The sequence below is a fragment of the Stenotrophomonas panacihumi genome, from assembly GCF_001431645.1.
GTDB classification, from domain to species: Bacteria; Pseudomonadota; Gammaproteobacteria; order Xanthomonadales; family Xanthomonadaceae; genus Stenotrophomonas_A; species Stenotrophomonas_A panacihumi.
In genome coordinates this window covers 1-47,777 of the sequence record NZ_LLXU01000002.1, presented here as the reverse complement: position 1 = coordinate 47,777, position 47,777 = coordinate 1, and the positions used below count along the sequence as shown (strand labels likewise).

The following is a 47,777-nucleotide window of genomic DNA, read 5'->3' as shown; positions in this document are numbered from 1 at the left end:
AAGGAACGAGTGTTAAGGGGGGCGCGGCGAAGCTGCGGGGGATAGGCAAGGCAGAAGCTGGGGCCCGAAGTTTGCGCAGCAAACTTTGGGGGCTAAGCCCGCATAGCGGGATTAGCCGCGAGAGTCGAACAGGATGTTCGCCCGAGCCGTGACGACCATACCCGCCCGGTCGGTGCCCGCACCGTAAGTCGGCACCAACCACCGCCCCAACGAAAAACCCCTTACTTCTCGCCCTTCGCCACCAACGTAGTCAGCGCCAAATCCCCCGTCACATTGAGCGCCGTCCGGCACATGTCCAGGAAGTGGTTCACACCCAGGATCAACCCGATCCCCACCGGATTCACCCCCACCATCGCGCAGATCAGCGCCACCACCGGCAACGAACCCGACGGCACGCCCGCCGTGCCAATGCCGCCCAGGATGCACACCAGCATCACCATGAACTGCTGGCCGATGCTCAGGTCCACGCCGAAGAACTGCGCCAGGAAAATCACCGTCACGCCTTCGAACAAGGCCGTGCCGTTCTGGTTCGCCGTGGCGCCCACCGTCAGCACGAAGCGCGACACGCGCTGCGGCAGGCCCATGCTGTCGGCCACGCGCAGCGCCGTGGGCAACGTGGCGTTGCTCGACGCGGTGGAAAAAGCCATCAGCGTGGCCGGCTGCGTCTCGCGGAAAAACTGCAGCGGCGAGCGGCCGGCAAAACGCACCGCCAGGCCATACGTCACCACCATGTGCAGGCCCAGCGCCAGCACCACCACGCCCACGTATGCGCCGAGCTTCACCAGCAGGTCCAGGCCGAACAACGCGGCCAGGTTGAACATGAAGCAGGCCACCGCGTACGGCGCCAGGCGGATCACCAGGCCGATCAGCGTCATGGAGATCTCGAAGATGCCCTCGATCGCCTTGCGCAACGTCGAAACCTTCTCTTCATCGCTCAACACCATGCCCACGCCGAACATCACCGCGAAGAACATCAGCGACAGAATTGCGCCATTGCTCGACGCCGCCGCGATGACATTGCTCGGCACGATGGACATCAGCATGTCCATGCCCTGCGGCTGGCCCGCGGCGCCCTCGACGATTTCCTTGCTGCGCTCGGCATTGGCCTGCAGCAGCTGCGCGGCCAGTTGCGGGTCCACGCCCGCGCCGGGCTTGAGCAGGTTGACCAGCACCAGGCCCAGCAGCACCGCGATGCCCGACAGGATCACCGTGTAGGCCAGCGTGCGCCAGCCGATGCGGCCCAGCGCGCGGATGTCGCCCATGTCCGCCACGCCCATCACCAGCGCCGAGAACAGCAGCGGGACGATCAGCATGAAGATCAGGTTGAGGAACAACTGCGAGAACGGCGTGGTGACGTAGCGGGTGAAACCCGCCACCCAGGCCGCGTCGCCCCCGACGGCGAAGTGGATCGCCAGCCCGGCCAGCAGGCCCACGGCGAAGCCGATGCCCATCTTCCAGTGCAGCGGCATCGCGGGGCGGGTGGGTTCGGACCGGTTCGGGGTCGTCGTCATCGGCGGCTCCTGTCTGTTGCGCAACGAAAACGCGACTTTAACAGGCGACCTCCCCGCGGCGTCCGCCCCGCGGGTGCATCGATGCGGCGTCGGCGCGATTCAGCGCGGGCGCGGGCCGGCGTCCGGATACAACGGCGGCAGTTCCGATGGACGCGCGGCGGCGGCGTCGCGCCATTGCGGCCCCTGCCGGAACGCCTCGCGCAGGCGTTGGCGCGCCTGCACCACGTCGCCCTCGCCCGCCCAGCGGGCGCGCTGCAAGGCGGCGATCGCGTCGCGCTGCGCGGCGGACGCCAGCTTCGCCTGGACCTCGTCCAGTTCGCTCACGCCCGCCATCGCGCACAGGCACTGCGCGACTTCGTCCAGCCCGCCCTGGTCGAGCACGCGGCGCAGTTCGACCAGCGTCGGGCGCCTGGCGGCAGGGGCCGCCTCGCCGCCCGGGAATCCGGAAGCCGGCGGCGGCGGCAACGAACGCCCGCCACGACGCCACAGCCAGGCGGTCACGCCCATCGTCCCCAGCCACAGCACGGCGAGCACGACGACGGCGATCTTCCATGGCCACGGCGCGCGCACGACCATCGGCGCATCGGCCGCCGGCGTGGCCACGGCCGGGTTCGGCGCGGCAACCGGCGGCGCCTGCCGCGCGAACGCGCCGCTGCCGGGGGCCACCTCGAGCGTGAGGTCCGGCAAGGTGGCACTGCGTGCCGCACCGGCGCGCACGTCCCACCAATCCACGCGCGGGCCGGCGACCTGCAGCGTGCCGGCCTGGTTGGGCACGAGGGAGAAGCGCCGCGTCATCTTCAGCTGCGGCGAGCCGCCGACGAAACGCTCGTCGTATTGCGCCGGCTCCGGGAACACCTGCGCGCCGCTCACCGGCGGCAGCACCAGGTCAGGGAACTGCGCGCGCGTGGCGCCGGCGGCGGTCGCTTCGACCACTACCTGCACGGCCTCGCCGGCCACCGCGCGTTGCGGCGTGGCGACATACCGCAGCTGCAGGTCGCGCAGCGGCAGCCAGGGTTGCGGGGCCTGGTCGGGCTGCGGGCGCACCTGCAGCGTGGTCGCGGTGCTGCGGGCGCTGAGCTCGCCATTGCCGCGCCCGAAATAGTCATCGAAGAAGCCGCCGACCACGCGGCCGCTGAAGCGCGCGCCCGGCAGCACCAGCGCGCCGCTGCGCTCGGGCACGAGCAAGTAGCGCCGCTCGGCGACGTTGTACGGGCGGCCGTTGATCGTCTGCACGGAATTGCCGTCGTCGCCGATCTGCTGCAGCGAGGCCCCCGAAGGCGCATCCAGTTCCAGCGAGCCGGCCGCCAGCTGCGTGGCGTAGTACAGCCGCACCACCACGCCCACGCTCTGCTGTACGTAGGGCTGGGTGTCGTCCACGCGGGTTTCGACGAATACCGGCTCGTCCCCGCGCGCGGGTGTCGCGGCGGCGGCATCGGCGCTGCCGGTGGCCGTGGCGCCATCGGCGACGGTCAGCCGGATCGGCGCGGTGTTCTCCCCGCCCACGCGCAGCGCCGGCACGACCAGCGCGCCGCTGCGCCGCGGCGTCAGCACGACGGCGAAGCGCGTACTGGCGGTCATCGTGCCGTTGATGCTCTGCAGCTGCCGGCTGCTGCGCTGCGCGCCAACGCCGAAGTCGGCGCGCAGCGGCGCGTAGTCCGGCCCGGCGGTGAGCTGGTCGGTTTCGATGTTGAGCGTGACCGGCATGCCGCCCGTGACCTGGTCGCGGTCGAGCCAGGCGCGCGTGGCGGCCTGCAACGGCGCGGCAAACGTGGCCAGCAACAGGACCACGACCAGCGCGGCGGTGGAGATCGGACGTACGCTCATGGTTGCTCTCTTTGCCGGCGTTCCTGCTCCAGCCGGAACTTGGTGCGCAGCAGGCTGCCCGGATCGTCGGGGACGCGGCGCATCCAGGCTTCCAGCGCCTGCCGCTCCTCGCGCTGCTGCGGGGTTTCATCGCCGCGCACCTGCTGCGCCTGTTGCGGGTCCTGGCCTTGCTGCTGCGCCATGGCCTGGCGCATGCGCTCGCGCTGCGCGGCGTCGGCCTGCTGCTGGCCCTGGCGGTCGGCCGGCTGCGGCGCGTCCTGCTTGCCGTCCTGCTGGCCGGGCGAAGGCGAAGGCTTGTCCTGCTGCTGCGCCTGCGCCGGGTCCTTGCCCGCGTTGTTGCCTTGCGAGCCCTGCGAGGAGGGCGAGGATTGCCCCGGCTGCTGCTGTCCTGGCTTCGGCTGGCCGGCGTTGTTCTGGTTGGACGAACCCTGCTGGCCCTGTCCCTTGCCGCCGTCGTCGTCGTGGCCGCCGTTGTTGCGCTTGCGCGCGGCATCGACGGCGGCGCGGTTGGCCACCGCGTCTTCCATCCGCGGATGCTTCGCCAATGCCTTGTCGTAGGCGGCGATGGCGTCGTCGTAACGGCCTTGGCGCGCGAGCGCGTTGCCGAGGTTGTACCAGCCCTGGTCGCTGTCGATGCCTTCGAACTGCTTCTGCGCGGCGGCGAAATCGCCCCGGCGATACGCATCGACACCGGTCTTCAGCTGCTGCTGTTCGACCTGGTCGGCGCGCCGCCACGGCGTACCCTCGGCCGCGCGTGCCACCGGCACCAGGACCGGCGTGATGCACAAGGCGAGCACCAGCAACGCGCCACGGCGCCGGAACGCGGGCAACAGCAACAGCATCACCAGCGGCAACAACCAATAGCCTTCATCGCGCCACTGCAGGCCGCCCGTCTCCTCGCCGCCGGCCTTGTCGGTGCGGTTCGGGTCGAGCACGCCCAACGCGCGCAGGTCGTCGTCGCCCTGCCGCAGGCGTGCGTAGCTGCCGCCACCGCTGCGCGCGAGGCCTTCCAGGCTGCCTTCTTCCAGGCGTGCCTGGGCGATGTTGCCGTTGTCCTCGCGATAGGCCGCGCCCTGCGGCGTGCCTAGCCCCAGCACGGACACGCGATAGCCGGCCGCCCTCGCCTGCGCGGCCTGGGTACGCGCGGCCGCGTCGGCGCGGTCGGTGAGCAGCAGGATGTCGCCATGCGCGAACTCGGCCTGCTGCAGCAGCTTCACCGCCGCGGCGATGGCGCGATCGCCGCGCTGGCCGCCCACCGGCATCACCGAGGGATCGAGCGCATCAAGGAACAGCGCGACGTTGCCGGCGTCGTCGGTGAGCGGAGCGACGGTGAAGCTGTCGCCGGCATAGGCGAGCAGCGCCACTTCGCCGGCGCGACGTTCGCGCAGCAGGTCGGCCAGCTTGGCGCGCGCCTGCAGCAGGCGCGACGGCGGCAGGTCCGCGGCCAGGATGCGCGAGGACAGGTCCAGCGCGATCACCAGCGGCGCGTGCGTGCGGAACATCGGCTGTTCGTCCTGGCGCCAGCTCGGCCCGGCCAACGCGATCACGCCGAGCACGCAGGCGAGCAGGCCGGCAGCAAACGACAGCCAGGACGCGCGCCCGCCTGCCACCAGCAGCGCGGGCAGCAGGTGCGCATCCACGTTCGCGCGCCACGCATCGGCGCGGCGCAGGCGCAAGCGCCACAGCACCGCGAGCACCGGCACCGCCAGCAACGCCCACAGCACGTGCGGGCGCAGGAAATGGAAGGCCTGCCACAGGGCGCCGTAGTCGTTCATCGCGCCCTCCACGGCCAGGCGAAGTGCAGCAGCACCAGCAGCAGCGCGAGCAGCAGCGGGCCGGGATAGCGCTCGATGCGCGGGCGCACCGCCACACCGGCCGCGGCCACCGGTTCGAGGCGGTCGAGCTCGGCATAGATGCCGGCCAGTTCGTCGGCGTCGCGCGCGCGGAAGAAGCGACCACCGGTCTTGCTGGCGATCTGCCGCAGCGCGGTTTCGTCGATCTCGTCGCCACCGCCCGGCAGCGGGATGCCGAACAGCGAATAGCCGCCCGCGCCCCCGAAGGCGATGGTGTGCACGCGCACGCCGGTGGCGGCGGCGAGGTCGGCCGCCTTCTCCGGGGTGATGCTGCCGGCGTTGCTTTCGCCGTCGGTGAGCAGGATGACCACGCGCTGGCCCAGCGGCTGTTCGCGCAGGCGCTTGACCGACAGCGCCAGCGCATCGCCGATGGCGGTCTGCCGGCCGGCCAGGCCGACCACGGCGTCGCGCAGCTGGTCGCGCACGGTGGCGAGGTCGGCGGTGAGCGGCGTCAGCGCATAGGCCCGCTCGGCGAACACCAGCAGGCCGACGCGATCCCCTTGGCGGCGGTCGAGGAAGTCGGCGAGCACGGCCTTGGCGGCGGTGAGGCGATCGACCACCTGCCCGCCGATCTGCATGTCAGGCTCGGTCATGCTGGCCGAGAGGTCGACCGCGAGCATCATCTGCCGCGCCTGGTGTGGCGGCGTGACCGGCTGGCCGAGTTCCTGCGGGCGCGTGAGCGCGGCGCACAGGCAGATCCACGCGCCCCACAGCAGCCACGGCGTGCGCCGCCACACGGGGCGATGCGCGCTGTCGCTGGCGATGCCGCGCAGCGCATCGCCGTACGGCACGCGCAAGGCGGCCGCGCGGCTGGCCAGCGCCGGCAGCAGCGCGATGAGCAGCGGCAACGGCAGCAGCCACCACGCCCACGGCCACGCGGATTCGGAGAACGCCTGCAGCCAGGCGGCGGTATCGAGGCCGGTCATCGGCGGCCCGCCATCAGCTGGAGGAAACGCCGGCGGGCGAGCGGCGCGAGGGCGGCGAGCTCGGCGTCTTCGATGCGCGGGCGGAAACCGCCGTCGAGCAGCAGGCGACCGGCGCCCTGCGAGAATTCCGTGCCCTTGCGGCCATCGAGCCAATGCAGCCATGCATCGCCCTGCAGCGTGTCGGCGGCCGGATCGAGGCGACGCGCCGCGCGCCGCAGCAGCACGGACATCGCGGCGATGCGTGCGGCGTTGTCGTCGGCCGCGCTGTCGGTATCGAACAGGCGCTCCCAACGACGCAGGCGCGCGCGACGACGTCGCACGAAGAAGAACACGGCCAGCACCAGCAGGAGCAGCGCGCCCGCCACCCACCACCAGCCTGGCGCCGGCGGCCACCAGCCCGGCGGCGGCGGCAGGTGGACGTCACGCAACGGCAGTTCGGCCGGCGACATCAGCGCGCTCCCATGCCGGCGCCGAGCCAGGCGTCGCTGCTCTCGTCGGTACGCAGCACGCGTACCGCGACGCGACGCGCCGGCAGTTCGTCCTGCAGGCGCTGCAGCGGCGCCAGGAACTCGGCTTCCCAACCTTCGCGGGCGCTGCGACCGGCCAGGTCGAGTTCGATGCGCCGCTCGCCACTGAGGAAAGGCAACTGCGCGGCGGGAGGCGAAAGTTCGAGCGGATCGACCAGCAGCACCAGCACGACCTCGTGATGCAACGCGAGCGCGGACCAGCGGGTCAGCGGAATGGCGGCGGCGCTGTGCGGATCGGCGAACACGCTCAGGCGCGCGCCCGGGCGCAACAGGCGCGCGGCGTGATCCAGCGCCAAGGGCAAGCCGGCATCATCGGCCGGCGGCTGCGCGTACCAGCGCGTGAGCGCATCGAGCACGCGCAGCACGCCGCGCGCACCGCCGGCAGGCGCCACCGGCGCTTCGCGCAAGCTGCCACGCAGCGCGGCGACGCGATCGCCCTGCCGCTGCGCCTGCCATGCCGCGACCGCGGCGGCGCGCGCGGCCTGCACGGACTTGAAGCGTACGCGGGTGCCGAAATACAGCGTGGGCGCGGTATCGGCGACGATCAGGCTGAGGCGTTCGCGCTCCGCCTGGAACAGCTTGGTATGCGCCCGCCCGCTGCGTGCGGTGAGCCGCCAGTCGATATGCCGGGCGTCGTCGCCAACCACGTACTCACGCGATTCGGCGTACTCCATGCCGCGCCCGCGCAAGGCCGAAGGGGCGGGCCCGGTGATGCCCAGGCGGCCACGCGAGGGCGCAGCGCGATGGCGGCTGGTGCCACGCAGCGCAATCAGCTCGGCCAGCGTGGGCCGCAGGCCGTCGCCCTGGGTGGCCGGCGCGGGAACGGAAGTGACGGACAAGCGCGACCCTCAGCGGCGCGGGGCCGGCATCATGGCGCGCGGCAGGCGCGGGCTCATGGCAGCGGCACCTTGTCCAGCAGCGCGTGCACCAGGCGCTCGCCATCCCAGCCTTCGGCGGTGGCCTCGTAGCTGGGCAGGATACGGTGGCGCAGGACGTCCGGGGCGACGGCGCGAACGTCGTCGGGCGTGACGTAATCGCGGCCCGCCAGCCAGGCGCGCGCGCGTGCGCAGCGTTCCAGCGCGATGGAGCCGCGCGGGCTCGCGCCCCAGGCGATGCGCTGCGCGAGCGCGGCGTCGTAGCGGCGGGCGTCGCGCGAGGCGAGCACCAGTTCGATGAGGTAGCGCTCCAGCGTCGGCGCCAGGTGCAGGTCGAGCACGGCGCGACGCGCGGCCATCACGGTCTCCACCGACAGCCGCTCGGGCACGGCATCGGGCGTGGCCAGCGCATCGCGCGCGGATTCGCGGGCCAGGCGCAGGATCTCCGCTTCGGCATCGGCCTGCGGGTAGCCGATGCGCACGTGCATCAGGAAGCGGTCGAGCTGGGCTTCGGGCAGCGGGAAGGTGCCTTCCTGCTCGATCGGGTTCTGCGTGGCCATCACCAGGAACAGCGACGGCAGCGCGTAGGTGTGGCGGCCCACCGTCACCTGGCGCTCGCCCATCGCTTCCAGCAGCGCGGACTGCACCTTGGCCGGTGCGCGGTTGATCTCGTCGGCGAGCAGGATCGGGTGGAAGATCGGGCCGGGCACGAATTCGAAGCGGCCTTCCTGCGGGCGCCAGATCTCGGTGCCGGTGAGGTCGGCGGGCAGCAGGTCGGGGGTGAACTGGACGCGGGCGAAGTCCGTCTCCAGCCGGGCGGCCAGGGCGCGGATCGCGGTGGTCTTGGCCAGGCCGGGCGCGCCTTCCACCAGCAGGTGGCCGTCGGCGAGCAGGGCGATCAGCAGGCGCTCGACCAGGTGCGACTGGCCGACGATGCGCGCGGACAGCGCGTCGCGCAGGCCGATGAAGGCGGCATGCAGGGCGGAAGTGTCGGCGGTCTCGCCGGGGGTCTCGTGCGGCAGGGGCGGTGCGTTCATAGGCCGAGTTTGACCTATCGGGCGTCGATTGGTTCACCGCGGCGCGGCCTGGTTCGCCGGTGATGACGGAGCGGTCATCCCGCGGCAAGGCTTCATGCCGCTTTCACGCGCAAAAGAGAGGCCGCCCTGAGGCGGCCTCTTACTCTTATATATCAGCGGGGCGCGGGGACTCAGGCGCCCTTGGCCACGCGCAGCACCTTCGGGGTGACGAAGATCAGCAGCTCGGCCTTGTCCTTGCTGCGACCACGCTTCTTGAACAGGTTGCCCAGGAAGGGGATGTCGCCCAGGAACGGGACCTTGCTGACGCTGGAGCGGTCGGTGAACTCGTACACGCCACCGATCACCACGGTCTGGCCATCTTCCACCAGCACCGCGGTATTGATTTCGCGGCGGTTGATGGTCGGGACGGTGCCGTAGCCTTCCAGCTCGATGTACTCGTCCACCTCGTCCTTCTTCACGTTCATGTTGAGGAAGACGCGGTTGTCGTTGGTGATGGTCGGGGTGACCTTCAGCTCGAGCAGCACTTCCTTGAACTGGACGTTCGGGGTGGCGGCGGTACCGGAGGTGCCACCGGTGATGGTGACGTAGCCGATTTCCTTACCCTGCTTGATCACGCCCTCGCGCTGGTTGGCGGTGACGATGCGCGGGTTGGAGATGACTTCGCCGCGGCCTTCTTCCTGCAGGGCCGACAGCTCCAGGTCCAGGTTGAAGTTCGCGCCCAGCAGGGTGTACGCCAGGCTCGGCGCACCGGCCGCACCCGGGTTGGTGAACGAGCCGGCCGGCAGGTTCACGTTGAGGCCGCGGGTCGCGTTGTTCAGGCCACCGGTGGTGCCGCTGCCGATGGTGGCGACGTTGTCACCGTAGGTGCGCGTGCCGCCGATGCCGAACTTCGCACCCAGGTCGCGGGCGAAGGTGTCGGTGGCGATGACGATGCGGCCTTCGATCAGCACCTGGTCGACCGGGCGGTCGATGTGGTCGATCAGCTCGCGCATCTGCGACACCTTCTTCGGGATGTCGCTGATCATCAGGGTGTTGGTGCGCTCGTCGGCGACGACGCGGCCGCGCGGCGACAGGAACCCGTTCTCCTGGTTCTGGCCGCCACCACCGCCACCGCCGTTGCCGCCGATGCCCTTGGCCTCGGTCAGCGCCTTGAAGATCGCGGTCGCGGAGTGGTAGTTGATCTGGATGTAGTCCGTGATCAGGTCTTCGCGGTTCTCGATGGCGATGCGCGCGTCTTCCTTGTCCTGCTCGAACTTGGCCAGCTCGGCCTGCGGGGCCACCCAGATCACGCCGCCGTCGCGACGCTTGTCCAGGCCCTTGGCGCGCAGGACGATGTCCAGCGCCTGGTCCCACGGCACGTTGACCAGGCGCAGGGTGACGTTGCCCTGCACGGTGTCGGAGGCGACCACGTTGAGGTTGGATTCCTCGGCGATCAGCTGCAGCACCGTGCGCACCGGCACGTCCTGGAAGTTGAAGGTGACCGGGCGGCCGCTGTAGCCGCGCTTGGCGACCACGGCCGCGGCCTGGGTCACGCTGGCGGCGGTCGGGGCGCCCATGGCGGCGGTGCCCTTGCGCGGGCTGATCTCCACCACGTACTCGTTGCCGGTCTGGTAGGCCAGCGACTCGAACGCACCGGTGGTGCTCAGCACCAGCTGGGCACCGGCACCGGACGGCTTGGCGTCGATGCGCTGCACCGGCGTGGCGAAGTCGGTGACGTTGAGCGGACGCTGCAACTCGGCCGGCAGGCTCGCGTTGCCGACATCCACCAGCACGGTGTTGCCCTGGGTCCGCAGGTCGGGGCTGGCGCCCTGGCCGTTGAACTGCAGGATCAGGCGGCCTGCGCCGTCTTCGCCGCGCTTGAAGTCGATCTTCGAGACCGCCACGGTGGCCGGTACGGTCTTGGCCGGGTCGTGGGCGTTCAGGTCCGCGGCGCCCAGCGGGGCCGCGAAGGAAGAGCCGCTAGCCAGTGCGAGCGCGAACCCCATCGCGCACGCCCGGATCGCTTGGCGCCGGATGGGACGCAGGCTCAGGGCTTTGGAAAAAGTCATCGTGCTATCCCCTAATCAATCATTGATCGTCAAGTGCGATGGCGGCCGGACGTTCCAGCCAACCACCGGCACCATCCGGCACCAGTTCAATCAAATCGATGCGATCCTCGGATACTCCCGTTACCCGACCATCGCTCTGTCCCAGGTACACGCCCGGGCGAACCCGGTACGTCACCTTGTCCGGCGCCATCACCAGCGCAACCAGGCCAGGGCCCTTGCCGATGCTCCCGAGCATGTCGAGGCTGTCGAGCGGGAAGGCTTCCAGCGGTTCCTTGCGGCGGTTCGGGTCCGGACGCAGGCCGTTGCCGCCTTCCGGGTTGGTCCAGGCGTCGGAGAACGGATCGCGCATGCCTTGTGCGGCGTACTCGAACGTCTCGAACTGCTGCATCACCGGCAGCGGATCCAGCGGCGGAGCCGGCCGGGCGCGCACTTCGGCGACAAAGCTCTTCAGGTTGGGCGCCTCGCCGGGCGTGCTGGTGATGCCGCGGCCGCAACCGGCCAGCAGCAGCACCAAGGCCAGGCACGACAGACGCTTATAGGTCGTCATGTTCATTCTTTGGCCTCGCCCTTCTTCTTGCCCTTCTTGTTCTTCTTGTTGTCCTTCTTGGCAGCCTCGGCGGCGGCCTTCTCCTGCGCGGCCATTTCCTCATCGTCCAGGTAACGGTAGGTCTTGACCGTACCGGCCAGCTCCAGGGCACCGCGCATCGTGATGCCGGTCTTCGGATCCTTGGGCTTGAGGTTGATGTCGTGCATGGTGAGGATCACCACGCGCGGCAGCGAGGCCACGCCACTGACGAAGGCGCCGAACTGGTGGTAGCTGCCCACCATGCGCAGGGCGATCGGCTTCTCGGCGTAGAACTCACGCGGGGTTTCCGCGCCGGGCTGGAACAACTCGTTGTTCAGGCCGCTGGACAGCGCGGTCTGCGAGATGTCGATGATCAGGTCCGGCATTTCGGTCTTGCTGGGCAGCTGGCGCAGCATCTGCTGCAGCACCTGCTCCATCTGCGCGAGCTGCTGCTTGAGCGGCTCCAGGTTGACCGCGCGGCCCTGCTCCTTCTCGAATTCCTGGCGCAGGCCCGTTTCCTTGGCCTCCAGGTTCTGCAGTTCCTCGCGCTTGCTGCTGATCAAGGCGAAGTACGCCACGACCAGGATCAACAGCGACAGGATCACGCAGAACACCACCTTGGCCTGCTGCGGCCAGGCGCCCATGTTGCGGAAATCGAGGTCGTTAATGCTGAATTTCTTGCTCATGACGCCGCTCCCGCCTGCGGTTTGGCCGCCGGAGCCGCTGCCGGCGCCGTGTTGTTGGCCGGCTTGTCGGCCGCGCCCTTCGCATCGGCGGGGGCCGCCGGCGTGGAGGCAGCCTGGTCGGCCGCCGCGCTACCCGGGCCCTGTTCGGCCGGGTTGCCGGTGCCATCCTTGTTCGGCTCGTTGGGATTGGCCAGCTTGACCTTCAGCCTGAAGACATACGGCAGCGCCTTGGAATCGACGCTGGCGGCGACCTTCTGGTTCTTGTCCTTCTCCTGCGCCTTGGCCTCGATGATCGACAGGTCCGGATTGGTCATCCAGCCCGAGCTTTCGAGGTTGCGCATGTAGGTACTGACGCGGGCGTTGGACTGCGAACGGCCCTCCAGCGTGAGCACCTCGCCTTCCTGCTTGAGCGAGGTCAGCACCACGCCGTCGGGGATGGTGCGCACCAGCGAATCGAACAGGTGCACCATCTGCGAGCGGTTGGCCTGCAGTTCCTCGATCACGCGCTTGCGGGCGAGCAGGCGCTCCTTCTTCTTGTCCAGCTCCTCGATTTCGCGGTTCTGCGCCTTGACCTTCTCGATCTCGGCGGTGAGGAACTTGTTGCGCTCCTCCTGGCCGCTGACCTGACGGTCGAAGTAGAACCAGATCAGCAGCGACAGCAGCACGCCGGCCACGGCGGCGAAGCCGAGCATGCCGAAGAACTCGCGTTCGCGCTGCTTGCGGCGCTCGGCGCGCCAGGGCAATAGGTTGATTCTGGCCATCAGTCGAAGCTCCTCAGGGCCAGGCCGGTGGCGATCATCAGCGCCGGGGCGTCGAGTTGCAGCGCCTGCGCCTGCACCTTGGGACCGAGGGTCATCTGCGACAGCGGGTTGGCGACCACGGTGGTCACGCCCAGCTGCTCTTCGACCATCTCCGGCAGCCCGGCCAGCGCCGCGCAACCGCCCGCCAGGACGACGCAGTCGACCCGGTTGAATTCACTGCCGGCGTAGAAGAACTGCAGCAGTCGGCTGATCTGCTGGACAGTGGCTTCCTTGAACGGCTCCAGCACCTCGACCTCGTAGCTCTCCGGCAGCCCGCCCTGGCGCTTGGCCATGCCGGCTTCCTCGTAGGTCAGGCCGTAGCGGCGCATGACCTCGTCGGTGAGCTGCTTGCCGCCGAACACCTGCTCGCGGCTGTAGAGGCTGCGGCCACCGCGGATCACGTTGAGCGTGGTCATGGTGGCGCCGATGTCGACCAGGGCGACCAGGCCGTCATGCGGCACCGGCAGCTCGCTGGCCAGCAGGGCGAAGGCGTTTTCGACCGCGAAGGCCTCCACGTCCATCACCTTGGCCGTCAGCCCGCCGAGCTCCAGCGCCGACTGGCGCAGCTCGACGTTCTCCGAACGCGAGGCGGCCAACAGGACCTGGACCATCTCCGGGTTGTTCGGGATCGGGCCGAGCACCTCGAAATCGAGGTTCACTTCCTCGATCGGGTACGGAATGTAGTTGGTGGCCTCCAGTTCGACCTGGGCCTCCATGTCGTTCTCGTCCAGGTCCGCCGGCATCGGGATCAGCTTGGTGATCACGGCCGAACCCGCCACGGCAGCCGCGGCGTTCTTGGCCTTGCTGCCGGAGCGGTTCATGGCGCGACGAATGGCTTCGCCCACCGCCTCGACCTCGACGATGTTCTTCTCCACCACCGCATTGGGCGGAAGAGGTTCGACCGCGTAATGCTCCACGCGGAAACGGTTGCCGCTGCGGGAAAGCTGCAAAAGCTTTACCGCAGTCGAACTGATGTCGACGCCAATGAGCGGCGACTGACTCTTGGGAATAAGCCCCACGGAAACTCCCCTGCCGACGGGCACTTGGACGCGCTTCGTGCGCCCGCGCATTAATAATTAGTTTTTTGCAATTGGCAACCACCCCGCGCGAAAGCCGAGAAGCCCGTCACGCCTGCCCCGTGCCTACCCCATGCCTGCCCGGCGAGGGGGTTCCCCAATTGCGTTCCCCGAGTCCGGCCCCAGCCAGACCCGCGTAATCTATACTCTGCGGCCAAGAAATCTGCAATCGGAATCTGCTTGATGCCCCGTTTTCGTCGTTGGCTGGGCTGGATCCTGGCCGGGTTCGTCGTGCTTGCCCTGCTCGGCCTCGTGGCCGCCGGCGGGGTCTACTACACCCTGTCCTCTCGCCTGCCGGACGTGCAGTCCCTGCGCCAGGTCGAGATGCAGGAGCCCATGTACGTCTATGCCAGCGACGGCCGGCTGATGGCGGTCTACGGGCAGGCGCGGCGCTATCCGATCCAGATGTCGGACGTCCCCGAGCGGCTCAAGCAGGCCTTCCTCGCCACCGAGGATGCGCGCTTCTACGAGCACGGCGGCGTCGACTACAAGGGCATCGCGCGCGCGGTCTGGCTGCTGGCCACCACCGACGACAAGCGCGTGCCGGGTGGCTCGACCATCACCCAGCAGGTCGCCCGCCAGTTCTTCCTGAGCTCGGAATACAGCTACACGCGCAAGCTCAACGAGATCCTGCTGGCGCGCAAGATCGAGAGCGAGCTGAGCAAGGACGAGATCTTCGAGCTGTACCTCAACAAGAGCTTCTTCGGTAACCGCGCCTATGGCGTGGGCGCCGCGGCCGAGTACTACTACGGCAAGAAGCTGGGCGAGCTGAGCCTGGACGAGATGGCCTCGCTGGCCGGCATCCCGAAGTTCCCGTCCAGCGGCAACCCGATCAGCAACCCCGAGCGCGCCCGCGAGCGCCGCGACTACTACGTCCTGCAGCGCATGGCCGACCTGGGCTTCATCAGCCAGGCCGAGGCCGACGCGGCCAAGGCCGTGCCCATGCACGCCAAGCCGCACGAGCCGCCGGTGGAGGTCTACGCCCCCTACGTGGCCGAGCTGGTGCGCCAGGAAATGATCGCCCGCTATGGCGGCGAGGTGCTGGACAAGGGCTACCGGGTCACCACCACCATCGATGCCAACCTGCAGCAGGCCGCCGACGTGGCCGTGCGCGATGGCCTGATCCTCTACGACCACCGCCACGGCTGGCACGGCGTGGAGCAGCATGTCGACGTGGCTGCCGACGCCGATGCGGCGACGCTGGCCGGGCACCTGTCCGGGATCGTGACCCAGTCGGGCCTGCGCCCGGCGATCGTCTCGGCCACCCTGCCGGATGGCGGGGCCAAGGTGGTGCTGTCCGACCGCAGCGAGCTCAGCCTGCCGGCCGCCGCCACCCGCTGGGCCAACAAGACCCCGGCCGCCCTGCTCAAGCGCGGCGACATCGTGCGCGTGCGCGCCGGCGAGAAGGACGGCGAGTGGATCATCGACCAGATCCCGCGCGGCCAGTCCGCGCTGGTCTCGCTGGATGCCAACAACGGCGCCCTGCGCGCGATGGTCGGCGGCTTCAGCTTCGCCGGCAACAAGTTCAACCGCGCCACCCAGGCGCGCCGCCAGCCGGGTTCGAGCTTCAAGCCGTTCGTCTACGCGGCCGCGTTCGAGAAGGGCTTCAACCCGGCCTCGATCGTGCTCGACGCCCCGGTGGTGTTCCGCGACCGCCGCGGCAAGACTTGGTCGCCGCAGAACGACGGCGGCGGCTTCAAGGGCCCGATGCGCCTGCGCGAGGCGCTGGTGCAGTCGCGCAACTTGGTCTCGGTGCGCCTGCTCGACGCCATCGGCGTGGACTTCGCCCGCCAGTACATCGCGCAGTTCGGCTTTGACCAGGCCGAGCTGCCGCCGAACCTGTCGATGTCGCTGGGCACCGCCTCGCTGACGCCGCTGTCGGTGGCGCGCGGCTACGCGGTGTTCGCCAACGGCGGCTCGCGCGTGGACCCGTGGATCATCGACGAGGTCCGCGACCGCGACGGCACCGTGCTGTTCAAGGAGAACCCGGCCGTGGCCTGCCGCACCTGCGCTACCAACGGTGGCAACGCCGCGCCGGTGAGCCAGGTGGTGGATGGCTTCAATTTCGGCGCCGCCGCGCCCGCGCAGCCGCCCAAGCCGGTGTCCGGCGCGGAGAAGCCGGCCGCCCAGATCATCCCGGCGCCCACCGCCACCGACGCCAAGATCGCCCCGCGTGCCATCGACGAGCGCACCGCCTACCAGCTGGTGTCGATGATGCGCGACGTGGTCCAGCGCGGCACCGGCACCGCGGCCAAGGTGCTCGGCCGCGAGGACGTGGGCGGCAAGACCGGCTCGACCAACGACCACCGCGACGCCTGGTTCTCCGGCTTCGGCGGCCCGCTGGCGACGACCGTGTGGGTCGGCCGCGACGACTTCAAGTCGCTGGGCTACCGCGAGTACGGCGGCAAGGCGGCGCTGCCGATCTGGATCGACTACATGCGCGTGGCGCTGAAGGATGCCCCGATCACCGCCAACGACCCGCCGGACGGCATGACCCAGGCGACGATCAACGGCGCGGTGGAGTGGGTCAAGAACGAGGACATGGACCGCCTGCAGGACTACGACTACGGCCTGCAGGACCAGCAGGCGGACGACAAGGCGTTCGATATCTTCTGACGCGCGATCCCCGCACTGGACCTCGCCAAGGGGCGCCTTCGGGCGCCCCTTGGCGTTTCGGCACGACGATCGCCCTGTCTTCGTCCCGCCCCACAATCTTCACGCCGATGCGCTACATTCGAAGCCGGTTCCAGCCACGGGGGAGACGGCCATGCACCACGCCCGCCAGCACGCCGAGACGCGCACCCGGGAACGCCGCCACCGCCTAGCACACGAAGCCGCGCGCCTGATGGCCGAGGGCGGCATCCGCGATTTCCACCAGGCCAAGCTCAAGGCGGCCAACCGGCTCGGCATCCACGACGACGCCTCGCTGCCGCGCAACCGCGAGATCGAAGAGGCGCTTCGGGAATACCAGCGATTGTTCGCCGGCCCCCAGCACGCCGAAGGCCTGCGCCAGCGTCGCGAGGCCGCGCTGCGGGCGCTGGAGTTCCTCAACCCCTTTTCCCCGCGCCTGGCCGGCCCGGTGCTGGACGGCACGGCGGACGCCAACGCACCGGTGCAGCTGCAGCTGCACAGCGACGATCCGGAAGCCGTGGCCCGGTTCCTGGAAGAACACCGCATCCCCGCCGAAGTGCGCACGCGCCGGCTGCGGCTGGACCGCGAGCGCGCCGACGATTTCCCGGTATGGCTGTTCAGTGCCGAAGACCTGACCTTCGACCTGGTGGTGCTGCCGTTCGACGCGCTGCGCCAGGCGCCGCTCTCGCAGGTGGACGAAAAGCCGATGCCGCGCGCCTCGGCCGCGCAGCTGCGCGAGCTGCTCGCGCAGGAGGAGATCCTTGGCTACACCGGTTGAGGGTGGCTCGCCGCGCGGCCGCATCGAGCACCGCCTCGTGGGCATCTGGCTGTGCGTCCTCGTGCTGGCGGGCGCGGTAGCTTTGGCCGCTCAAACGCGCAGCAGGGAGGCTGCCAGCGCGCCGCGAGGTCCGTGGGTCGATCTGCCCCCGGGCGGCATGGACGTCTCGACATGGGCCTCCCGCCAGTGGCTACGCGATGGCCATGTCGGCGGCATCGGAGATGGGCTTGCCGCCCGCTGCGGCCACGACCCGGCGCTTCCGCGCGAACGCTATACCGCACTTCTTCCTCGCGGCGACGGAAGCGCCTGGCGGGCCGTCATCGATATCGGCAATGACTTCGCCTGGGTCACCGCGACCCACGACCCGGCGCTGCGCCTCGCGCCAGGCGCTCCCATGCAACGGGCCGGCAGCGCGGACACAATGATCGTCCGCCCCCGCAGGTTCGCTCGCGAGCAATTGGATGGCCTCAGGCGCGACTGGCGCGTGCCGGCGCTATGGGCGGCGCCCGTCACTGATACGGACGCTGCAGGGCGACTACCGCCAGTCGTGCTGGAAGCCTGTGTGGACGGCCTCTACGCGGCACGCCTTCGACAGGACTCCCCAGCGGCACGCCAGCTTGCGAATACCCTGTCGCAATTGATGGAAACCCCACCCGGCGGCGGATAGCGGACAACAAAAAAGGCCCCTTTCGGGGCCCTTTTTGCGACAAGACTGCGGCAAGCGCTCAGCGCTTGTCCTTCGCCTTGTAATCGCGCACGTCGTAGCCGGTGTAGATCTGGCGCGGACGGCCGATCTTCATTTCCGGATCGACCTGCTGCTCCAGCCAATGCGACACCCAGCCGGAGGTACGGGCGATGGCGAACATGACGGTGAACATTTCCACCGGGATGTTGAGCGCCTTGTAGATGATGCCCGAGTAGAAGTCGACGTTCGGGTACAGCTTGCGCTGCACGAAGTAGTCGTCCTTCAGCGCGGCCTCTTCCAGCTTCAGCGCCACTTCCAGCAGCGGGTCGTTCACGCCCAGCTCGCCGAGCACCTTGTGGGTCATCTCGCGGATGATCTTCGCGCGCGGGTCGAAGTTCTTGTAGACGCGGTGGCCGAAGCCCATCAGGCGGAAGCTCGAGTTCTTGTCCTTGGCCTTGGCCACGGCGGACTCGACGTTCTTCGCATCGCCGATTTCTTCCAGCATCTTCAGCACGGCTTCGTTCGCACCGCCGTGGGCCGGACCCCACAGCGCGGTGATGCCCGCGGCCACCGAGGCATACGGGTTGGCACCGGTCGAACCGACCAGGCGCACGGTCGAGGTCGAGGCGTTCTGCTCGTGGTCGGCGTGCAGGATGAACAGCAGGTCCATGGCCTTGGCCACGACCGGGTTCATTTCCAGCGGCTCGCTCGGCACCTCGAACATCATGTGCAGGAAGCGGTTGACGTACTCGAGGTTGTTGCGCGGATAGCGGATCGGCTGGCCGACCGAGTAACGGTAGGCGGCCGCGGCCAGCGTCGGCATCTTGGCGATCAGGCGGATCGCGGCCTGGCGGCGCTGCTCCGGATCGTTGAGGTCGAGGTTGTCGTGGTAGAAGGCCGACAGCGAGGCGACCGAGGCGGCCAGCATGGCCATCGGGTGCGCGTCGTAGTGGAAGCCCTTGAGGAACGACTTCAGCGACTCATGCATCATCGTGTGATGCGTGACCTCGTGCTCGAACTTGGAGAACTCTTCCTTGTTCGGCAGTTCGCCGTTCATCAGCAGGTACGAGACTTCCAGGAAGTTCGAGTGCTGGGCCAGCTGCTCGATCGGGTAGCCGCGGTACAGCAGCACGCCGTTGTCACCGTCGATGTAGGTGATGGCCGACTTGCAGCTGGCGGTGGCGGTGAAGCCCGAGTCGTAGGTGAAAAGACCCGTTTCCTTGGTCAGCTTGGAAATGTCGACGCAGTCGTTGCCCAGGGTGGGCTTGAGTACCGGCAAAACTACCGACTTGTCGCCGGCGTTGAGCGTGACCTGATCAAGATCGGACACAGTGTCGCTCCTCACAGTATGGTTCGCCTGCACGGTGGGGCCGCGCGGGCATTGATGGCTGTCCAAGGAAATATTCCCTTGGATACCCACCATTATCGCACAGCAGCATAGGTGCGGAACTCAGACTGAAGTCGAACACGGGCCCGCAACGTTGCGTTGCAGCCAGTCGCCAGAAAGCGCAAAAGCGACGGCCGCGCCTGCGCGCGGCCGTCGCCTGGATCGGTTTTTCACGCCCGCGGACGGGCGCCGGATCGACGGATCAGCGCGCGTAGCGCTTCTGGAACTTGTCGATGCGGCCGCTGGTGTCGATGACCTTGTGCTTGCCCGTATAGAACGGGTGCGAAGCCGAGGAGATTTCGACCTTGACCAGCGGATACTCCTGGCCGTCTTCCCACTTCACGGTCTCTTTCGAGGCCATGGTCGAGCGGGTCAGGATCTTGAAATCGGAAGTCACGTCGTGGAAAACGACGTCGCGGTAGTTCGGATGGATGTCGGCCTTCATGGGCTCGCACCGTAAGGGGCTGCTGGACAAGAGCGGCATTATAGCCATGCCGCCCTCGTCACGCAACCAACACTTATCGGGCGGCCAGGGCGCCGCGCACCAGCCCTTCGAAACGGGCCTGGTCGTAGCCGATTAGCAGGCTGGCGTTGTCGGCCAGGCCCAGCTGGCGGTTCCAGTCCACCACGGTGGCGCCGCGGGTATGGGTACCCGCCAGCTCCACCTGCAGTGGGCGCTGTTCGACACAGGTGGCGCCGGCCGGCTCCAGCGCCCAGGCCATGGCCAGCGCATCGGCGGCGTACCAATGCTCGCCGCGGCTGTCCTCGGACCACAGGCGCGTCTTGCGCGAGATTTCATCGTAGAAGCGCGCGCGATCCGAATCGGCACCCAGCCACTGCTCCACTTCGCGGTGCGGCAGGCCGTGGGCGACGGTGGCCTCCCAGTCGGCGACTTCGACATGCGGGAAGGCCGAGAACACGATGTGCGCGGCTTCCGGGTCGAAGGCGATGTTGAATTCGGCCTGCGGGGTGATGTTGCCGTGGCCGTTGATCGCCCCGCCCATCACCAGGAAACGGCCCACGCGTTGCGGCAGCGTCGGGTCTAGCTTCAGTGCCACGGCGATGTTCGTGAGCGGGCCGAGCGCGACCAGCAGCAACTTGCCGGCGTACTCGTGCGACAGGCGCAGGATCGCCAGCGCCGCATGCTCGGCTTCCACGCCGCGCGTGGCCGGCGAATAGCCCACGTCGCCGAAACCATCCATGCCGTGCACGTGCGCGGCGTCCACCGCCGGATGCAGCAGCGGATCAGGACAACCCGCGTAGACCGGCACGTCCGTGCGGCCCGCGATTTCGCACAGCTTCAACGCGTTGCGCACCGTGTGGTCCAGGCCGACGTTGCCGGCGGCGATGGTCAGGCCGATCACCTCGTGGCGCGCATCGTTGAAGGCCATCAGCAACGCCAGCGCGTCGTCCACGCCCGGGTCGGTATCGATCAACAGCGGAATCTTCTCGCTCATCTTGTCTGTCTTCTGGGTCTGACCGGCGAGTCTGTCACCGATGTGGTGACAAACCAAGCAAGCGTCGTGGCCTTTGCCCGCCGCGCTCACGCTAGAGTGCGCCAAGTGCGGGTCGCCGATCCGCGTGCCCGGAAGACGCCCATGCGGATCGCCCCTGCCTTGCTGGTATGCATTGCTTTCTCCGTCCCGCATGCGCGGGCAGCCGATGCGCTGGATCGCGCCGCGGCGCAGGCCGCGTCGGCCTACGTGGCCGAGCCGTGCCATGTAGGGCTGTCGGTAGTCGCCATTTCCGAGGGCCGCGTGCGGCACTACGCCGCCGGTTCGGTGCGCCGCGACATGGCACGGCTGCCCGCGCCGGACAGCGTCTACGAGCTGGCCTCGCTGACCAAGACTTTCACCGGTGCGCTGGCGGCACGTGCGGTGCAGGACGACAGGATCCCGTTGGATGCCGACTTCCGCGCCTACCTGCCCGAGCCCTATCCCAACCTCGCCGGTATCACCCTGCGCATGCTGGCCGCACACACCTCAGGACTGCAGAGGGACCTGCCGGATACCGATGCGCTGCTGACGCATCCGGACTACGACAGGCTCGGCGAACAACTCACCCGCCTGAACCTCGGCTATGACCGCGCACGCACACTGCAGGCCTTGCACGAGGTGAAGCTGCGCGACCCGCCCGGCCAGCAGCAGGCCTATTCCAACCTGGGCATCCGCGTGATCGCCTACGGGCTGGAGCAGGTGCAGGACGCGAGCTTCGCGCAACTGCTGGCGACGCAGATCACCGGCCCGCTGGAGATGACCGAGACGCTGCTGGCGCCCACACCGGCGATGCAGGCGCGCTTGATCACGCCCTACAACCGACATGGCCACCGGCAGCCATTCCATGACGACAGCGCCGGCGCGGCTTACGGTCTGTATTCCACGCCTCGCGACATGGCCCGCTACCTGGCGTGGCAGCTCGACGAAAGCGACCCCGTGGTGGCGCGCGCGCACGCGCCGATCCGCGGCACGCGTGACGATGGCGAGGGCATGATCTGGCACCTCGGCCGCGACCACGGTGCGCGCATGCTCTGGCACGGGGGCGGTGGCTTCGGGACGACGAGCCAGATGGTGCTGTATCCCGACCTGGGCGAGGGCTTCGTCCTGCTCAGCAACGATGCATGCGCGGGCAGCGAAGAACAGTTGCGGCAGATGGCGATGGCGTTGCACGCGGCATCGCGCAACAGCCCTTGAGTGCGCTGCCTCAGCCCGTCCGCATGGCGTGCTGGGCTAGCGCGGCGCACAGCGCGCGCACGCGGGATTCGTCGGTTTGGCGCCAATCCGGCACCAGCCCTGCCAGCGTGGCGCGATACGACATCGCAGAGCGCCGCGTCGCGCCGGCCGAGGCATGCACCTCATGCGCGTGCGAGACATCCAGCAATTCGGCCACGTTGCTCGCATCGACGCCCGCGCCCGCCATCACGTGGATGCGCCCGGCCGCATGCGCCACCATCGCGGCGATGCGCGGCGCACCGGCCAGCGCGGTATCCGCACCGCCGGAGGTGAGTACGCGCGAGCAACCCAGGCCGATGGCCGCCTCCAGCGCGACGAGAGGGTCGTTGCAGACGTCGATGGCCCGGTGGAAGGTCAACGCCATGCCGCCCGCTGCTTCGCGCAACGCGGCGCAGGTCGGCAGGTCCACCGCGCCGTTGGCTTCCAGCGCGCCGATCACCACGCCGTCGCACCCCAACCGCGCACAGTGCTCGACATCGCGCAGCATGACCTCGATCTCTTCCGATCCGTAGAGGAAATCACCGCCCCGCGGGCGGATCAGCACGTGCAGCGGGATGCGCAGGCGATCGCGCGCCACGGCGAGCGTGCCGTAGGACGGCGTGCAGCCGCCCTCGCCCAGGTTCTCGCACAATTCAACGCGGTCCGCGCCGCCCGCCTGCGCGGCGAGCGCCGAGGCCAGCGAACCGGCCGCGATCTCCAGGCGCACGCGAGCGCTCACTTCTGCTCCGTCGTGTACACCGAGCCGGCATCGTGCAAGACGTCGTGCGGGCCGGGGCCGCCGTCCTGCAATGCATAAACGAAACCGCGATGCAGCGCGAACGCGCCGACGCGACCATCGCGCCCCAGCGCCAGGAAGCACACCTGCAGCCGCTTGCTGTCTTCCGGGCGCTTGCGCACGACCCGATCAATCGCTTCGCGACACGCATCCGCGGGCGAATGCCCCTGCCGCATCAGCTCCACCACCAGGAAACTGGCGGCGTTGCGGATCATTTCCTCGCCCACGCCGGAGGCGGTGGCCGCGCCGACCTCCTGGTCCACGTACAGCCCCGCGCCGATGATCGGGCTGTCGCCCACGCGACCATGCATCTTCCACGCCATGCCGCTGGTGGTGCACGCGCCGGCCAGGCGGCCCTGCGCGTCCATCGCCAGGATCCCGAGGGTGTCATGGTTGTGGCTGTCGCCGGGGCGCAGCCTGCGTTCGGCATTGATCTGCGGCGCGTATTGCGAAGTCTTCAGCCACTCCTGCCAGGCCTGGCGTGCGCTGTCGGTCAGCAGCGGCGTCTTGCGGAAGCCATTGGCCAGCGCGAACTGCTGCGCGCCCTCGCCCACCAGCATCACGTGCGGGCTCTTTTCCATCACCGCGCGCGCCACCGAAACAGGGTGGTCGATATCTTCCAGCGCGGCGACCGCGCCGCAGCGGCCGTCGCCGGCCATGATGCTGGCATCGAGCGTGAGCACGCCATCGCGATCCGGATTGCCGCACCGGCCGACCGTGGGATTGCACAGGTCGCTCTCGGCCCAGCGCGCGCCGGCTTCGACCGCGTCGAGCGCGCTGCCGCCGCCGGACAACACCTTCCAGGCGGCGGCATTGGCACCGACGCCGAAATCCCAGGTGGAGACCACGCGGGCGCCCTTGAGGGGAGATGCGGGCGCGGCGGTGCCGGCGACAGGCAGGGCGAGCGCGGCACCGGCCGCCAGCGAGGATTGCAGGAAGCGACGTCGGGTGGCCATGCGGCTCCTTTGGATGCGAGGGCGCGTCAGTGCGCGCCGTGGGAAGGACGATGACGCTGCTGGTACCACGCTGCGGCGCCCACCAGGCCCAGCTGGCCATGGTCGACCAGCCACACCGGCACGTGCGCCAGTACCGGGGCCAGCACGCCCTTGTTGGCGAAGCGCGCCGCGAACGTGCCATCGAGCAGCTGCGGCTTGATCTGCGCGGGAATGCCGCCGGCCAGGTACACCGCGCTGGCGCCGAAGGTCACCGCGAGATCGCCCGCCAGGCTGCCCAGCAGCGCGCAGAAGATCCGCAAGGTCTCGACTGCCTGCGCGTCGCCCGCGTCCTGCGCGGCGGCGGAAATATCGGCGGGGTCGGCCAGCGTCGCCTGCACGCCGTCCAGTTCGCACAGCGCGCGGTAGGTGTTGACCAGCCCCGGCCCGGACAGCACGCGCTCGTTGTCGACATGCGGCCAGCGCTGCAGCAGCTTTTCCAGCACCGCGACTTCACGTGCGTTGCCCACCGCCAATGCGGCATGGCCGGCCTCGCTGGCGAGCACCTGGGCGGGCGGGCCGGGCAGGCGCAGCGCGGTGCCCAGGCCGGTGCCCGGCCCCAGCACCACCGCCGCGCCCGGCGCTGCCCGCGCCGGGCCGCACACCCGGCTCATCGCTTCGGGTTCGATGTAGGGCATCGCACAGGCGACGGCCTCGAAATCGTTCATCAGCGCCAGCGTGCCGAGCCCGGCTTCGCGGCGCGTATGCGACACCGACACCGGCCACGGCAGGTTGGCGTTGACCAGCACGTCGCCGTCCAGGCGGCCGGCGATGGCAACCACCGCATGCGCGGCCGAGGCCTCGCTGCGGGTAGTGAAGTCGCGCAGGATCGCCGCCAGGCTGGCATAGCCGGCACACGCATATTGATGGAACGCCTCGATCGCCACCCGCCCCTCGGCGGTCATGTGCACCACGCCCAGCCGCGCATGCGTGCCGCCGACATCGGCGGCGATGAAGCGCTGGCCCGGTCGCAACGCGGTGACGTCCTCGCGCAGGTCCGCCTCGACATGCGATGCGGTGGAAGCGGGAGCGGGCGGCGGAACGGCGTCGTGCATCGGCGGGCTGGGCGTAGGGGACGGCGGATTATCCGCCAGCGGCGGGGGCGGCGTCGCCCGGCTCACGCGGCGGCATAGCGCACCGCGCTACCAATCCAGCGCGCGACCACCTGGTCGGCCACCGCCGGCGACTGCGCCAGCAGGGTCTCGGCCAGGCGCTGCACGCGCGGCAGCAGGGCGGCGTCGCGGGCCAGGTCGGCGACGCGGAAGCTCGCCAGGCCGGTCTGGCGGGTGCCGAGCAGCTCGCCCGGCCCGCGCAGTTCCAGGTCCTTCTCGGCGATGACGAAGCCGTCGCTGGTCTGGCGCATCGTCTCCAGCCGCTGGCGGGCCATCTGCGACAGCGGCGCCTGGTACATCAGCACGCAGCTGGAGGCCGCCGAGCCGCGACCCACGCGCCCGCGCAACTGGTGCAGCTGGGCCAGGCCGAGGCGCTCGGCGTTCTCGATGATCATCAGCGAGGCATTGGGCACGTCCACGCCGACTTCGATGACGGTGGTGGCGACCAGCAGGTCGGTCTCGCCCTGCTTGAACGCGCGCATCGCCGCCTGCTTCTCGGCCGCCTTCATGCGCCCGTGGACCAGCCCCACCCGCAGGCCCGGCAGCTGCGCCGACAACGCCTCGAAGGTGGCCTGCGCGGCGGTGGCGATGACTTCGTCGCTCTCGTCGATCAGCGTGCACACCCAGTACGCCTGCCGGCCCTCGGCGCACGCGATGCGGATGCGCTCGACCAGCTCCGGGCGGCGTTCGGCACTGAGCACGATGGTCTGCACCGGGGTGCGGCCGGGCGGCAATTCGTCGATGGCCGACACGTCGAGATCCGCATAGGCCGCCATCGCCAGCGTGCGCGGGATCGGGGTGGCGGTCATCACCAGCTGGTGCGGCACGCTGCCGGCCGCCGCGCCCTTGTCGCGCAGGGCCAGGCGCTGGTGCACGCCGAAGCGGTGCTGTTCGTCGACGATGGCCAAGGCGAGGTCATGGAACACCACGGCCTCCTGCATCAGCGCGTGCGTGCCGACGACGACCTGCGCGTGGCCGGAAGCGACCTCGGCCATCACGCGCTCGCGCGCCTTGCCGGTGACCTTGCCGGCCAGCCAGGCGATGCGGATGCCCAGCGGCTCCAGCCATCCGCGCAGATTGTTCAGATGCTGCTCGGCGAGCAACTCGGTCGGCGCGGCCAGCGCGGCCTGCTTGCCCTGCTCCACCGCCAGCATCGCCGCGAGCGCGGCCACCACGGTCTTGCCGCTGCCGACATCGCCCTGCACCAGCCGCAGCATCGGCGAAGGTCGCGCGAGATCCTGGCGCACCTGCGCGAAGACGCGCTGTTGCGCGCCGGTCAAGGCGAACGGCAGGGCGGCGAGCAGGCGCTCGACCTGCACGCCCTGGCCGGCCAGCGCCGGCGCCTTGTGCCGCTGCAGCGCGATGCGCTGGCGGCGCAGGCTCAGGTGGTGGGCCAGCAGTTCTTCCATCGCCAGCCGCTGCTGCGCGGGATGGCGGCCGGCGGCCAGCGCGGCGAGATCCCCGTCCGGCGCGGGCCGGTGCATGTCCAGCAGCGCCTGCCGCAGCGACGGCAGCTGCTGGCCTTCCAGCCAATCGGCCGGCAGCAGTTCCAGCTCGGCTTCCGGCGGCAGCAGATCGAGCGCCTGGCCGATCAGCCGGCGCAGCGTCACCGGGCCGATGCCCTCCACCGCCGGATACACCGGGTCGAGCGCATCGCCGAGCACGCCGGCTTCCTGTTCGGTGATGACGCGATAGCTCGGGTGCACCATCTCCCAGCCATGCTGGCCGGGCTTCGGCGTGCCGTAAGCGCGCACCCGCGCGCCCACCGCGAACTGGGCGACCTGCGCGGTGCGGAAATGGAAGAAGCGCATCACCACGCTGCCGCGCGATTCGTCGCTGATCGCGACCTTGAGCATCGGCCGGTAGCGGAAACCGCGCTCCACCGCTTCCACGCGGCCTTCGACCTGCGCGGGCTCGCCGTTGCGCAGCTGCGCGATATCGGTGAGGCGGGTGCGGTCCTCGTAGCGCAGCGGCAGCAGCAGCCACAGGTCCTGGAGGGTGAGGATGCCGCGCGCAGCCAACTTGGCCGCGACCGCCTGCCCGACACCGGACAGGCGGGTGAGCGGCGCATCGCCGGCCCGGGTCAGGCTCGGCGCGGGCGGACGCGCGCGCGGCACGGAGCGGTCAGTCGAGCACCATCACCGCGTCGACCTCGAAGCCGGCGCCCTTGGGCAGGCCGGAGACCTCGATGGTGGAACGGGCCGGGAACGGCGCCTGGAAGTACTCCTGCATCACCGCGTTGACGGCGGCGAACTGGCCCAGATCGGTCAGGTACAGGCCGACGCGGACGATCTGGTCGAGCGAGCCGCCAGCAGCCTCGGCCACGGCCTTGAGGTTCTCGAACGCGCGACGCGCCTGCGCGCCGACGTCGCCGGCGCCGACGATTTCGCCGGTGGCCGGGTCGAGCGGGATCTGCCCGGAGAAGTAGACGGTATTGCCGGCACGCACGGCCTGCGAGTACGGGCCGATGGCGGCGGGCGCCTTGTCGGTCTGGATGATCTGACGGGTCATGGACTCACCGCGTTTGGGAATGACGGGTGATTTTAGCCGGTGCCGTCCCGATCGGGTGCACCGGCGGGCAGTTACTGCCGGCGCACGCTCTGCACGACATGCAGCCGGCGCAGGCGCCGCATGACCTCGGCCAGGTGGCGGCGATCGCGCACCTGGATGTTGAAGCGCAGCACGGCGGCGTTGAAATCGCGGTCCAGGTAGTCCACGCGCTCGATGTTCGATTCGCTCTGCGCGATCGCCGCGGCCAGCTGCGCCAGCACGCCGGTGCGGTTTTCCACTTCCACCACCAGCGCGGTGTCGTAGTCGCCGCTGACGTTGGAATCCCAGTCGATCGGCACCCAGCGTTCGGGCGATTTGCGCAGCTCGGCCAGGTTCGGGCAATCCAGCCGGTGCACCACGATGCCCTTGCCGGCGGTGTGGTAACCCATGATCTCGTCGCCGGGAATCGGCTGGCAGCAGTTGGCGAAGCTCACCACGCCGCGCTCGCTGCCGTTGATCAGGATCTTTTCCTGCGAGTGCTTCGACAGCCCGCCGCCGCGCAGCTCGGCATAGGCCATCAGCGCCTGCGCGGCCTGGGTGGGCATCCAGTTGCCGAGCGCGACATCGGCCAGCAGCGCCTCCAGGCGCGGATAGCGGTGCTCGGCCAGGAATGCGTCCAGGCGGCCCTTCGGCAGGCGTTCGAGCGAGGAATCCATCGCTTCCAGCGCGCGGTCGAGCATGCGGTGGCCGAGCTGCACGGCATCCTCGTGCTCGAGCTGCTTGAGCTGGTGGCGGATCGCCGTGCGCGCCTTGCTGCTCACCACGAACTCCAGCCACTGCGGCTTGGGCGTGGCCGAGCGCGCGGTGATGATCTCCACCGTCTGCCCGCTCACCAGCTTGGTGCGCAGCGGCACCAGCTTCTTGTCCACGCGCGAGGCGACCGCCTGGTTGCCCACGTCGGTATGCACCGCGTAGGCGAAATCCAGCGCGGTGGAATTGCGCGGCAGGGCCAGGATCTTGCCCTTGGGCGAGAACAGGTAGACCTCGTCCGGGAACAGGTCGACCTTGACGTTGTCCAGGAACTCCAGCGAGGAGCCCGCGGCACGCTGGGATTCGATCAAATCCACGATCCACGCATGCGCGCGGCTCTGCGCGCTGTTGGGCGAATCGCTGCCGAACTTGTACGTCCAGTGCGCGGCGACGCCGCGCTCGGCGATCAGGTCCATCTCCTCGGTGCGGATCTGCACTTCGATCGGCGAACCGTAGGGCCCGAACAGCACCGTGTGCAGCGACTGGTAGCCGTTGGCCTTGGGGATGGCGATGAAATCGCGGAAGCGCCCGTCCAGCGGCTTGAAGGTGGCGTGCACCGCGCCGAGCGCGTGGTAGCAGTCCGGCACCGCGCGCACGACGAGGCGGAAGCCGAACACGTCCATCACCTGGTCGAAGGTTTTGTTCTCGTCGCGCATCTTGTTGTAGATGCTCCACGGGGTCTTGATCCGGCTCACCAGCCGGTGTTCCAACCCTTCCTTCGCCAGCCGCTGCGACAGCTGCACCTCCACCTGCGCCAGCGACTCGCGCCGCACCACCGGCTGGCTGCGGATGTGCTTTTCGATGATCGCGTGGCGCCAGGGATACAGCGCCTTGAAGCCCAGGTTCTGCAGCTCGGACTTGATCAGGCTCATGCCCAGGCGCTGGGCGATGGGCGCGTAGATCTCCAGCGTCTCGCGGGCGATGCGGCCGCGCGCCTCGTTGCTCTGCGCGCCGAGGGTGCGCATGTTGTGCAGGCGGTCGGCGAGCTTGATCATGATCACGCGCAGGTCGCGCGACATCGCCAGCAGCATCTTGCGGAAGCTCTCGGCGGCCGCCTCCTGGCGGTCGCGGAACTTCAGCTTGTCCAGCTTGGTGACGCCGTCCACCAGCTCGGCCACGGCCTCGCCGAACTCGGCGGAGAGTTCCTCGCGGGTGAGCGGGGTGTCCTCGATGGTGTCGTGCAGGATCGCGGCGATCAGCGATTCGACATCCATGCCCAGTTCTGCCAGCACGCAGGCCACGGCCACCGGGTGGGTGATGTACGGCTCACCGGATTTGCGCGTCTGCCCGGCATGCGCGGCGGCGCCCACTTCCCACGCGCGACGCAGCAGCGGGCGTTGCTCGGCCGGCAGGTAGGCGGCGGCGCGCTCCAGCTCCAGGACGTAATCGGGTACGTCGCCGGTCGGCGACGACGACGGCGCAAGGGCAGCCTGGGCGGAGGGGCCTGGGTTCATGCAGGAAGACTATGCCAGCGCAACGGGGACGGCAAACGCCGAAAAGCAGAACAGCCCGCACCAGGCGGGCTGTTCGGCGGATCGATCCGGTGTGGCGCGGATCAGTCGTCGTTCTTGGACATGTCCTCGTCGGCGACGACTTCGGCGGCGGCCCATTCCAGGGCTTCACGCTCGGCGCGCTCGCGCTCGGCCTTCTCGACTTCCTCGATCAGCGCGTTGTCGATCTTGCGCGCGGCGATCTCGCGCAGGGCCAGCACGGTCGGCTTGTCGGCGCTTTCGCTGTTGTCGAGGGTGGCCTGCACGCCGTTGGCGAGCTGGCGGGCGCGCTTGGACGCCATCATGACCAGTTCGAAACGGTTGTTCACGACTTCCAGGCAATCTTCTACGGTAATGCGGGCCATGCGGGCTCCCGGCGACCGGCTCGGTCGCGCCTTCGAATGAGGGAAAGGGCGGCGATTGTAGGCGCCCCACCGGCCCCGGCGCAAGCCAAGACCGTTCAGTTTCCTTTGGAATCAGCCAGTTGCGCCCGGATCGTCGGCCAGCAGGGCGGCGATCAGGCCGTCATGGCGCTGTTGCTGGGCGGCGGTGCGCAGGCGGCTGGCGGTGAAGATCGCGCACATCTCGCCCACGGCGGTGTCGAAATCCTCGTTGATGATGACGTAGTCGAACTCGCCGAAGTGCGACATCTCCTCGCGCGCGGCGGCCAGCCGGCGGGCGATGACGTCCTCGCTGTCCTGGCCACGCTTGCGCATGCGCTCTTCCAGCGCGACGCGCGAGGGCGGCAGGATGAAGACGCTCACCGCGTCCGGCACCTTCTCGCGCACCTGGCGCGCGCCCTGCCAGTCGATCTCCAGCAGCACGTCGCGGCCCGACGCCAGCTGCGGCTCCACCGACTGCCGCGCGGTGCCCTTCCAGTCGCCGTGCACGCTGGCGTACTCGAAGAAATCGCCGGCGGCGATCATCTCCTGGAACGCCTCGGCGGAGACGAAGTGGTAGTGCTCGGCATGCCGCTCACCCGGACGCGGGGCGCGCGAGGTGAAGGAGATCGACAGGGCGATCTGCGAATCGCGCGCCAGGGTGGCGTTGACGAGGCTGCTCTTGCCGGCACCGGAAGGCGCCGCGACGATGTAGAGGGTGCCGCGCATGGGGGTGGGGTTCGGCATCGAGGAAGGGGTCGGCACGCCGGCCCGGTGAAAAGCGGGCGGCCATCTTACACGCCATGGGCCACGCCTTCAGGGCGCGGCCCCGCGGCGGCTACTCGATGTTCTGCACCTGCTCGCGGATCTGGTCGATCAGCACCTTCAGGTCCACCGCCGCGTTGGAGGTGCGGCTGTCCACCGACTTGGAGCCCAGCGTGTTCGCCTCGCGGTTGAACTCCTGCAGCAGGAAATCCAGCCGGCGGCCCACCGGCTCGCGCTGCTTGAGCACGCGGCGGATCTCGGCGATGTGGCTGGCCAGCCGGTCCAGCTCTTCATCCACGTCCAGCTTCTGCAGCCACAGCACCAGCTCCTGCTCTGCGCGACCCGGGTCCACCGGATGCGGCAGGTCGGCCAGGCGGGCGGCCAGCTTGGCGCGCTGGCCATCGCGGATCGCCGGGATCAGCGTGCGCACCTCGGCGGCGATGCGTTCGATGGCATCCACCCGCTCGCTGATCGCCGTGGCCAGCTTGGCGCCTTCGCGCTCGCGGGCCACCACGAAGTCCTCCACCACGCGCTCCAGCAGCGCCAGCGCCTCGGCCTGCAGCAGCGCCGGGTCGGCCGCCTCGCTCTTGAGCACGCCGGGCAGCTGCAGCAGGTCGGAGAACTCGACGCGCAGGTTCGGGAATTCACGGTCCAGCCGCCGCGCCAGCGTGCCCAGCTGCTCGACCATCACCTCGTTCACCGCCAGCGAGGCCCCGCCTTCGGGCAAGCGCAGGCGCAGCACCAGGTCGAGCTTGCCGCGGCTGATCCGCGCCGACACCCGCTCGCGCAGCTGCGGCTCCAGCGCGCGCAGTTCCTCGGGCAGGCGCACGCCCACTTCGAGGAAACGGTGGTTCACCGAGCGCAGTTCGCAGCCCAGCGTGCCCCAGGGGGTGATGTGCTCGCCGCCAGCAAAGGCGGTCATGCTTCGGATCATGGCGATCGGTGTCCGGCAAAGCGCGAATGGTACCCTAGCGCGCCTCGCACGCCGGCCTGTGACAGCCCCCGTGCGCCCGACTTTCGAACGCGGATCTTCCATGACCTTCTCCCGTCCCAGCGGCCGTACGGCCGACCAGCTGCGCCCGGTGCGCATCGAACGCGCCTTCACCCGCCATGCCGAAGGCTCGGTGCTGGTGAGCTTCGGCGACACGCGCGTGCTGTGCACCGCCAGCGTCGACAACAAGGTGCCGCCGTTCCTGCGCGGCAAGGGCGAAGGCTGGGTCACCGCCGAGTACGGCATGCTGCCGCGCTCCACCCATACCCGTTCCGACCGCGAGGCCGCGCGCGGCAAGCAGGGCGGCCGCACGCTGGAGATCCAGCGGTTGATCGGCCGCGCGCTGCGCGCCTGCGTGGACCGCAACGCGCTCGGCGAGCGCACCATCACGCTGGACTGCGACGTGCTGCAGGCCGACGGCGGCACCCGCACCGCGGCCATCACCGGCGCCTACGTGGCGCTGGCCGACGCGGTGTCCTGGCTGCAGAAGCGCGGCGAGATCAAGCGCCATCCGCTGGTGGGCGCGGTGGCGGCGGTGTCGGTGGGCGTGTACCGCGGCGTGCCGGTGCTGGACCTGGACTACGCCGAGGACAGCGACTGCGACACCGACATGAACGTGGTGATGAACGACGGCGGCGGCTTCATCGAGCTGCAGGGTACCGCCGAAGGCCACGCCTTCCGCCGCGACGAACTCGACGCCCTGCTCGCCCTGGCCGACAAGGGCGTGGGCGAACTGCTGGCGCTGCAGCGCGAGGCGTTGCAGGGATGAGCCAGCGCCTGGCCCTGGCCACCCTGGTGGTGCGCGACTACGACGAGGCGCTGGCCTGGTATCGCGACGTGCTCGGCTTCCGCGTGCTCACCGACCAGCCGCTGGGCGAAGGCAAGCGCTGGATCGTGGTGGCCCCGCGCAGCGAAGACCCCACCGGCCTGCTGCTGGCCCGCGCCAGCGATGACCACCAGGCCAGCCGCATCGGCGACCAGACCGGCGGGCGCGTGGGCTTTTTCCTGCACACCGACGACTTCTGGTACGACTACAAGGCCATGCGCGAGCGCGGCGTGGAGTTCCTCGAACAACCGCGCGAGGAGCCCTACGCCATCGTCGCGGTGTTCCGCGACCTGTACGGCAACACCTGGGACCTGCTGGAGCCCAAGCCATGAGTTTCCCCGACACCCTCGTGCTGGCCAGCGGCAACGCCGGCAAGCTGGAAGAACTGCGCGCCATGCTCGCCGGCATGCCGCTGCGCATCGTCGCGCAGGGCGAGATGGGCGTGGAAGACGTGCCCGAGACCGGCCTGACGTTCGTCGAGAACGCGCTGATCAAGGCCCGCCACGCCAGCGCCGTCACCGGCCTGCCCGCGCTGGCCGATGATTCGGGCCTGATCGTCGATGCCCTCGGAGGCGCGCCGGGCCTGTACAGCGCGCGCTACGCCGGCACCCCGACCAACGCGGCGGCCAACAACGCCAAGTTGCTGGAAGCGATGCGCGAAGTGCCGGCCGAGCGCCGCAGCGCGCGCTTCTATGCGGTGATCGTGCTGCTGCGCCACCCGGAAGACCCGCAGCCGCTGATCGCCGAAGGCAGCTGGGAAGGCGAGATCACCTTCGCCCCGCGCGGCGATGGCGGCTTCGGCTACAACCCGGTGTTCTTCGACCCGGTGCACGGCCAGACCGCGGCGGAAATGGATGCCGCCACCAAGAACCGCCTCAGCCACCGCGCCCGCGCGCTGGAAACCCTGCGCGCGCGGCTGCTCCAGCTGCGCGCCTGAACCGGTGGCGCGACGGGCCTTGCGCCCGCCGCCGCCGCCCGCATCCTGTTCCCACCTGCCCGGCACCACGCCACGTGGCACCCCGCCTGTCCGCCATGCTCATTCCCCCGCCCCTGTCGCTCTACGTCCACCTGCCCTGGTGCGTGCGCAAATGCCCGTACTGCGATTTCAACTCGCATGCGGCCAAGGGCGCGCTGCCGTTCGAGGAATACGTGGACGCGCTGGTCCGCGACCTCGACCACGACCTGCCGCTCGTATGGGGACGGGTGGTGAACTCGGTGTTCTTCGGCGGCGGCACGCCCAGCCTGTTCCCGCCCGAGGCGATCGACCGCTTCCTGCAGGCGGCCAGCGCGCGCCTGCGCTTCGCCCCGGGGCTGGAGATCACGCTGGAGACCAACCCCGGCACCGCCGAGCACGGCCGCTTCGACCGCTACCTGGCCGCCGGCGTGAACCGGCTGAGCTTCGGCATCCAGAGCTTCGATGACGCCGCGCTGCAGCGCCTGGGCCGCATCCACGACAGCGCCGAGGCCGAGCGCGCGGTGAAGCTGGCGCAGGACGCCGGCTACGACAACATCAACCTGGACCTGATGTACGCGCTGCCGCAGCAGACGCTCGCGCAGGCCGAGGACGACCTGCTGCGCGCCTTCGCGCTGGAGCCGACCCACGTCAGCCATTACCAGCTGACCCTGGAGCCGAACACCGTCTTCTACGCGCGCCCGCCCAAGGGCATCCCGGACGACGACAGCGCCTGGGACATGCAGGAGCACTGCCAGCGCCTGCTGGCCGAAGCCGGCTATGCGCAGTACGAAGTCAGCGCCTACGCGCGGCCGGATCGCCAGTGCGCGCACAACCTCAACTACTGGCGTTTCGGCGACTACCTCGGCATCGGCGCCGGCGCGCACGGCAAGATCACCTCCGGCGCCGCACAGCACGTGCTGCGCCGCTGGAAGCACAAGCATCCGCAGACGTACATGGCGCAGGCCGGCGGCGAGGCGGCGATCGGCGGCGACGAGATCGTGCCGGCCGAACGCCTGCCGTTCGAGTACATGCTCAACCTGCTGCGGCTGCACGAAGGTTTCAGCGTGGCCGACTTCAGCGCGCGCACCGGCTTGGCGGCCGACGCGCTGGCCGCGCCGCTCGCGCAAGCCACCCAACGCGGCTGGCTGGAGGAAACGGACGCCGGCCGCTGGCGCCCCACCGAACTGGGCCGCCGCTTCACCAACGACGTGATCGAACTATTCCTCGACTGAGCGCCGCCGTCCGTCGGCCCGCGCCCGGCCTCCCATGGCCGCCCTGACAAAAACGTGATACATACCGCGTTCTCAGGGGGAGAATAGCAGCGCAACGGATGGTCACGTCCGCGTCTTCGTCGTCTTCGCACATCCACGGGCCGCTGGCGAATGCGCCGGTGTCGGCGCGCGCGCGCCGTTTGCTCGAGGCCCTCTACACGCAGTACGCGCAGGGCCTGGCCGACCCGCTCAAGCTGACCCTGGTCAGCCTGGAGCGTGAGCTGTTCAGCCATGCCGAACGCGCGCGCAACAGCCAGGTCCAGGCCGATCTTTACGCCGAAATGCAGCACCTGCGCGAACGCGGCGAGCGTTTCGCGCCGCGCTTCCTCGAAGCGCTGCAGCAGGAACTGGCCGCGCTGTGCGAACCGCGCCGCAGCACGCCGGCGACCGAGTCCGGCAACGCGCAGCCCTTCCACGCGCTGACCCTGGTCGAAGACACCGACATCGACCGTGACATCGTGCTCAGCGAAATCGCCCGGCGCGAGGCGTCGCGCTGCAACACCCAGCTGCAACTGCTCGGCCAGCGCTTCGGCGTGCTGGCCGCCGCGCCGGCCTTCGAGCCGGAACATGTGCCGCTCGGCCCGCACGCCGCCTGCCGCGTGCTGCGCGAAGCGGGCGACGTGCTCGGCCTGCAGCTGGACACCCAGCTGATGCTCTACCGCGTATTCGAGCGCCAGGGGCTGGAGCGCTACCTGGAGCTGATCGAGCGCGCCAACATCCTGCTCGCCCACGAGGGCGTGCTGCCGGGGCTGGTCTACCTGCCCTACCTCGCCAAGCCCGCCACGCCGCGCCGTCCGGCCCGTCCCGCCGGGCAGGAGCGCCCGGGCGAAGGCAGCCCGTCGGCATCGCCCGGCGGCATGGGCGGCGCGGGCGCACGGGGCGCGATGGCACACGGCCATCGCCCGCTGACCAGTTGGAGCGGCCAGGCCCCGCAGGCGGCCTGGGGCGCGGCGATGTTCGGCGAGGGCCATGCCCCGGCCGACCTCGCCGACAGCGGCGGCCATCTCGCCGACCCCGGCGAGGGCAGCGCCAACGACGACCGCTTCGCCCCGGCCCTCGGCTCGCTGCACGAGATGCTCGGCATCGCGCGCCAGCAGCCCGGCTTTACCCAGGCCGGCAGCAAGCCCGGCGTGAGCCGCCCGCACACCGGCGGCACCCCCGTGCAGGCGCAGGCGCTGAACCACACGCTCGGTGCATTGCAGTCGCGCACGCAGGTGGGCGAAGGCGCTTCGCACGGGCCACGCAGCATCGCCGACGTGCAGCAGGAACTGCTGCGCATGCTGCGCGCCGAACACGGTCCGCAGGCGGGGCTGTCGGCACAGGACACCGACACCTTCGACCTGCTCGGCCTGCTCTACAACGAGATCGACCGCGAAGTGCGCGGCGGCACCTCCGCCGCCGAGCTGCTGGTGCGGCTGCAGGTGCCGGTGGTACGCGCCGCGCTGCAGGACAAGGCGTTCTTCGTGCGCGACCAGCATCCGGCGCGCGAGCTGCTCAACGCGGTGGCCGAATCCGGCGCCACCTGGCTGGCCGATGACGACACCGACCCGCAGCTGCTGCAGAAGCTCGGCAACGCGGTGGACAAGGTCGTCACCGAATACCAGGGCGACGAGGCGGTGTTCGAGGCCGCCAACCAGGAAATCCAAGGCCATTACCGCGCGCAGGCACGCAAGGCCGAAGTGGCCGAGCGGCGCCATGTCGAGGCGGCGCGCGGCAAGGAACGCCTGGAGATGGCCAAGCGCCTGGCCGGCGACAGCATCGAACATGTCTGCGCGGAACGCGCGCCGCCGAAGTTCGTGCAGACCCTGCTCAAGCAGGCGTGGAGCGACGTGCTCACGCTCACCCTGCTGCGCCAGGGCGAGCAGTCCGAGGAATGGGCCGATCGCCAGCAGGCGACCGACCGCATCGCCGAAGTCACCTGCCAGCCGACCGGCGGCCCGCCGGACATCGCGCTGGGCAGCGAAGTGGAAAGCGCGCTGCTGCAGGTGGGCTACCACCGCGACGAGGCCGGGGCGATCGCGCGCCGGCTCTCCACGCCGGGCGGCGAGGACGACGTCACCTCGCGCACCGAGCTGACCGCCAAGCTCAAGGCGCGCAGCCGCCTCGGCGAACAGGGCGAAGGCGACGCCGCCCCGCGCAAGCCAGCCCCGCCGGTACGCAATCCCGCCGAGGAAAGCCATTACCGCGCGCTGCGCACGCTGCCGTTCGGCACCTGGTTCGAATTCGTCACCAACCAGCAGGGCGACGTGCGCCGCCAGCGCCTGTCCTGGTACAGCCTGATCACCGACAACGCGCTGTTCGTCAATCCGCGCGGGCAGAAGATCGGCGAGCAGTCGCTGGATTCGCTGGCCCGCCTGATGGCCGCCGGGCAGGCGCGCATCGTCACCGAGGAGAAGGGCCGGCTCATCGACCGCGCCTGGCAGGCCACCGTGCGCGCGCTGCGCTCGCTGGCCGGCGGCGGCCGCGCCCCGCAGGAGCAACCGGCATGATCCACGAAGCCCGGCGCAGTCCGCGCCGCCAGCCCACCGCGAGCATCCCGGTGACCGACTTCATGGCCGAAACCGGCATCGGCCGCCTCGGCAACGTGTCCGAGACGGGCATGCTGCTGCTCGCCTCCGCGCCACTCACCGAAGACGCGCTGTACCAGCTGAGCTTCTCCCTGCCCGACCGCCAGGGCCGCGAGCACCCCATCGCCGTGGGCGTGCACCTGCTGTGGGTGGAGGAAGCGCATGCGCCCGGCCAGCACTGGGCGGGCTTCCGCTTCCTGACCGTCAGCGACGAGCATCGCGAACGCCTGCGCGACTGGGTGGCCGACGCGCAGGCCTGATCCGGCAAAAGACGACGGGCGCCGCGCGCGGCGTTTTGCGGCAAAATCGTGGCTTGCACTCCGCAATGCTGATCGAGCCCACGCCATGTCACATCAGGAACCCGCCGCCCTTTATGCCGCCCACCTGGCCGTGCTCAAGCAGCGCGCCGACGAAGCGCTGGCGCGGGGCGGCTTCGACCACCTGGTGATCCCCAGCGGCACGCTGCACTACCAGTTGTTCGACGACCGCGACTATCCGTATGCGGTGAACCCGCAATTCAAGGCATGGCTGCCGCTGACCCAGGTGCCCAACAGCTGGATCGTCTACACGCCCGGCCAGCGCCCGCAGGTGATCTTCCACCAGCCGTTCGACTACTGGCATGTCGTGCCGGCCGCGCCCAGCGGCTGGTGGGTGGAGCACTGCGACATCCACATCATCCGCAAGCCGGAAGAAGCGCTGGCACTGCTGCCCAGGCAGGTGGCGCGCTGCGCGATCCTCGGCGAGCCGCAGAGCACGCTCGGCGAATACGCACCGAACAACCCGCCCGCCGTGGTCGATTACCTGGAATACCACCGCGCCTACAAGACACCCTACGAGCTGGCACTGATGCGCCAGGCCCAGCACCTGGCGGTGCGCGGCCATCGCGCGGCCGAGGCCGCGTTCCGCGAGGGCCGCGACGAATTCGCCATCCACATGGCGTACTGCATGGCGGTGGGCCAGGACGCCAACGACCTGCCCTACGGCAACATCGTGGCCGTCAACGAACACGGCGCGGTGCTGCACTACACCCAGCTCGACCGCGCACCGGCCAGCGCGCCGCGCAGCTTCCTGATCGACGCCGGCGCCTCGGCCGCCGGTTACGCCAGCGACATCACCCGCAGCTACGCCGCCGATACCGGCAGCGAGTTCCAGGCGATGATCGAGGCGGTGGACCGTGCGCAAATCGCGATGGGCCAGGGCGTGCGCAACGGCGTGGACTACAAGCAGCTGCACATCGACGCGCACCTGTCGCTGATGGGCATCCTGAAGGACTTCGGCGTGCTGAAGGTGTCGCCGGAAGCGGCGCTGGCCACCGGCGTGAGCGCGGCGTTCTTCCCGCACGGCCTGGGCCACCTGATCGGCCTGCAGGTGCATGATGTCGCCGGCTTCGCCGCCAGCGACCGCGGCGGGCGCATCGAACGTCCCGCCGGCCACCCGTACCTGCGCATGACCCGCGTGCTCGAGCCGGGCATGGTGGTGACCATCGAACCGGGCGTGTACTTCATCGACATGCTGCTCGACGAGGTCAAGAAGAACGGCCATGCCGACAGCGTGGACTGGGATCGCGTGGCGCAGTTCCGTCCGTATGGCGGCATCCGCATCGAGGACGAGGTGGTGTGCACCGAGGGCGAGCCGGAAAACCTCACCCGCCCGGCGTTCGCGGCGGCCGAGGACGAGGCGCGCGATTTGAACTTCGTGGCGCACTAGCCCGCGCAGCGGGCTAGTGCGGGGGACGGCGTAGCCGCGGAGCGGCTTCGCCCCCAAAGTTTGCGCAGCAAACTTTGGGCCCCTTCCTTCTGCCTTGCCTATCCCCCGCGCCTTCGGCGCGCCCCCTTAACAAAGGGGCGGAGGCGCAGCCGCTTTGCGGCTTCGCCCCCAAAGTTTGCTGCGCAAACTTTGGGCCCCATCCTCTTGCCTTGCCTATCCCCGCGCCTTCGGCGCGCCCCCTTAACAAAGGGGGCTTTGCTCCATCAGAGTAGCTGGGGGCTGATGGGGTCGTTCTTTGTGGTGGCCATGAAGGCTTCGATTTCTTCGGCGCTGCGTTCCAGGTCGCCCGTCAGGACCTGGTGGCCTTCGGCGGTGATCAGGACGTCGTCTTCCGTGCGGATGCCGATGCCGCGCCACTTCGCGTCCACCGTGTCGTCGTCCGGGGAGACGTACAGGCCCGGTTCGATGGTGAACACCATGCCCGACTCCAGCAGGCGCGATTCGCCGCCGAAGCGGTATTCGCCCACGTCATGCACGTCGAGGCCCAGCCAGTGGCCGGTCTTGTGCCGGTAGAAACGCCGGTACAGGCCTTCGTCGATGTTGGTCTGCAGGCGGCCCTTGAGCAGGCCCAGCTGGAGCAGGCCGTCGGTCAGCACTTCCACCGCCGCCAGGTGCCCGGCTTCGTACGCCACGCCCGGGCGCGCCTGCGCCAGCGCGGCGGCCTGTGCGCGGCCCACCAGGTCGTGCAGCGCGCGCTGCTCGCGGGTGAAACGGCCATTGACCGGGAAGGTGCGGGTGATGTCGCTGGCATAGCCGCGGTATTCGGCGCCGGCATCGACCAGCACCAGGTCGCCATCGCGGCTGCGCGCGCTGTTGTCGCGATAGTGCAGCACGCAGGCATTGTGGCCGGCGCCCACGATGCTGCCGTAAGCCGGCCACGCGTCGCCCGCGCGGAACTCGCGCTCCAGGTCGGCCTGCAGCTCGTATTCGTGGATGCCCGGCCGCGCCGCACGCATGGCGGCGCGGTGCGCGCGCACGCTCAGGTCGGCCGCGCGCTGCATCAGGGCGATCTCGTCGCGTGACTTGAACAGCCGCTGCTCGTGCAGCAGGTGGCCAAGCTCCAGGAACTCGTGCGGCGGCTGCGCGCCATAGCGCACCTGCGCGCGCACGCGGTTCACCCAGCCGATCAGCTTGAGGTCGAAATCGGCATCGCGGCCGAAGTGGTAGTAGACCCGCGAGCGGCCTTCCAGCAGGCCCGGCAGGATGTCGTCCAGGTCCTCGATGGGATAGGCGTCGTCCATGCCGTACTCGCCCACCGCGCCTTCCTGCCCGGCGCGCGGGCCGTCCCAGGCCTCGCGCTCGGCGTCGCGCTCGCGGCAGAACAGGATGACCTCGCCATGGCGGCGGCCGGGGATGAGCACCAGCACCGCTTCCGGTTCGGGAAAGCCACACAGGTACCAGAAGTCCGAATCCTGCCGGTATGGATAGTGGGTGTCGTGGCTGCGCACGCGCTCGGGCGCGGCCGGCAACACGAGGATGGCCTGGTCGCCGGCCATCTGCATCAGCTGGCGCCGGCGCCGCGCGTACTCGGCGGCGCTGATCCCGGTCAGGCGCTTCACGCCGGCCTCAGTTCAAGCGCTGGCGGTAGCGCGGGCCGAGCACGCAGTCGCCGTGCAGCAGCAACGCGGCCACGCGCACGAATTCCTCGATCTCGGCCAGCGCGCTCTCGTCCTCGTCGGCGCTGTCGAAATCGCCGCTGGACGCCTGTGCCAGCCGCGCCAGGTCCTGCAGGGCCTCTTCGCCCTCCTCGGAGAGCTGCGGGCGCGCGCCGGCGGCCAGGCCGAAGCCGCCAAGGAAGGCGCGGCACCATTCGAACAGCGCGTCGGCGCGCACCGCGAGCGGCGCGCCCTCCTCGGCCAGCAGCAGTTCGAAGGCGAAATCGCGGTCGCCCAGCTGGCTGGCGCTGACCTGCCGCAGGCGGTCGAGCGCGCCGCCGGGCGCGGGCGCCGGCAGGCTATCGTCGGACAGCACGCGCGCCGGCCATTCGGGCACGTCCTCGCCGCCGGCGGCCAGCCAACCGCACAGGCCGCCGTGCAATTCGGCCGCGCTGGCGGCCAGGCCCAGCCGCTGGCTCTCTTCCTGGACGGCCACAACTTCCGGCAATTCGCTCATCTGCTTTTCGATTCCGCACACATGGGGCATGCCGAGGCCGCGCGGGGCGCGACATCGGGTGCCCAGTGTAGCAATCCGATGACATTGTCTTGTGGGTTTCAACCGCACGGGAGACACTCGTGCATCGTCCGTCGTGCCGCCTTCCATGCCGCTTGCCAGTACCGCCGCCCTGCTGCTCCACCGCCCGTTCGCGGCCATGGCCGCCGGCATTGCATCTGCCCTCACCGCCGCCGTGTTCTGGCGTACCCGCCAAGGGCGCGGCCAGCGGCTGGACGGCGCCGCGCCGCAGGCCCTGAAGCTGATCGAGGAAGCGGTCCTGCTGCTCGACGCGCAAGAGCGCGTGCTCGACGCCAACCCCGCGTTCCTGCGCCTGGGCGGCTGGCACGAGGAAGCCGAATTGCGGCTGCGCACCTTCACCGGCCTGCAGGCCAGCGCGGAGGAAGCTCCCGAGCCGGTGGGCGAGGATGAAATCTGGCTGCGCCGCGCCGATGGACGCCTGGTGCCGTGCCGGGTCACCCGGCAGGCGCTGGCCGGCCCGGGCCCGGCGCGCAGCCTGCTGTGCCTGCGCGATGTCGGCGAATCGCGCCGCGCCGAGCGCGAGCTGCGCTACCTGGCCAACTACGACACCCTGACCGGCCTGCCGCTGCGCGCGCGCCTGGCCGAACACCTGGCCCATGCGCTGGTGGAAGCCCGCCGCGAGGGCCGCACCGTCGCCCTGCTGGCGATGGACATCGACCACCTCGGCCACATCAACGACTGGCTCGGCCACCGCGCCGGCGACCAGGCGCTGCGCGCCACCGCCGAACGGCTGGCGGCGATCATCGGCCCGCGCGGCGTGCTCGCCCGCCTGGGCGGCGACGAGTTCGCCGTGGTGCTGCACGCCAGCGACGCCACCCGCCAGGCCGAGCAGCTCGCCGAAGACATCCTGCGCGCCTTCGCCGAACCGCTGCTGCTGGGCGATGACCACAGCACCATCGTCTCGCTCTCGCTGGGCATCGCCGAGGCGCCGTCGCACGGCCGCCTGCCCAGCGAACTGCTCGCCCATGCCGAAAGCGCCACCCGCCGCGCCAAGGCGGCCGGCCGCCGCACCTGGCGCGCGTACTCGGCCATGCTCGACCGCGCCAGCCACCGCCGCGCCCGCATCGCCAACGCGCTGCGCGCCACCGAGATGGACCGCTGCTTCCACCTGGTGTTCCAGCCGCGCCAGTCGCTGCGCAGCGGCCGCACCGCCGCGGTGGAAGCGCTGCTGCGCTGGCACGACGACAGCTTCGGCAATGTCTCGCCGGAAGAATTCATTCCGATCGCCGAGCAGATCGGCGTGATGCCGGAGATCGGCAGCTGGGTGCTGCGCCAGGCCTGCGCCACGCTGGCGCAGTGGCGCGAGGAAGGCATCACCGAGCTGCGCATGTCGGTCAACGTCTCGGCCTGGCAGCTGCGCCAGCCGACCTTCGCGCTGGAAGTGGCCGACCTGCTGGCCGCCCACGACCTGCCGCCGGGCACCCTGGAACTGGAACTGACCGAGACGGCCATGCTCGCCGAAGGCGAACGCGGCATCGCGCTGTTGCGCGAACTGCGCGAGCTCGGCGTGGGCATCGCCATCGACGACTTCGGCACCGGCTACTCCTCGCTGGCCTACCTGCGCCAGCTGCCGGTGACCACGCTGAAGATCGGCCAGCCGTTCGTGACCGACCTGGCGCAGGGCGGCGGCCCGATCGTGGCGGCGATCATCGCCATGGGCCACGCGCTGGGCCTGCTGGTGGTGGCCGAAGGCGTGGAGTACACCCGCCAGCGCGATTTCCTGCAGGCGCACGGCTGCGACGAGATCCAGGGCTACCTGGTCGCGCCGGGACGCGACGCGGTGGCGTGCCGCGCCCTGCTGCACCCGCCCGTCGACGCCCGCACGCCGCTCCTGGCCGTGCCTTGACCGCCGCGCGAGCCGCCCCCTAGTCTTGGCCGATGGAAACGACCGATCCCCTCGCCGAGTTGCGCGCCCTTGCCGCCCGCGTCGAAGGGCTGGTCGAGCGCGCGCAACGGCTCGCCGATGAAAACCGCAGCCTGCGCCACCAGCAGGAACAGCTGATCGCCGAGCGCGCGCAGCTGCTGACCAAGAACGAGCAGGCCCGTTCGCGGGTGGAAGCGATGATCGCCCGCCTCAAGTCGCTGGAGCAGCACACGTGAGCCAAGGCACCGAACCGGTCAGCGTCCGCATCCTGGACCGCGAATACACCGTGGGCGTCACCGCCGAGGAGCGCGACAGCCTCACCGCCGCCGCGCGCCTGCTGGACGCGCGCATGCGCGAGATCCGCGGCACCAACCGCATGGTCGCCCTCGACCGGCTGGCGGTGTTGTCGGCGTTGAACCTGGCCCACGAGCTGCAGCAGCTGCGCGACGAACAGGCGCGCCAGCAGCGCGAACTCACGCGCACGCTCGGCGAACTCAACCGCCGCCTGGACAGCGCCACCGATACACCGCGCTGAAGCCGAATACGCGTTCCCATCGCAACAATGAATCCCCGGGGAACACTTTGGCGACGAATGCACTGGCGGCCCGAGCCATGCTGGCTATAATGGCCACGCGTTCTCTGCTGTGAACGACGGCGTGTGCAAACATTCGCCTTGTCCCTTAATAACGACACCGGGGGCGCGACGACGCCGGGTGTGCATGTCCGCCTCGCAGCGGAAAGCCCGATGGTTTCCCAGCGTTCCCACTTGAACCTCGGGTTCAAGGTCGTTTCGCACGCATCGTCACCGCGGAGAATGCAATATTCCGCAGGAGCGGCGTCCCGCAAGGGCGCCGCTCCTGTTTTTTGCGGCGCAGCCTGCGGCCGCACGCCGCCCTTCCTCCCGCACGCCAGCCCTGGACCCGCATGACGGACGACCGCGACGCCCTGCGCCGTACCCTGCGTGAGCGCCGCCGCGCGCTGCCCGCGGCCACCCGCATCGCCGCGGCCGACGCGCTCGCCGCGCGCCTGCTCGCGCTGCCCTTCGCCCCGAGCGCCGGCACCGTGGCCGGCTACTGGGCGATGGATGGGGAGATCGGCCTGCATCGCTGGCAGCTGAGCCTGCCGTCCGCCGTGCGCTACTGCCTGCCGGTGCTGCACGGCCAGGTGCTGCGCTTCGCGCCCTGGCGCCCGGGCGAGCCGCTCAAGCCCAACCGCTACGGCATTCCCGAGCCCGACATCGACCCGGACCACGCGCTGCCGGCCGAGGACATCGACCTCGTCGTCGCCCCGCTGGTGGGCTTTGATGCACGGGGCGGCCGGCTGGGCATGGGAGGCGGCTGGTATGATCGCAGCTTCGCTTTCCGGCAACGCCAGGCCGCACCGCCCTGGCTGGTCGGCGTCGGCTTCGGCGTGCAGGAAGTGCCCGCGCTGGCGGTCGAATCCTGGGACGTCCCGCTCGACGCGATCTGCACCGAACACGCCACCCACCTGATCCAGACTGTTCCCGCATGACCGCACGCAAGCGCTACTGGCTGATGAAGTCCGAACCGGACGCCTTCTCCATCGACGACCTGCAGCGCGTCCGCACCGAGCCGTGGAACGGGGTGCGCAACTACCAGGCGCGCAACTTCATGCGCGACGGGATGAAGGTCGGCGACGGGGTGCTGTTCTATCACTCCAACACCCAGGTGCCGGGCATCGTCGGGCTGGCCACGGTGGCCAGCGAGGCCTACCCGGACCCGACCCAGTTCGACCCCAAGTCCGACTACCACGACCCCAAGGCCACGCGCGAGCAACCGCGCTGGCTGCTGGTGGACGTGGCGTTCGACCGCAAGCTCAAGCGCACGATCCCGCTGGAGGAGATCAAGCAGCACGCCGAGGAGCTCGGCGAAGGGTTCCCGCTGATCGCGCGCGGCAACCGGCTGTCGATCCTGCCGGTCACCGCGGCGCAGGCGAAGTTCCTGCTGTCGCTGGAGTAAGGGCGCGCCCCGTTTCGTTTTCCCCTTCCGGATTTCCGACATGTCCGAAGCAAAGCGGCTGGCCGCCGAAAAGGCCATCGAATACGTCAAGGACGGCATGATCGTGGGCGTGGGCACCGGTTCGACGGTGGCCTACTTCATCGATGCGCTGGGCCGCATCGGCCATCGCATCAAGGGTGCGGTGTCCAGTTCGGAGCAGAGCACCGAGCGCTTGCGCGCGCACGGCATCGAGGTGCTGGACCTCAACCACACCGGCACGCTGTCGCTGTACGTGGACGGGGCCGACGAGTGCGACCCGGCCAAGTGCCTGATCAAGGGCGGCGGCGCGGCGCTGACGCGCGAGAAGATCATCGCCGAGGCGAGCGAGCAGTTCGTGTGCATCGTGGACCCGAGCAAGCAGGTGCCGGTGCTGGGCAAGTTCCCGCTGCCGGTGGAGGTGATCCCGATGGCGCGCAGCCTGGTGGCGCGGCAGATCCTGGCGCGCACGGGCGGGCAGCCGGCGTGGCGCGAGGGCGTGGTGACCGACAACGGCAACGTGGTGCTGGATATCCACCACCTGCAGATCACCGACCCGGTGGCGCTGGAGCGCGAGCTCAACCAGATCCCGGGCGTGGTGTGCGTGGGGTTGTTCGCGCGGCGGCGGGCGGATGTGGTGATCGTGGGTGGGGAGCCGCCTGTCGTTCTTTGAGTTCTGCCGCTTTTCGGCTGTTTTGGCTTGGTCGCGCGGCGCCCGGGGGCGGCTTGCCCTTGACGACACATCGGCCATGGCCGATGGTGCGCCGTCCCTTCCTTCTCCCTCGCCCGCCATGAAACTGCTCCGCCTGCTTGCCCTCGTTTCGGTCTTCGCCCTGTCCGGTTGCGCCAGCGCCGGGGCGCATTGGGTCGAACTCGGCGGACAGCGTTACCAGGTGGAACTGGCGCAGGACGAGGCCAGCCGGGCGCGCGGGTTGATGTTCCGCGACGAGATGGACGCCGACCACGGCATGTTGTTCATCCACGACCGCGAGGAGCCGCAGGCGTACTGGATGAAGAACACCAAGATCCCGCTCGACATCCTGTATTTCGACAACCAGCGCCGGCTGGTGTCGCAGCAGCGCGACGTGCCGCCGTGCACGCTCGGCGACGGCTGCCCGCCGTATCCGAGCAAGGGCGCGGCGCGCTACGTGCTGGAGCTCAACGCCGGCCAGGCCAGCCGCCTGCAGCTGAAGGACGGCGCCGAGCTGACCTTCGGCCCCGGTATCCCGACCGCGCCCTGAATCCGCATCGCCCGACGCCACTGTCGGGACGCGCCGGACTTGAACCCCCATGCATTTGGCCGCAGTCTTGCGGGCATGGGGGATAGACTGACATTGCCGAGCTGGACGACCCTGGCGAAACTGGACGACGAGGCACTGCCGCTGCTGTCCACCGCGCTGCTCATCGCGCGCGACGAATATCCGGGGCTCGATGTCGACCTCTACGACACGCTCGTGCAGAGCCATGTCGAGCACCTGCGCACCGAGGTGGACGCCATCGCGCTGTGGCCGCTGAAGATGGCCGCGGTGAACCGCCACCTGTTCGACGAGCTCGGCTACGCCGGCAACCACGACGAATATTACGACCCGCGCAACAGCTATCTGAACGAGGTCTTCGAGCGCCGCCTCGGCAATCCGATCTCGCTGGCGATGGTGCAGATGGAAGTGGCGCGGCGCCTGGGCATCCCGCTCGATGGCGTGTCCTTCCCCGGGCACTTCCTGGTGCGCCTGCCGGTCGATGACGGCCTGCTGGTGATGGACCCCTTCAATGGCGGCCGCCCGCTGGGCGTGGACGAGTTGCGCGAGCGCGCGCGCCCGCACCTGGGCGGCGAGCTGCCCGACGACCGCGCGCTGCTGCAGATCCTTGATCCGGCGCCGCACCGGGCGATCCTGGTGCGCATGCTGCGCAACCTGCACGGCGTGTACGCCGACGACGAACAGTGGGACCGCGCCGCGCGCAGCGCCGACCGCATCCTCCGGCTGATGCCCGACCAGCCCGAAGCGCTGCGCGACCGGGGGCTGGCCTACCTGCACCTGGAACACCGGCATGGCGCGCGGCAGGATCTCTCGCGCTACCTGCAGCTCCATCCGCAGGCACGCGATGCCGCGTCGATCCGCGAGCAGCTGGTGGAACTGAGCCCCGACCGCTCGCGCATGCACTGAGCCCGCGGCGGGCGTGGCGCCTCGGTCGGCCTCAGTCGATCTCCATCATCTCGAAATCGTCCTTGGTCACGCCGCAGTCCGGGCAGGTCCAGGTATCGGGGATGTCTTCCCAGCGCGTCCCCGGGGCGATGCCCTCTTCTGGCAGGCCGTCGGCCTCGCGGTAGATGAAACCGCAGACGACGCACATCCAGTTGCGGTAGGTGGTCGCGGTCGCGTCGCTCATCGGATAATCACGGCTGCCTATCGGGGGAACGGGCATTGTCCCACCCCGCCCGCCCCATCGGAAGCCGCTCCATGAACCCGCGCCTGGCCCGCCGTGGCCTCTACCTCATCACGCCGGACGAGACCGACACCCATCGCCTGCTGGCGCGCACCGCGCCGCTACTGCCCGGCGTGGCGTGGCTGCAGTACCGCAACAAGGCCGTCGATGCCGATACC

At 69.8% G+C, this 47,777-nt stretch carries 46 protein-coding genes, 1 other RNA gene and 1 pseudogene; 21 read left to right on the top strand and 27 right to left on the bottom strand.

What is annotated here, in order from left to right; genetic code table 11:
* Positions 1–221: 221 nt before the first annotated feature.
* The 12 genes from ARC20_RS00345 to ARC20_RS00290 all read right to left on the bottom strand — a co-directional run bounded on the left by ARC20_RS00345 (position 222) and on the right by ARC20_RS00290 (position 13,671).
* The gene (locus tag ARC20_RS00345; protein WP_338062948.1) at positions 222–1,511 is read right to left on the bottom strand and encodes a dicarboxylate/amino acid:cation symporter; all 1,290 of its coding nucleotides are present in this window, start codon (positions 1,509–1,511) and stop codon (positions 222–224) included.
* A gap of 99 nt (positions 1,512–1,610) precedes the next feature.
* Complete coding sequence (locus ARC20_RS00340) at positions 1,611–3,335, bottom strand: BatD family protein (protein ID WP_057642626.1); 1,725 nt, start codon at positions 3,333–3,335, stop codon at positions 1,611–1,613.
* Complete coding sequence (locus ARC20_RS00335) at positions 3,332–5,110, bottom strand: VWA domain-containing protein (RefSeq protein ID WP_057642622.1); 1,779 nt, start codon at positions 5,108–5,110, stop codon at positions 3,332–3,334. The genes ARC20_RS00340 and ARC20_RS00335 overlap by 4 nt, the downstream gene beginning before the upstream one ends.
* Complete coding sequence (locus ARC20_RS00330; protein ID WP_057642618.1) at positions 5,107–6,114, bottom strand: vWA domain-containing protein; 1,008 nt, start codon at positions 6,112–6,114, stop codon at positions 5,107–5,109. Before ARC20_RS00330 ends, ARC20_RS00335 begins: the two co-directional genes overlap by 4 nt.
* The gene (locus ARC20_RS00325) at positions 6,111–6,563 is read right to left on the bottom strand and encodes a DUF4381 family protein (RefSeq protein WP_057642616.1); all 453 of its coding nucleotides are present in this window, start codon (positions 6,561–6,563) and stop codon (positions 6,111–6,113) included. The genes ARC20_RS00330 and ARC20_RS00325 overlap by 4 nt, the downstream gene beginning before the upstream one ends.
* Positions 6,563–7,480, bottom strand: coding sequence for a DUF58 domain-containing protein (locus ARC20_RS00320; protein WP_057642612.1), 918 nt, complete (start codon positions 7,478–7,480; stop codon positions 6,563–6,565). Before ARC20_RS00320 ends, ARC20_RS00325 begins: the two co-directional genes overlap by 1 nt.
* Before the next feature lie 53 nt (positions 7,481–7,533).
* The gene (locus ARC20_RS00315) at positions 7,534–8,553 is read right to left on the bottom strand and encodes an AAA family ATPase (protein WP_057642608.1); all 1,020 of its coding nucleotides are present in this window, start codon (positions 8,551–8,553) and stop codon (positions 7,534–7,536) included.
* 170 nt (positions 8,554–8,723) lie between these two features.
* Entirely contained in the window at positions 8,724–10,601 is a 1,878-nt protein-coding gene (locus ARC20_RS00310) for a type IV pilus secretin PilQ (RefSeq protein WP_057642605.1), read from the bottom strand.
* A gap of 19 nt (positions 10,602–10,620) precedes the next feature.
* Entirely contained in the window at positions 10,621–11,154 is a 534-nt protein-coding gene (locus ARC20_RS00305; protein WP_057642602.1) for a pilus assembly protein PilP, read from the bottom strand.
* Complete coding sequence (locus ARC20_RS00300) at positions 11,151–11,852, bottom strand: type IV pilus inner membrane component PilO (protein WP_057642600.1); 702 nt, start codon at positions 11,850–11,852, stop codon at positions 11,151–11,153. The genes ARC20_RS00305 and ARC20_RS00300 overlap by 4 nt, the downstream gene beginning before the upstream one ends.
* Positions 11,849–12,613, bottom strand: a complete 765-nt coding sequence (locus ARC20_RS00295; RefSeq protein ID WP_057642597.1) for a PilN domain-containing protein — start codon at positions 12,611–12,613, stop codon at positions 11,849–11,851. Before ARC20_RS00295 ends, ARC20_RS00300 begins: the two co-directional genes overlap by 4 nt.
* A complete protein-coding gene (locus ARC20_RS00290) occupies positions 12,613–13,671 on the bottom strand; it encodes a pilus assembly protein PilM (protein WP_057642594.1) in 1,059 nt (352 codons plus the stop codon). The genes ARC20_RS00295 and ARC20_RS00290 overlap by 1 nt, the downstream gene beginning before the upstream one ends.
* Positions 13,672–13,911: 240 nt before the next feature.
* Between ARC20_RS00290 and ARC20_RS00285 the strand changes: the two genes are divergently transcribed.
* From ARC20_RS00285 to ARC20_RS18090, 3 genes are all read left to right on the top strand, one after another.
* Positions 13,912–16,344 (top strand): penicillin-binding protein 1A, encoded by a 2,433-nt coding sequence (locus ARC20_RS00285; protein WP_057642590.1) that lies wholly within the window; start codon positions 13,912–13,914, stop codon positions 16,342–16,344.
* Between the two features lie 151 nt (positions 16,345–16,495).
* Positions 16,496–17,137, top strand: a complete 642-nt coding sequence (locus tag ARC20_RS00280) for a hypothetical protein (RefSeq protein WP_057642586.1) — start codon at positions 16,496–16,498, stop codon at positions 17,135–17,137.
* Complete coding sequence (locus ARC20_RS18090; RefSeq protein ID WP_181360162.1) at positions 17,121–17,804, top strand: hypothetical protein; 684 nt, start codon at positions 17,121–17,123, stop codon at positions 17,802–17,804. Before ARC20_RS00280 ends, ARC20_RS18090 begins: the two co-directional genes overlap by 17 nt.
* A 58-nt stretch (positions 17,805–17,862) precedes the next feature.
* Here ARC20_RS18090 and ARC20_RS00270 read toward each other — a convergent pair whose 3' ends face one another.
* The 3 genes from ARC20_RS00270 to ARC20_RS00260 all read right to left on the bottom strand — a co-directional run bounded on the left by ARC20_RS00270 (position 17,863) and on the right by ARC20_RS00260 (position 20,666).
* Positions 17,863–19,152, bottom strand: coding sequence for a citrate synthase (locus ARC20_RS00270; protein WP_057642580.1), 1,290 nt, complete (start codon positions 19,150–19,152; stop codon positions 17,863–17,865).
* A 259-nt stretch (positions 19,153–19,411) separates the two neighbouring features.
* The gene (locus ARC20_RS00265; protein ID WP_057642577.1) at positions 19,412–19,654 is read right to left on the bottom strand and encodes a type B 50S ribosomal protein L31; all 243 of its coding nucleotides are present in this window, start codon (positions 19,652–19,654) and stop codon (positions 19,412–19,414) included.
* Between the two features lie 73 nt (positions 19,655–19,727).
* Positions 19,728–20,666 carry a nucleoside hydrolase gene (locus ARC20_RS00260; protein ID WP_057642574.1) on the bottom strand — a complete coding sequence of 313 codons (939 nt, stop codon included), beginning with the start codon at positions 20,664–20,666 and terminating at the stop codon, positions 19,728–19,730.
* Between the two features lie 141 nt (positions 20,667–20,807).
* Between ARC20_RS00260 and ARC20_RS00255 the strand changes: the two genes are divergently transcribed.
* Positions 20,808–21,899, top strand: coding sequence for a serine hydrolase domain-containing protein (locus ARC20_RS00255; protein WP_057642571.1), 1,092 nt, complete (start codon positions 20,808–20,810; stop codon positions 21,897–21,899).
* Positions 21,900–21,909: 10 nt separating this feature from the next.
* Here the strand turns inward: ARC20_RS00255 and ARC20_RS00250 are convergent, their stop codons facing one another.
* The 9 genes from ARC20_RS00250 to ARC20_RS00210 form a co-directional block, all read right to left on the bottom strand.
* Complete coding sequence (locus ARC20_RS00250; protein WP_057642570.1) at positions 21,910–22,656, bottom strand: copper homeostasis protein CutC; 747 nt, start codon at positions 22,654–22,656, stop codon at positions 21,910–21,912.
* Positions 22,653–23,669, bottom strand: coding sequence for a glycosylasparaginase (locus ARC20_RS00245; RefSeq protein ID WP_057642566.1), 1,017 nt, complete (start codon positions 23,667–23,669; stop codon positions 22,653–22,655). The genes ARC20_RS00250 and ARC20_RS00245 overlap by 4 nt, the downstream gene beginning before the upstream one ends.
* Positions 23,670–23,695: 26 nt before the next feature.
* Positions 23,696–24,760: a glucokinase gene (locus tag ARC20_RS00240; RefSeq protein ID WP_057642563.1), complete on the bottom strand. Its 1,065-nt coding sequence runs from the start codon at positions 24,758–24,760 to the stop codon at positions 23,696–23,698.
* Between the two features lie 62 nt (positions 24,761–24,822).
* Positions 24,823–26,934 carry an ATP-dependent DNA helicase RecG gene (gene recG / locus ARC20_RS00235; protein WP_057642561.1) on the bottom strand — a complete coding sequence of 704 codons (2,112 nt, stop codon included), beginning with the start codon at positions 26,932–26,934 and terminating at the stop codon, positions 24,823–24,825.
* Between the two features lie 7 nt (positions 26,935–26,941).
* The gene (locus tag ARC20_RS00230) at positions 26,942–27,328 is read right to left on the bottom strand and encodes a RidA family protein (RefSeq protein WP_057642559.1); all 387 of its coding nucleotides are present in this window, start codon (positions 27,326–27,328) and stop codon (positions 26,942–26,944) included.
* A 71-nt stretch (positions 27,329–27,399) separates the two neighbouring features.
* A complete protein-coding gene (locus tag ARC20_RS00225; protein WP_057642556.1) occupies positions 27,400–29,571 on the bottom strand; it encodes a RelA/SpoT family protein in 2,172 nt (723 codons plus the stop codon).
* Between the two features lie 101 nt (positions 29,572–29,672).
* The gene (gene rpoZ / locus ARC20_RS00220; protein WP_057642555.1) at positions 29,673–29,972 is read right to left on the bottom strand and encodes a DNA-directed RNA polymerase subunit omega; all 300 of its coding nucleotides are present in this window, start codon (positions 29,970–29,972) and stop codon (positions 29,673–29,675) included.
* Positions 29,973–30,083: 111 nt separating this feature from the next.
* Positions 30,084–30,716: a guanylate kinase gene (gene gmk / locus ARC20_RS00215; RefSeq protein WP_057642548.1), complete on the bottom strand. Its 633-nt coding sequence runs from the start codon at positions 30,714–30,716 to the stop codon at positions 30,084–30,086.
* Between the two features lie 109 nt (positions 30,717–30,825).
* On the bottom strand, positions 30,826–31,686 hold the full coding sequence (locus tag ARC20_RS00210) for a YicC/YloC family endoribonuclease (protein ID WP_057642546.1): 861 nt from the start codon (positions 31,684–31,686) through the stop codon (positions 30,826–30,828).
* A gap of 100 nt (positions 31,687–31,786) precedes the next feature.
* Here ARC20_RS00210 and rph point away from each other — a divergent pair, with 100 nt between their 5' ends.
* From rph to pepQ, 7 genes are all read left to right on the top strand, one after another.
* Entirely contained in the window at positions 31,787–32,512 is a 726-nt protein-coding gene (gene rph / locus ARC20_RS00205; RefSeq protein ID WP_057642544.1) for a ribonuclease PH, read from the top strand.
* A complete protein-coding gene (locus ARC20_RS00200) occupies positions 32,509–32,901 on the top strand; it encodes a VOC family protein (protein WP_057642542.1) in 393 nt (130 codons plus the stop codon). The genes rph and ARC20_RS00200 overlap by 4 nt, the downstream gene beginning before the upstream one ends.
* Positions 32,898–33,506, top strand: a complete 609-nt coding sequence (rdgB, locus tag ARC20_RS00195) for an RdgB/HAM1 family non-canonical purine NTP pyrophosphatase (protein WP_057642539.1) — start codon at positions 32,898–32,900, stop codon at positions 33,504–33,506. Before ARC20_RS00200 ends, rdgB begins: the two co-directional genes overlap by 4 nt.
* 95 nt (positions 33,507–33,601) lie before the next feature.
* Positions 33,602–34,756 (top strand): radical SAM family heme chaperone HemW, encoded by a 1,155-nt coding sequence (gene hemW, locus ARC20_RS00190; RefSeq protein WP_057642535.1) that lies wholly within the window; start codon positions 33,602–33,604, stop codon positions 34,754–34,756.
* Between the two features lie 98 nt (positions 34,757–34,854).
* Positions 34,855–37,284: a DUF1631 domain-containing protein gene (locus ARC20_RS00185; RefSeq protein ID WP_057642532.1), complete on the top strand. Its 2,430-nt coding sequence runs from the start codon at positions 34,855–34,857 to the stop codon at positions 37,282–37,284.
* A complete protein-coding gene (locus ARC20_RS00180) occupies positions 37,281–37,622 on the top strand; it encodes a PilZ domain-containing protein (protein ID WP_057642523.1) in 342 nt (113 codons plus the stop codon). Before ARC20_RS00185 ends, ARC20_RS00180 begins: the two co-directional genes overlap by 4 nt.
* Before the next feature lie 85 nt (positions 37,623–37,707).
* Entirely contained in the window at positions 37,708–39,069 is a 1,362-nt protein-coding gene (gene pepQ, locus ARC20_RS00175; RefSeq protein WP_057642520.1) for a Xaa-Pro dipeptidase, read from the top strand.
* Positions 39,070–39,332: 263 nt separating this feature from the next.
* Here the strand turns inward: pepQ and ARC20_RS00170 are convergent, their stop codons facing one another.
* The gene (locus ARC20_RS00170) at positions 39,333–40,688 is read right to left on the bottom strand and encodes an aminopeptidase P N-terminal domain-containing protein (protein ID WP_057642512.1); all 1,356 of its coding nucleotides are present in this window, start codon (positions 40,686–40,688) and stop codon (positions 39,333–39,335) included.
* A gap of 7 nt (positions 40,689–40,695) precedes the next feature.
* Complete coding sequence (locus ARC20_RS00165) at positions 40,696–41,241, bottom strand: YecA/YgfB family protein (RefSeq protein ID WP_057642510.1); 546 nt, start codon at positions 41,239–41,241, stop codon at positions 40,696–40,698.
* A gap of 145 nt (positions 41,242–41,386) precedes the next feature.
* On the opposite strand from ARC20_RS00165, the gene ARC20_RS00160 reads away from it, so the two are divergent.
* The 9 genes from ARC20_RS00160 (at position 41,387) to ARC20_RS00125 (ending at position 47,339) form a co-directional block, all read left to right on the top strand.
* The gene (locus ARC20_RS00160; RefSeq protein WP_057642507.1) at positions 41,387–43,165 is read left to right on the top strand and encodes a putative bifunctional diguanylate cyclase/phosphodiesterase; all 1,779 of its coding nucleotides are present in this window, start codon (positions 41,387–41,389) and stop codon (positions 43,163–43,165) included.
* A gap of 32 nt (positions 43,166–43,197) precedes the next feature.
* Positions 43,198–43,419, top strand: a complete 222-nt coding sequence (locus ARC20_RS00155) for a TIGR02449 family protein (RefSeq protein WP_057642504.1) — start codon at positions 43,198–43,200, stop codon at positions 43,417–43,419.
* The gene (locus tag ARC20_RS00150; protein WP_057642501.1) at positions 43,416–43,718 is read left to right on the top strand and encodes a cell division protein ZapA; all 303 of its coding nucleotides are present in this window, start codon (positions 43,416–43,418) and stop codon (positions 43,716–43,718) included. Before ARC20_RS00155 ends, ARC20_RS00150 begins: the two co-directional genes overlap by 4 nt.
* Positions 43,719–43,816: 98 nt before the next feature.
* Positions 43,817–44,001, top strand: a non-coding RNA gene (ssrS, locus tag ARC20_RS17795) — 6S RNA.
* Positions 44,002–44,107: 106 nt separating this feature from the next.
* On the top strand, positions 44,108–44,695 hold the full coding sequence (locus tag ARC20_RS00145) for a 5-formyltetrahydrofolate cyclo-ligase (protein ID WP_057642499.1): 588 nt from the start codon (positions 44,108–44,110) through the stop codon (positions 44,693–44,695).
* Entirely contained in the window at positions 44,692–45,162 is a 471-nt protein-coding gene (locus ARC20_RS00140) for an EVE domain-containing protein (protein WP_057642497.1), read from the top strand. Before ARC20_RS00145 ends, ARC20_RS00140 begins: the two co-directional genes overlap by 4 nt.
* A gap of 40 nt (positions 45,163–45,202) precedes the next feature.
* Positions 45,203–45,850: a ribose-5-phosphate isomerase RpiA gene (gene rpiA / locus ARC20_RS00135; RefSeq protein ID WP_057642495.1), complete on the top strand. Its 648-nt coding sequence runs from the start codon at positions 45,203–45,205 to the stop codon at positions 45,848–45,850.
* A gap of 118 nt (positions 45,851–45,968) precedes the next feature.
* Complete coding sequence (locus ARC20_RS00130) at positions 45,969–46,418, top strand: DUF192 domain-containing protein (protein WP_057642491.1); 450 nt, start codon at positions 45,969–45,971, stop codon at positions 46,416–46,418.
* Between the two features lie 75 nt (positions 46,419–46,493).
* The gene (locus ARC20_RS00125) at positions 46,494–47,339 is read left to right on the top strand and encodes a SirB1 family protein (protein WP_057642489.1); all 846 of its coding nucleotides are present in this window, start codon (positions 46,494–46,496) and stop codon (positions 47,337–47,339) included.
* Between the two features lie 31 nt (positions 47,340–47,370).
* Here ARC20_RS00125 and ARC20_RS00120 read toward each other — a convergent pair whose 3' ends face one another.
* The gene (locus ARC20_RS00120) at positions 47,371–47,583 is read right to left on the bottom strand and encodes a rubredoxin (RefSeq protein WP_425478523.1); all 213 of its coding nucleotides are present in this window, start codon (positions 47,581–47,583) and stop codon (positions 47,371–47,373) included.
* A 50-nt stretch (positions 47,584–47,633) separates the two neighbouring features.
* On the opposite strand from ARC20_RS00120, the pseudogene ARC20_RS17790 reads away from it, so the two are divergent.
* A pseudogene (locus ARC20_RS17790) lies at positions 47,634–47,777 on the top strand (thiamine phosphate synthase); the annotation flags it as partial.

Coding starts and splice junctions, on each gene's coding strand:
- ARC20_RS00300 (WP_057642600.1), bottom strand. CDS start 11,852: ATGAGCAAGAAATTCAGCATTAACGACCTCGATTTCCGCAACATGGGC.
- ARC20_RS00265 (WP_057642577.1), bottom strand. CDS start 19,654: ATGAAGGCCGACATCCATCCGAACTACCGCGACGTCGTTTTCCACGAC.
- ARC20_RS00295 (WP_057642597.1), bottom strand. CDS start 12,613: ATGGCCAGAATCAACCTATTGCCCTGGCGCGCCGAGCGCCGCAAGCAG.
- ARC20_RS00280 (WP_057642586.1), top strand. CDS start 16,496: ATGCACCACGCCCGCCAGCACGCCGAGACGCGCACCCGGGAACGCCGC.
- ARC20_RS00210 (WP_057642546.1), bottom strand. CDS start 31,686: ATGATCCGAAGCATGACCGCCTTTGCTGGCGGCGAGCACATCACCCCC.
- rpiA (WP_057642495.1), top strand. CDS start 45,203: ATGTCCGAAGCAAAGCGGCTGGCCGCCGAAAAGGCCATCGAATACGTC.
- rph (WP_057642544.1), top strand. CDS start 31,787: ATGACCTTCTCCCGTCCCAGCGGCCGTACGGCCGACCAGCTGCGCCCG.
- ARC20_RS00160 (WP_057642507.1), top strand. CDS start 41,387: ATGCCGCTTGCCAGTACCGCCGCCCTGCTGCTCCACCGCCCGTTCGCG.
- hemW (WP_057642535.1), top strand. CDS start 33,602: ATGCTCATTCCCCCGCCCCTGTCGCTCTACGTCCACCTGCCCTGGTGC.
- ARC20_RS00340 (WP_057642626.1), bottom strand. CDS start 3,335: ATGAGCGTACGTCCGATCTCCACCGCCGCGCTGGTCGTGGTCCTGTTG.
- ARC20_RS00130 (WP_057642491.1), top strand. CDS start 45,969: ATGAAACTGCTCCGCCTGCTTGCCCTCGTTTCGGTCTTCGCCCTGTCC.
- ARC20_RS00325 (WP_057642616.1), bottom strand. CDS start 6,563: ATGTCGCCGGCCGAACTGCCGTTGCGTGACGTCCACCTGCCGCCGCCG.
- ARC20_RS00140 (WP_057642497.1), top strand. CDS start 44,692: ATGACCGCACGCAAGCGCTACTGGCTGATGAAGTCCGAACCGGACGCC.
- ARC20_RS00335 (WP_057642622.1), bottom strand. CDS start 5,110: ATGAACGACTACGGCGCCCTGTGGCAGGCCTTCCATTTCCTGCGCCCG.
- ARC20_RS00240 (WP_057642563.1), bottom strand. CDS start 24,760: ATGCACGACGCCGTTCCGCCGCCCGCTCCCGCTTCCACCGCATCGCAT.
- pepQ (WP_057642520.1), top strand. CDS start 37,708: ATGTCACATCAGGAACCCGCCGCCCTTTATGCCGCCCACCTGGCCGTG.
- ARC20_RS00145 (WP_057642499.1), top strand. CDS start 44,108: ATGACGGACGACCGCGACGCCCTGCGCCGTACCCTGCGTGAGCGCCGC.
- ARC20_RS00315 (WP_057642608.1), bottom strand. CDS start 8,553: ATGAACGCACCGCCCCTGCCGCACGAGACCCCCGGCGAGACCGCCGAC.
- ARC20_RS00330 (WP_057642618.1), bottom strand. CDS start 6,114: ATGACCGGCCTCGATACCGCCGCCTGGCTGCAGGCGTTCTCCGAATCC.
- ARC20_RS00345 (WP_338062948.1), bottom strand. CDS start 1,511: ATGACGACGACCCCGAACCGGTCCGAACCCACCCGCCCCGCGATGCCG.
- ARC20_RS00180 (WP_057642523.1), top strand. CDS start 37,281: ATGATCCACGAAGCCCGGCGCAGTCCGCGCCGCCAGCCCACCGCGAGC.
- ARC20_RS00305 (WP_057642602.1), bottom strand. CDS start 11,154: ATGAACATGACGACCTATAAGCGTCTGTCGTGCCTGGCCTTGGTGCTG.
- ARC20_RS00260 (WP_057642574.1), bottom strand. CDS start 20,666: ATGAGCGAGAAGATTCCGCTGTTGATCGATACCGACCCGGGCGTGGAC.
- ARC20_RS00155 (WP_057642504.1), top strand. CDS start 43,198: ATGGAAACGACCGATCCCCTCGCCGAGTTGCGCGCCCTTGCCGCCCGC.
- ARC20_RS00185 (WP_057642532.1), top strand. CDS start 34,855: ATGGTCACGTCCGCGTCTTCGTCGTCTTCGCACATCCACGGGCCGCTG.
- ARC20_RS00245 (WP_057642566.1), bottom strand. CDS start 23,669: ATGGCCACCCGACGTCGCTTCCTGCAATCCTCGCTGGCGGCCGGTGCC.
- ARC20_RS00285 (WP_057642590.1), top strand. CDS start 13,912: ATGCCCCGTTTTCGTCGTTGGCTGGGCTGGATCCTGGCCGGGTTCGTC.
- ARC20_RS00125 (WP_057642489.1), top strand. CDS start 46,494: ATGGGGGATAGACTGACATTGCCGAGCTGGACGACCCTGGCGAAACTG.
- ARC20_RS00255 (WP_057642571.1), top strand. CDS start 20,808: ATGCGGATCGCCCCTGCCTTGCTGGTATGCATTGCTTTCTCCGTCCCG.
- ARC20_RS00200 (WP_057642542.1), top strand. CDS start 32,509: ATGAGCCAGCGCCTGGCCCTGGCCACCCTGGTGGTGCGCGACTACGAC.
- gmk (WP_057642548.1), bottom strand. CDS start 30,716: ATGCGCGGCACCCTCTACATCGTCGCGGCGCCTTCCGGTGCCGGCAAG.
- ARC20_RS00165 (WP_057642510.1), bottom strand. CDS start 41,241: ATGAGCGAATTGCCGGAAGTTGTGGCCGTCCAGGAAGAGAGCCAGCGG.
- ARC20_RS00310 (WP_057642605.1), bottom strand. CDS start 10,601: ATGACTTTTTCCAAAGCCCTGAGCCTGCGTCCCATCCGGCGCCAAGCG.
- rpoZ (WP_057642555.1), bottom strand. CDS start 29,972: ATGGCCCGCATTACCGTAGAAGATTGCCTGGAAGTCGTGAACAACCGT.
- ARC20_RS00225 (WP_057642556.1), bottom strand. CDS start 29,571: ATGAACCCAGGCCCCTCCGCCCAGGCTGCCCTTGCGCCGTCGTCGTCG.
- rdgB (WP_057642539.1), top strand. CDS start 32,898: ATGAGTTTCCCCGACACCCTCGTGCTGGCCAGCGGCAACGCCGGCAAG.
- ARC20_RS00230 (WP_057642559.1), bottom strand. CDS start 27,328: ATGACCCGTCAGATCATCCAGACCGACAAGGCGCCCGCCGCCATCGGC.